Source organism: Pararhizobium sp. DWP3-4 (assembly GCF_049898205.1).
In the GTDB taxonomy this organism is placed as follows: Bacteria; Pseudomonadota; Alphaproteobacteria; order Rhizobiales; family Rhizobiaceae; genus Pararhizobium.
Genome location: NZ_JAFCXF010000015.1, coordinates 1 through 57,671, shown reverse-complemented (window position 1 = coordinate 57,671; position 57,671 = coordinate 1). Strand labels below are relative to the sequence as shown.

Genomic DNA, 57,671 nt, shown 5'->3' with positions numbered 1-57,671 from the left:
TCCTCCGGGATTGCCACCCGAAAGAAGGTCCTCATCGATCTGCACAAGTGTATTGGCAAAAACACGCGGCCCGTCATCATCGAAGCTGATCTTGGTGCCGATGGAGACGAGCTTCTCGATAACGTCGCCATCATGGTCGGTGGCGGTGATGACGGCCGAGATCTTGCCGGCGAGATTGATCGCCTCATCGTTCGATCCGGTATTGGGATGCGCCAGCGACATGTATTGCGCGACACTGACATCACCGTTCGGCTGGATCGCAACCGCAAAGGCCGCCGCCCCACTGGCGATACGGCCAACCACCATGTCGCCTTGCATGGACAGAGTGATCGCCTGGCCATCGGTAGTGAATAGGCCGGAGGTGCTGCTGTCGATACGCAATGTCAGGCTGGTGGTCACCGTATCGTCGGTGCCGCCGTTGACCGAGGTGTCGACCACATCGTGGCGCGCATAGATCGCCCCCCCCAGATCGGAATCCCAGCCCTTGTTGGTGACGCCGTTGAACAGGTTGCGCGCGCTGTTGCTGGTCGTGTCATCGTTCTGGTTGCCCGAGGTCTCGTCGATCGTCACTGAGCCGACCGTCGAGATCGACACTTCTGGCACGTCGTCGCGAACTGTGATCAAGAGCTTGCCGGACAGATTGACGACGTCGCCGTCACCGTCCGTCGCATTGATAACTGCGCCGAAGTTGATCGACGCAAGGCCGTTGGCAAGCGCGGTGTTCTGGCCGTTGCCAGCGGCATGGTCGAGCTGGTCATACTGACGGAAGGTGAAGGCACCGGTCGTCTCGTTCAGCTCCAGGGACATGACCGGACGATCGACAAGCGGCTGGAAGCCGCCGAAGTATCCATTGACGTAACCGACGATCGCATCGCCGACAAAAGCAAAGACGACCGTGCCGCCCTTGGACGTCAGCCCAAGGCCATTGAGCGTGGCAAGCGCGTCGGACGTGAAGCTGAAGCCGCCGCCAGCTTGTTGACCGTTGGCGCCAAACGCAACCGTCGAGGCAACGCTGCCCGAGACCGTGGCTGCAAAGCCGCCGCCCAACAGAGCCAGCTCCGACGACGAACCGTCGGCCGTGCCGTCGTTCGGGCTCGTGCCCTCAGAACGCAGATTGCGGATATCATCCTCATCCACCGTCACGCCGATCGATGTGCCGGTGACAACCGGAGCATCATCGATGACACCGACCTTGAAGGTGTCCTTGGCGATATCGCCGTCGCCGTCGCGGGCTGTGAAGGTGAAGGTGAAGGACAGGACGTCTTCGTTGGAGGCACCCGATGCCTTGACCGGATGATCGAGCACGCCAGTGAGGTTGAAGTCGTAGCTACCCCTGCCGGTATCCGACAGGGTGACGGTGAACACCGTCTGGCCGCCGGCCGAAGCCGTCAGCACCGTGCCATTGGCAGACAGCGAGAAGGTGACCGGCTGGCCAGCCGACGTCAGCGAGCCAAGCGCAACCGAACCGGCACCACCGCTGATCGAGAGGAACTCGCCGGCCTGCGTTGCCGTCAGAGCCCGGGCAGCGCCGGTGCCATCGGCAAACACAACCGAGAGATCGCCGGCAACCTGGCTACCGGTGTAGCCGCCATTGACACGCGTGTTGCCGTCGTCGCCACCCCAGAAGATATTGAGCGGGCCACCGGCGGACTTGCCGGTCACATTCCCAAGGATGCCATCGAGATCCGCAAAAGGAGTACCGGACCGGGTATCCTCGTTACCGCCAGAAAGCTCTTCTTCTTCGACAAAGCGCGGCAGGATGGTGCCAATTGCCACCGGCGTGTCGTCGCTCACACTGACCGAGAAGGTTTTTGGCGGGGTTGTGTCGCCATCCGAGTCGGTGGCCGTAAACTGGAAGGTCAATATCTGGCCGTCTTCGCCCTGAGCCAAGCCCTGATGATCCAGCGTGTCATAAAGTGTGAAGGCATAGGAGCCATTGCCAACATCCGACAGCGCAACCGAGAAGACGATATTGGCAGCAAGCGCTGCAGCACTGTTGGCCGGAACAGCGGTCGGAGCCGTCGCGCCGGTATAGGCAAGCAGGATTTGCTGACCCGAGACCGTGAGCGTGATGTAACTGATCGAATCGCCATCGGAGGTGAGGTTCAATGTGCTCAGATTGCCAACGGCGGCCGGGCCGAACTGGACCGAGCGGTCGCCAGGCTGGCCATTGCCGTCATTGGAATTGTCCGAACCCCAGGAGATGGCCAGCGTGCCGCCGGTCTTATGTGTGGTGCTGTTGGCGTCCAAGAACCAATCATTGTCGCCGCTGCCGCTGCCGTCTTCATTGCCGCTGCCGGCAACCTGCAGCTGCTCTTCCTCCACGACACCACCTGCAAACGGCGTATATATCTCGGCAACATCATCGCTGACATCGACCGTGAACGAGCCGGTAACGCTGTCGCCATCGCTATCCTTGGCGGTGTAGCCGAAGGTCAGCGACAGGTTGTTCTGGCCATTGGTGCCGTCGCCAGCCGCATGATCCAGCGGCTTGACCAGCGTGAACGTGTAGGCACCGCTATTGTCGTCCGAAAGAGACGCATAGAAGACGACATTGGCGCCATTGATCCCCGCAGGCACCTGCGCGCCGGTATAGCCGACCAGAACGCCGTTCGACAGAACTGTCATCGTGACAGCCAGACCAAGCGAGGTCAGCGTTGCGCCATGGGCGCCCGAGACCACGACAGCGGGGGTGTTGTTCGTGGCGGTGAACGCAACCGAGCGGTCGCCATTGCCACCCAGGTCGCTGTCGGCGTTATCCGCACCCCAACGAATGTTCAGGGCACCCGTGGCAACAGCCGTCAGACCGTCGCTCTCATTGTTGCCACCATTGACCGCTTCGTCTTCCGCAGTGCCACGAACCTCGTCGCCTCGAACAGGACCATCATCGATGACATTGACGGTGAAGGTGTTGTTGCTCTTGTCGCCATCGCTGTCGGTGGCGGTGTAGTTGAAGGTCAGCGACAGGCTGTTCTCGCCATTGGCGCCATCGCCGGCCGCATGATCGAGCGGCTTGACCAGCGTGAAGTCGTAGCTGCCGTTGGCAACATCCGAGACTTTGGCAAAGAACACGAGATTGCCCGAGCCTTCGCCCGTCAAGGCGGTCGGAGCCGTGGGGCCAGTGTAACCGACCAGTGTACCGTCCGGAAGAACTGTCGTTGTGACCGCCAGACCAAGCGAGGTCAAAGCTGTGCTGCTGGCGCCGGAGACGGCAACCGTGGCATTGGTGAAGGCAACCGAACGGTCGTTCAGACCGCTGGCATTGGCGTTGTCGGCACCCCAGTTGATGTTGAGAGACACGCCAGTGACGGCAGCCGAGAAGTCATCATCCTCATTGTTGCCGCCGTTGACGGCTTCGTCCTCGACCGTCGAGGCCGTGCCTACGTTGGCAACCGGAACATCATCAACGACATTGACGGTGAAGGTGTTGTTGCTCTTGTCGCCATCGCTGTCGGTGGCGGTGTAGTTGAAGGTCAGCGACAGGCTGTTCTCGCCATTGGCGCCATCGCCGGCCGCATGATCGAGCGGCTTGACCAGCGTGAAGTCGTAGCTGCCGTTGGCAACATCCGAGACTTTGGCAAAGAACACGAGATTGCCCGAGCCTTCGCCCGTCAAGGCGGTCGGAGCCGTGGGGCCAGTGTAACCGACCAGTGTACCGTCCGGAAAAACTGTCGTTGTGACCGCCAGACCAAGCGAGGTCAAAGCTGTGCTGCTGGCGCCGGAGACGGCAACCGTGGCATTGGTGAAGGCAACCGAACGGTCGTTCAGACCGCTGGCATTGGCGTTGTCGGCACCCCAGTTGATGTTGAGAGACACGCCAGTGACGGCAGCCGAGAAGTCATCATCCTCATTGTTGCCGCCGTTGACGGCTTCGTCCTCGACCGTCGAGGCCGTGCCTACGTTGGCAACCGGAACATCATCAACGACATTGACGGTGAAGGTGTTGTTGCTCTTGTCGCCATCGCTGTCGGTGGCGGTGTAGTTGAAGGTCAGCGACAGGCTGTTCTCGCCATTGGCACCATCGCCGGCCGCATGATCGAGCGGCTTGACCAGCGTGAAGTCGTAGCTGCCGTTGGCAACATCCGAGACTTTGGCGTAAAACACCACGTTGGACGAGCCTTCGCCGGTGATCGCCGTGGGAGCCGTATCGCCGGTATAGCCGACCAGCACGCCGTTGACCAGGACGGTCGAGACGGTCAAACCAAGCGAGGTCAACGTCGCGCCATGGGCGCCGGAGACCGCGACAGTGGTGTTGGTGAAGGCGACCGAACGGTCATTTGCACCACCCAGATTGGCGCTGTCGGCACCCCAGTTAATGTTCAGTGAAACGCCGGAGATACCGGCGGTGAAACCGTCGGCTTCGTTGTTGCCGCCGTTGACGGATTCGTCCTCGACCGTCGAGCCCGTGCCCACGTTGGCAACCGGGCCGTCATCGCGGATATCGATCGATGCGTTGCCGATGACGGTGTCGCCGTCCTTGTCGGTGACGGTGTAGGTGAACTGCAGGCGCAGGAGATCGTCGGCGCCGCTCTGGCCCTGATCCGGATGATCGAGAGCGTGCAGTTGCTGGAAGGTGAAGGCGCCGGTCGCCGTATTGGTAACCGTCAGGGTAAACACCACGGCGCCACCGGCGGTGCCGGTGAGTGTCAGGCCATCTGCCGAGACGGTGACGACGACGGCGGCGCCGCCCGATGTCAGCGCGGTGGCGAAACCTGTCTGCGTGGGCTCATCGATATTCAGCGTGTTGACATAGGCGATCGACGCAATCTGGCCGGTATCGGCGCCGGGCACGAAACCGAAAATTCCGTCAATGGTCTGGTTTTCGAATGTACCATCGGCATTTGCCGTTTCCGTAATGAAGCTCAAGGCAGTTTCGGTGATGATCGGGGTGTCGTCGAACAGCAGACCGTTGCCATCGCCGTTCGGGTCACCGAATTCGGTGTTTGCCAGAAGATCGGCCAGAGGACCGGCCTCCTGGGTGCTTTGCTGCAACGTATCCTCGAAATTGCCGCCCGAACTCTGTGGTCCAGAACCAGTGGCCGAGTAGGAACCATCCGGACCGGCGGCGACGTTGACGCCATCCTGTTCAAGAACAGCAAGAAGCACCTGCTGGGGAATCTCAACATCACCAATGATGAAAGTCGGGATGCGCAGCGCGCCGTTGACGATGGTCACTTCCGTGCCGTCTGCCTGCACCAAAATGAGATTGGCTCCATCGACGCGGATTTCATCGACCGTCACATCAGCCGGGAGACGCGCGATGTTGTTCTGATCCGGCACGATCTCCTTCGGCCGTTCGCCAGCGGCGGCAACTTCGGCAGGCAGCCGGGCCGACTTGGAGGACGCGCCATTTTCCGTCGCCTGGGCCATTTCAATATCAGTGGCTTGCCGGCCATCGTCCTGAAATTCCAACGAGAACTCGGACGCGGACTGATCGGCATCGATGGCGGAAATATTCAGATCTTCAATAGACATAATTGCAAACCCCTCACAGAAACATGAACGCACTCAAATACCTGAGGTTCGCCGAACGCAATACTTCCTTAACTATGGAGACATATTCGGTTATACATCACCCCAAAAAAGGACAGGACTTGGTTAACTTTAGCGACGGAAAAACGCCCTGGAACCGCTGTGGCAATCAGGCGGCCGGTCGGAGAAACATCGATCCCTGGCAGGCTGCCGGTTCGGCAAACGAACGCTTTTGGGCGAGCAAACAGCACCAGCGGCCTGCGGAGCGATCCACGGGCGGTCAGCACCACACAGACGGCGCCAGATAAGTTTTTTGCATGCAGGCGTCCCGCAGCCGCAAAGCGGTGCACGGGCGGCAACCCAGTTAGTGCCGGCTCAGTTCTTCACGGAAGCCGGTCCGGACATTCGTTCGAGCCTGCCATTGCTGATGACGTATGGCGTCAGCTTGCGCTCGGCCTGACCGGACGCAGTCAGGCGAAACAGGCCGGTTATGCCAGTAAAGCCTGCTTTCCGGGTCAGAAGCTCAGGCGTCAGCCCCGCTGGACCCTTCGCCCTGATGATCCCCGATGCAAGCGCGACCGCATCATATCCGTAGGCTGCAGCCGCCGACAACGGACGGCCGTAGCGCCTGTTATAACGCTCAGCGATCAAAGCGCGGTTTTCGCGATCAACCGAGGCAATCATGACACCCGTTACACCGGGGGCCGACAAAACCTCCTCTGGCCAGCCGCTCGTTCCGATGAACGCCATTTTTGGCGTCGCGCCGGATGTTTTGACGGCAGAGACCAGTCCTGCCACCGCGCTGGTATCACCAAGCACGAGGACCGCATCGGCACTTTTCAACACAGCCTGCGCGCTCAATGCCGCTTCGGACACACCGGCACTGCTGGCGACGTAACGCGGCGATGCCAGAACCATGCCGCCAGCGGCACTCGCCGCTGACAGTATCCCCGCCTCATAGCCTGCCGGATAGTCCGACGGTACAAAGAAAACAAACTTGCGGCGTCCACTTGCGGCTGCGGCCTTCACACCTGCAATTGCACTATCGACTTCATCGGACGCGAAATTGAACACGCCGCCGGAAGCGCTCACGCGGCGCCCGACATTGATGAGCAACGGACGCTCATCGGCTGGCATTGCAGCGATAGCGGACGTCACGTCGCCAGGCGCATAGCTGACGAGAACAACGGAACCACGGGCCTTCGCGGCGGCCGCTTCCGAAACGCCGGCTGTCGCGCCCTTGGATACATCGGCCACTCGGGCATGCACCATGTCCTCGCCGAGTTCACCGGTCGCAAGTGCCGCGCCATCGCGGACATCCCGCGCCTCGCCCATGACGTATCCGGCCGGCGCCTTTGCCAGGATGAGGGTGATCTCCGCACCCTTGTCGCCGAAAGCTTCGGTAACGGACGTCGACGGCGGTGGCCTCAGGTCATTCTTTCCCTTGACGCCACCCAGACTGTCGACTTCGGACTGACACGAGGCAAGCGCCAATACCAAGCCCGAGGCCAGAACGAGGTTGGAAAGGCGGCCGCTGATGGATTTCCTCAAGTGGAATGAGAAATCCAGCAGTCCCGGCCGGATAGCCTCAACATTTCCAGACTGCGCCTCAAGACAAGGGCTCAAACTTCCGGCCCCCGGCAGGATGCCGGCGCTCCACGATCCACGCATTTTCAGCAAAGCTCTCTCCCCAACCCATGCACTTAAGTTTCGGTTCTGCCGATGTTCTTTTCCGCCCAATAAAGCCGACTGCGAGCAAGGACGCTGATTGATAGAACATTAAAAATTTCTTTCAATGTCTTTTCTCATTCGACGTTTTATTTTTATCCAAGGTTATCTACGCCTCCTCACGGTAACTTTATCGATCCGTCCTAATGTTTCTCCAACCGCCGGAGAACGTGGACAAATGAAAAAGCAAGTAAATAACTATATCCTCGCCATTGCTTTTGCCACGGCTGCAATTCCAAGTCATTCATTGGCAAACTCAACAGGCGTAGTTGAACTTAAACAATTTGAGCAAAATTTTACTTATTTCCCGTCGCTATCCCTGGTTCCGAAAACGATCTTCTATTCTGCCCTTGCGTTAAAGCAGCAGATCACAACCCTGTATTTCCCACCGGCCCCCATTCTGACAACAACCGTGGATGGTAACATTCAAACGGGCGCGATCCCGCCCAAGCTGGCCGATCCCGCAGCCGTTCGCTCCGAAGAAACCAGAGGCACGACCCAGACCGCGTCGAAAGCCATGTTCGGCACCGTGGCGTTTCCATTGAAACGCCTTGGCGCCCTGAAGAAATTTGCGCCGTCTTTCAGTCAGATAAAGGATGGTTCGGAATGGAACTGCCCGGCAGGAACCTGCAACGCGGCGGCGCTTGCGATCAAAGCGTCCGCTTCCCGCGTGGCTCAGGTTTCATTGCGCGACAAGTTGAACGACATCAATGCGACGGTAAACGGCTCGATCCGCTATAGCCGCGACGCCGATACCTACCAGACGACGGACAACTGGGCCAAACCCAGCGAGACGCTAAAGCGCCAGACCGGAGATTGCGAGGATTTTGCCATTCTGAAGATGGCGGCTTTGCATGCCAGCGGCGTCAGCCTGGATGATATGTCCATCGTCGTTCTCTACGATCAGAAACGCCGTTTCTATCACGCCGTTCTCTCGGTTTCGGCCGGCAACCGATTTTACATACTCGACAATATGCGCAATGCGGTCCTGAGCGACGATCAGTTGACGGACTACGTACCGCTCTACTCGATCCTCAATGGCCGCGGCTATTTTCACGGACTGCCGGTTTCGCGGTCCAAGCAGATGGCGGGCAATGTACTGCCATTGGAAAAGGTCGCACCTGGCGAAGGCTCCGTCCCCTGAAATTCAGGCCACAGACGTCCAGCTTTGCCGCAAGCCCCTTTTCGGAAACAGGCAGTCGCCCCCATCTGGTCGGCCAGACAGCATTGATTAGGCACGGAGACTGCGACTTTGCTGTGTGCATTGCCGCTTGCTGCCTATGGGTTGTTCGCCCGGATCCGCACCAGCCGGAAAAATCGCGCAGGCAGCACGATGGCACTCATGGAAAGACCAGCGGCAAATCCAATCCACACGCCCAACGGGCCTACCGACGTGTGGAAGGCGAGGCAATAGCCCAAGGGTAGCGCCAGCAGCCAATATGAAACGATGGACACAGCCGACGGCCATTTGGTGTCGTTCAGCCCACGCAAAGCCCCAAGTCCGGTAGACTGCAACCCGTCTGCCACCTGCATCAGCGCAATGACCACAAACATGCTGGACGCCAGCGCAACGACGGGCGGGTCCGTGCTCAGCATCCCGGCAATGAAACGGCCTGCGAAGATCAGTGCAACCATCGTCGCCAGCATCCACAGCGCCACGAAGCCGAAAGTTGCCATGCCGATAGGCCTGAGCCGTTCCGGCTGCCCCGAGCCGTCGGCCTGCGCGATACGGATGGCAACGGCAGTCGCCATCCCCAGCGGCAGCATGTAAAGCGTTGCGCCAATCGAGTTGACGATCTGGTTGGCGGCGAGTGCGCCGGCGCCGAACCAGCCGAGCATGAAGGTCGCCATGGCCACAGCCCCCGTCTCGGCGAGATAGCTGACCCCAAGAGGCAATCCCAGTAGGAACTGCTGCCAGACGCCTTTGCCCGTGACCAACGCCCGCAACCGGAAACGGCGCATTGCCAATGCACGGCGCCAGTATTGATAGGCTGCGGCAAGTGCGATCGTTTCGGCCAGAACGCTGGCTATTCCCGAGCCAAGAATGCCAAGAGCCGGTATCGGGCCAAGGCCATAAATCAGGAGATAGTTCAGCGGCACGTTGATCGCCACACCGAGAAAAGCAAACCCGACGGCCAGCCAAGGCCTGTCTGTCGCGTCCAGAAGGGACTTCAGCACCAGAAAGACCGAAAAGGGCAACATGAACAGCGCCATCGGCACCCAGTAAAGCCGCGCCTGCGTCTCGGGCAGGTCCATCAATCGAACAATCGGCAGCAGCGCCAGCATAATCATCGCCGCCAAAACACCGCATATCAGCGCCGTGATCATTCCATGCCGGACGGCTGAACTGACCATGCGGGCATCCTTGGCCCCAAAGCCGCCGGCCGTCGAAACGACGACATGTTGAAAAATTTTCACCCCGATAACGCCAGCCAGCCATGCGCTCTCGCGAGCATTCAGCTCAGCGAGAAGGACTGCGGCGGTACGCAAACTCTATGGTTGGCCAACACCTCACGGCCCAGTCCCCATAGTGGACATCACGGCTGAAACAACCGAGATAGCCGCGATTACGGTGCGACTTAGCGCATCGCCGAACAGTAATACACTCTGACGACAATGTAAGAAACGGAAACACTTTGTGACTAAGTGCTTCCGAAATCAGCCATTTTTGACTTGCCGCGCGCCCGCACATGACAGATATTGCTCCCACCTAAGGAAGCGATCATGATTAGAATGATACAAGACCCGGCTGAACTCTCCGGCGAGGATATTACTGGAAAGTATATTCTGCGGAGGCTGAACTATCACTGGTTCGCCTACGGCAAGGCGGCCATCGTGACCGACTGCAAGGGCACTATTCTGCATCTCGAACGCGAGGAAACGGTCTATTCCGAGCGCCTGGGGCGCCGCGCCTATAGCGGCAACGGAAAGCGTTACCCCGGCGGGGTCTGCCCTATTTCCGCAGTGGCTTGCGTTTGCGATACGGCAGATGACGTGAATGCCGTGATCCAGTTGGATGTCGAGGCGCACGACGAATTTTACCAGTTGATCGCCAAAGCGGATGCCAGGGTTCAAGCCTTGGCAGCGTCGTCGCAGAGCAAATTATTCCTGGCCGCCGCGGAGTAAGGCCGAGAGGGCAGCGTGCGACCGGATTATGAACCGGTAGGCATCTCAGTTCAAGGAAACTTTGTGCCGCAGCTTGACCGGTGAATTGTGCGGGCCATATCAGATCTCATCGACCATAAAAGGCTCGTTGTCGCTGAATACGGCGGTTGCGGCGCGGGTATTCGTTGAAATTATCGCGTGGACCGCCAAGGGTGCAATAAACCTGTAGTTATCGCCTTGATGAGAGAGACCTGCTGCCACGGGGATCGCAGGTCGCTCCACAGCCTCCGAGAACCTCTGCCTTGAAGAACACGGACCTGTCCCACCAGCGCATTCCCTTGCGCCGGTCGCATTGGTCAGTGTCCCGCATGCCGTCCGCATTGTTGTATCGCTGCCTATTGCACGCCTTCCAGCAGATCGGCTTCATCCGCAAGAATGGCGGCGGCCTCGGTCAGCAAGATGTCCTTTGCATTCTTGCGGGCGTTTTCGATTGCAATATCAGCGCTCAGGCTGCGTTCGTCCGACTGCAGGCCATCGTCTTCACCGAGGCCCACACCGTCACTTATTTTTGCACGCTCCTTGAGACGGACTGTTTGGGCAGCCAGTTCGTTTCGACGCTGGGTTAGATTGAGGGAGACAACGCCTTTTTCGCGCTGCGCTTTCAGTTCGGCAACGTCTTCAACAAAGCGTTGGAAATCCCGATCGTTGCTTACCCGGGCATCATGGCGCGTTTGCAGCTTCGGCAGCAAAGCCGTCATATCACCAGCGGGCGCATATTTTGCTGGCTTGATCTGTTTCCATGGCAGAGCGTTGTCGTAGCTCGCTTCACCAAAGCTCTTGATATCTGAAAGGCCTGGCAGGTTGATGTCAGGCGTGACGCCGCGCAGCTGTGTCGTCCCACCGTTAACGCGGAAAAACTGGGCAATCGTCAATTTCAATTGGCCGAATTTCGGTTGGCTGTTGTTTGCCGCCTTATCAAGATTGACCACGGTTTGCACTGTGCCTTTGCCAAAACTGGGTTCGCCGACGATCACACCACGGCCGTAGTCCTGTATCGCTGCGGCAAAAATCTCGGAAGCCGATGCCGAACCGCGATTGATCAAAACGCCGACGGGTCCTGTCCAGGCTGGCGCTGCACGATCATTTCTTTCGATCTCTACCCTGCCGTTGGCACCGCGTTGCTGAACCACCGGACCTTTGGCGACAAACAGCCCCGTCAATTCTATCGCCTCGGTCAACGATCCACCGCCATTGTCGCGCAGATCTATCACGACACCTTCGACATCGTCCTGCTTCAGTTCGCGAAGAAGCTTGGCGACGTCGCGGCTTGCACTTCTGTAGTCCGGGTCGCCTTTTCGCCGCGCTTCGAAATCTTCATAGAACGCCGGCAAGGTGACGATTCCGATTTTGCGCGTTGCCGCGCCCTCCTTTATGGACAGTATGGTCTTCCTGGCGGCCTGCTTTTCGAGGCTTATCTTGTCACGTGTCAGACTGATGAGGCGATGGCTGCCATCTGGCCCGGCGTCCGCTGGCAAGATGTCCAACCGGACGACGGAGTCTTTTTCGCCTCGTATCATTTGCACGATCTCATCAAGCCGCATGCCCACCACTTCCTTTACGGGGCCGTCCTTGCCTTGACCGACACCGGTAATGCGGTCTCCGACGGTCAGCTTGCCGGACAACTGCGCCGGGCCACCTGGCACGAGCTCGCGGATCGTCGTGTAGTCATCGCGTTCCTGCAAGACCGCGCCGATGCCGACCAGCGAAAGCTTCATGGAAATATCGAACTCTGTTGCAGCCCTCGCGCCGAAATAGTCCGTATGCGGATCAACCGACGTCGTATAGGCACCCATGAAAGACTGAAAAACGTCGTCGCTTTTGTACTTGAAAGCGCGATCGAGGGAATTTTGATAGCGTTTGTCGAGCGTATCGCGAATAACCGCGTCCGCTTTGCCCGCCAGCTTCAGCCGCAGCCAGTCGCCTTTGACGCGTTTGCGCCAGAGATCATCGCTTTCGGCTTCAGATTGGGCCCAAGGGGCGTTGTCGCGCAACGAGGAATACGATTCCTGCACATTGAAATCGAAGTTCTGTCTGAGCACGCTACGCGCATAGTCCATACGGTCGATAACGCGCTGCTCATACACGTTGAAAATGGAAAACGGGATCCTCAGGTCTTCCCGTTTGATGGCATCGTCAATCTTTGCGCTGTCAACCATGAACCTATCGATGTCTGCCTTTAGGAACAGCATACGGTCCGGATCCAGCGACTTGATGAAGCGGGTCATGATCTTCGCTGACAAAGCGTCATCAAGCGGAACAGGCCTGTAACCGAAGCGCGTCATGAATTGCGCGCTCAAACGCGCGGCTTGCGCCTGCTGCGGTAGTGGTGCCAGAACGGGCGGCGATGCTTCCAGAGCATATGCGGACGGCGCGATTGCCAGGAACATACCAAGCAAGCAGTAGTGTATACGCATTCAGCTGTGATCCAATTCTAAAGTCGTTCGTTGACGAGTACGTTGGTGGAACAATTATGGTTTTTTGGCAACCAAAGGAGTGCGCATGTCTCGAAGGATCAGCTCTTTCGTTAGCTGCTGTGACCAGTCCCGTTATTTGGATCAATTCACGATTGCGTGACGTAAAGCGCCTCACGGCAGGCAATTAGGCTGATTTGGAGGATGCCTGTTTAACAAGATCGCCTAGGCGCCCAGTGACACCTCACCGAAAGCGCTCACCGCTCGTCCGCAAATTCTTGCCGTGGTGACGCGCTGCGTCCATATAGGCGACATGACGGTTGATTCGAAAATATTCGTCGGGCTTAAATCTGCCCGTAAAAAAGCCCCCGCCAGCGAACCCGCAGGTCCGAAGTGCCAGTGGGACGGTTGCGAGAAGAGTGGCACGCATCGCGCCCCTGTCGGTCCGGGTGCGGAAGGCCTGTACCTTTTGTTCTGTCTTGAGCATGTGAAAGAATACAACAAGGGATACAGCTTCACTACGGCTCCATCGAGCCCAGAGGTCGCCCGCTACCAAAAGGAAGCGACGACCGGCAGTCGTGCGACCTTCGGAACCCGGGTCACCCAAGCGACCGAAATCCCGATCCCGTCAACTGTACGCTCCGGTTCTGCAAAGACATTGAATGCGCGCAGAACCGCCACACAGCACCAGGCAAAAAGCAGCAGTCTCCAGAGACGGAAACTCAAGGTGCTCGAAGCCAAGGCTTTCGAAACACTCGGCCTGTCGCCGGACGCGACGCCGGAGGAAATCAGGAGCCGCTATAAAGAAAGGCTCAAAATGCACCATCCCGACGCCAACCAGGGAAACCGCAATTCCGAAGACGAGCTTCGCGCATCGATTGAGGCGCACAAGATCCTTAAACTGAACGGATTTTGCTGAGCTCCACAGATGATGCCGTATAGGCCCAAACGATCCAGTGTCGATTGTCTGCCCACCTCTGGGTTCAAGAAAATCCAAACGTGGTGGCCTTGAAGGGGATGGTCTATTGGACGGGAAGTTGGACGCGTGGATGGTTTAATGGCGGCGGCTTGTTGCAGACCCGCCTTTTCCGTTCGCTCTCGCAATAGGCTATTCAATCGCCGTCATGAACGCGGGAACCTGTTGTTCAAAGAACTTCGAAAACGATGCGATGCGCGGTGGTAGCGCCTGATATGGCGGGTAATAGAGGGTAAGCCATAGGTCGGGCGGGGACCAGTTGTGAAGCACATGAACCAACCTTCCCGTGCGCAGATGTTCGGCAATGTGGAATTTCGGCAGCATCGCCACCCCTGCCCCTTCAGCAGCCATATCGGCCAGAACGCCGCCGCTGTTGGCACTAAACGCCCGGCCTGCCGAGATCGTCGCACTCCCACTTCCATCTGATAGCGTCCAAGTCTCCCGCTTGCTTTCGCCACTATAGGCAAGGCAATCATCGGGGTTCAGTTCGTTCGGATGCTGCATTTCGGCAAACCGGCTGCCCGGTGCGGCGACGAGAATACGGCGCACGACGCTGATCTTTCGCCAGATCGTAAACTTGTCCGATGGTGCGGAAGAGATACGGATCGCCAGATCGTAGTCGTCGTCAATGATGTTCACCAGTCCGTCCGCGAGCGAGATTTCGAAGCTGATCTTCGGAAACCGCTCCCTAAAGCCGGCCAGGATGGGTGGCAGGACTTGCTGACCGAACCAGGTCGGCGCACTGATCCGCAGCCGTCCGTGATCCGCCTTGTGCGCGTTCATTACCTCCTTGCGCGCATTCTCCAACACCTCCATCGCTGGCTGAACCTGGGCGGCGTAGATCGCTCCATCCGTCGTCAAAGATACTTGGCGCGTCGTTCGAACGAAGAGCTGGACACCGAGATCGTCCTCCAGAGCCGCGATTGCCCGCGTGACGGCTGCCGGAGTCATGTCCAGTTCACGGGCCACCTGGGCGAAGTTCCGCTTCTCGGCAGCTAACAGAAAAGTTCGGAGGGCCTTGTAGTCGTTCATTCTATTATTTCATACCGCGCAATTCACTGACAATTATTATTGCAATTTAATCATCGGATCAACCGGCATATGTTCTCAATCACACCAAACGAACAACACCGGATCCAAGGATGGACATCATGATCAAGGATATCAAAGGACTGCATCATATCACGTCGATGGCTTCCGATGCCCGTCAGAACAACGGGTTTTTCACGGATACCCTTGGCCTGCGCCGCGTGAAGAAGACCGTGAACTTCGACGATCCAAACGTTTACCACCTCTACTACGGCGATGAGGCTGGCAGCCCGGGCACCGTCATGACCTACTTCCCATTCCCCTATGTGATGCGCGGCAGGCCAGGCGTTGGCGAAGTCAGCGAGACACAGTTCGCAGTGCCGAAAGGCGCCCTCCCCTTCTGGCAGGATCGCCTGGCATCAAAAGGTGCAAACAACGTTCAGGCCGATGTGATTTTCGGCACCAACAGCCTGCGGTTCAATGGACCGGACGGTGAAGGGTTTGCCCTGATCGAAGCGGGGGATGATGCGCGCAAAGCTTGGACTGGAGCCGGCATCGCCGACAGCGTCGCCATCCGCGGTTTTTCAGGCGCCAAGTTCCGCCTGCATGAGACCGGGGCCACCGCCGAACTGCTCGGGTTCATGGGTTACCAGCGAGCCGAGACCGAAGGCAACGTTACCCGCTTCGTCATGCCCGGCGGCAACGGCGCCGACACGATTGACCTTGAGGCTCTGCCCCAGACGCCCTTCGCGAGACAGGGCGCCGGCTCGGTTCACCACATCGCCTTTGCAATCGAAAACCGCGAAAAGCAACTCGAAGTTCGCAAGGTTTTGATGGATACTGGATATCAGGTTACGCCGGTCATCGACCGTGACTACTTCTGGGCAATCTATTTCCGCACCCCCGGCGGCGTGCTGTTCGAGATCGCCACCAACGAGCCTGGTTTCGACCGCGACGAAGACACCGCACACCTTGGCGAGGTTTTGAAGCTGCCAGCTCGGTACGAACCTTACCGTGATCAGATCGAAGCCGGGCTGACGCCGCTGGCAACCTAAAATTCCAGCCAGATCGCTTTCCGACAATTCAGCGTCCGAACCTTCAAGACGAAACGTCGCCCCTGCCCCATGCCTTTACTCAATCCAATGAAAGGGAAACACCAGATGTCCAATAAACTCCAGGTCCTCACCCCCCAGAACAGCCAGATCATCTTCATCGACCAGCAGCCGCAGATGGCCTTTGGTGTCCAGTCGATCGACCGGCAGGTCTTGAAGAATAACGTCGTCGGTCTCGCCAAGGCGGCCAAGATCTTCAACATTCCGACAACGATCACCACCGTCGAGACCGACAGTTTTTCGGGCAACACCTTTCCAGAGCTACTCGCCGTGGTTCCCGAGAACGACATCCTCGAGCGAACCTCGATGAACTCCTGGGATGACCAGAACGTACGCGACGCGCTAGCCAAGCATGCTGCCGACGGCCGCAAGAAGATCGTCGTCGCTGGCCTGTGGACCGAGGTTTGCAACACGACCTTTGCGCTGTCCTGCATGAATGACACCGATTACGAAATCTACATGGTGGCCGATGCGTCCGGCGGCACCTCGGTTGATGCGCACAAGTATGCAATGGACCGCATGGTACAGGCTGGCGTGGTCCCCGTCACCTGGCAGCAAGTCCTGCTCGAATGGCAGCGCGACTGGGCCCGCAAGGAAACTTATGACGCGGTTACGTCCCTGGTAAAGGAGCATTCCGGTGCCTACGGCATGGGCATCGACTATGCCGTCACGCATGTTCACGGTGGCGCCGAGCGCGTCAGCCATGGCAAGCGGATCGGTCCGAACCCCGCGAAGTAAAGCCGTCTTCGCTCCGGCAGGACGCCACCTGCCGGAGAGAATTGCTTCCTCCAAGCGAAGGTCATACCTGATGAAAATCTATCTCCTGTCACTCGGCGCCGGTCTGCTGGTGGGCGTGATTTACAGCCTGCTCAATGTCCGCTCGCCTGCCCCGCCTGTCGTCGCTCTCATCGGCTTGCTTGGCATTCTCGTCGGAGAGCAGCTCGTGCCCTTGGCCAAAAGCATCTGGGCCCGCGAGCCTGCCGCCATTTCCTGGCTTCACCAGGTCAAGCCGCACATGTTCGGTCACCTCCCGAAGGGTGGTTCGAACATAGCGAAGACGGCCTCCCCTGGCGACGATCCGGCATCGGGGGAAAGCTGATGACCACGCGCCGCACATTCCTGGGAGCAGCATCGAGTCTCGCCTTTTCAAACCTGTTTTCAACGGCCAATGCCGCCGATCCCACCAAGACCGGAGCCCCTTCCATGCACGCCGATATCGTTTTCCACAATGGATTGATCACGACGCTTGACCGCGCAAATCCGAACGCCACCGCCGTCGCCGTCAAGGACGGGCTGTTCATCGAGGTGGGGACAGACAGCGACGTCATGGCGCTTGCCGGGCCGGACACGAAGGTCGTTGACCTCAAAGGCAAACGCATGCTGCCGGGCCTGATCGACAACCACACCCATGTCGTGCGCGGTGGTCTCAATTTCAACATGGAACTCCGCTGGGACGGCGTGCGCTCGCTTGCCGACGCGATGGACATGCTGAGGCGGCAAGTCGCCATTACGCCCGCGCCACAATGGGTGCGTGTCGTCGGCGGTTTCACCGAACACCAGTTCGCCGAAAAACGTCTCCCGACGATCGACGAGATCAATGCCATCGCGCCCGACACGCCTGTCTTCCTGTTGCACCTGTATGATCGCGCACTGCTCAACGGTGCTGCGCTTCGCGCTGTCGGCTACACCAGGGATACACCGAACCCGCCAGGCGGCGAGATCACCCGCGACGCCAACGGCAATCCGACCGGGCTGCTGCTCGCCAAGCCGAACGCCGGCATTCTTTATTCAACGCTCTCCAAGGGGCCGAAGCTTCCGTTCGAATACCAGGTCAATTCCACCCGCCATTTCATGCGGGAACTGAACCGGCTGGGAATTACCGGGGTTATCGACGCGGGGGGTGGTTTCCAAAATTATCCGGATGACTATGCCGTCATTCAGAAACTGTCGGACGAAGCCCAGCTCACGGTGCGCCTCGCCTATAACCTGTTCACGCAGAAGCCGAAGGAAGAAAAGCAGGACTTTCTCAACTGGACGCAATCGGTCAAATACAAGCAGGGCAATGACTATTTCCGCCACAACGGCGCTGGCGAAATGCTCGTCTTTTCCGCCGCCGACTTCGAAGACTTCCGCCAGCCGCGGCCCGAAATGGCGCCGGAGATGGAAGGCGAACTTGAAGAGGTGGTCCGGGTGCTTGCCGAAAACCGCTGGCCGTGGCGCATGCACGCCACCTATGATGAAACCATCAGCCGGTCGCTCGACGTCTTCGAGAAGGTCAACAAGGACATCCCACTCGAAGGGTTGAACTGGTTCTTTGACCATGCCGAGACGATTTCGGATCGCTCGATTGACCGGATTGCTGCCCTTGGCGGCGGTATCGCCACCCAGCACCGCATGGCCTATCAGGGCGAGTATTTTGTCGAGCGCTACGGCCATGGCGTAGCCGAGGCCACGCCGCCGATCAAGCGCATGCTTGAGAAGGGCGTCAACGTCTCCGCTGGAACGGATGCCACCCGTGTCGCATCGTACAATCCCTGGGTCTCTTTGTCCTGGATGGTCACGGGCAAAACCGTCGGCGGCATGCAGCTTTATCCGCGCGCCAACTGCCTCGACCGCGAGACGGCGCTGCGCATGTGGACGGAAAAGGTCACCTGGTTTTCCAACGAGGAAGGCAAGAAGGGCCGGATCGAAAAGGGTCAGTTCGCCGACCTCATCGTGCCGGACAAGGACTTTTTCACCTGCGCCGAAGACGAGATCTCCTTTCTGTCCTCGCAGTTGACCATGGTCGGCGGCAAGATCGTCTATGGTGCCGGCGACTTCCAGGCGCTTAACGAGAACGATGTACCGCCCGCCATGCCGGACTGGTCTCCCGTGCGCACGTTCGGCGGCTATGCGGCTTGGGGCGAACCGCAGGGTGCAGGTTTGAACTCCTTGCGCCGCACTGCGATCTCGACCTGCGGCTGCGCCAGCTCCTGCAACGTCCACGGTCATGACCATGCCGGAGCCTGGACGTCTAAATTGCCGATAGCCGACCTCAAGGGCTTCTTCGGGGCACTTGGTTGCGCCTGCTGGGCAGTGTGAGGAGAAGATGATGATATTGAACACCCGAAGCCGGAGTGGCCTCGTCTTGCTCATCACATCGCCTGTGGTCCGCTTCGTGGCACTCCTGGCTCTCTGTGCGGCCTATATCCAGGGGCCGCTCACCAAGCTGTTCGATTTTCAGGGTGCGATTGCCGAGATGGAGCATTTCGGCCTCCACCCGGCAACTCTTTTCGCCATCGTCGTTATTGCGTTCGAACTGACGGCTTCGGCAATGATCCTGTCCGGCGTCCTGCGCTGGCTTGGCGCGCTCGGCCTCGCCGTTTTCACGCTTCTTGCGACCTTCGTTGCGCTGCGGTTCTGGGAGATGCCCGCCGGCATGGAGCGCATGATGGCGACCAACGCTTTCTTTGAACATCTTGGCCTTGCCGGTGCGTTCGTCATTGTCGCCATAATCGACCTTGCAGAGGGAGCGGGCAAATGACCGCCGCGAAATCTTCAGGCGGCAGTTTCGCCCCGCTCCGCCAGCCTGTCTTCGCTGTCCTCTGGGCCGCGACGGTTCTCGGCAACACCGGCAGCTTCATGCGCGACGTAGCCAGTTCCTGGTTGATGACCGATCTTTCGGCAGCCCCCGCAGCCGTCGCGATGGTTCAGGCGGCTGGCACGCTGCCAATCTTCCTGCTGGCAATCCCCGCCGGCGTGCTCTCGGACATCCTCGACAGGCGCAAGTTTCTGATCGCCATCCAGCTCCTGCTCGCCAGCGTCAGCATATCGCTGATGACACTGTCCCATATGGGCATGCTGTCGGTCAGCGCACTGATCGGGTTGACGTTTCTGGGCGGCATCGGAGCGGCCCTAATGGGGCCGACCTGGCAGGCGATCGTGCCGGAACTGGTACCGCGCGAGGACGTGAAGGGGGCAGTTGCGCTCAACTCGCTCGGGATCAATATCGCGCGCTCGATCGGTCCGGCGGCTGGGGGGCTGCTACTGGCCGCATTCGGAGCCGCCGTGACCTATGGTGCAGACGTTGCAAGCTACGTTCTCGTCATCGCGGCCCTCGTCTGGTGGCCGCGCGCCAAAAATGCCGATGACGCGCTGTCCGAAAACTTCTTCGGTGCGTTCCGTGCCGGGCTCAGGTACACCCGTGCCAGCAAGCCGCTTCATGTCGTGCTTTTGCGGGCGGCGATCTTCTTTGCTTTTGCCAGTGCCGTCTGGGCGCTTCTCCCGCTGGTCGCCCGTCAACTGCTGGGCGGCGATGCCGGCTTCTACGGCCTCCTTCTCGGCTCGGTCGGTGCAGGCGCTATAGGCGGCGCGCTGGTAATGCCGCATCTGCGCCAGCGCTTCGATTCCGACGGTCTTCTTCTCGGTGCCGCTGTCGTAACGGCTCTGGTCATGGCAGCACTTTCACTCGCTCCGCCGCAATGGTTGGCAATCGTCGTTCTTCTTTTTCTGGGTGCTGCGTGGATCACGGCCCTCACCACTCTGAACGGTGCAGCGCAGGCCGTCCTGCCGAATTGGGTGCGCGGCCGTGGGCTTGCCGTCTATCTTACCGTCTTCAACGGCGCGATGACGGCAGGCAGCCTTGGATGGGGTGCCGTGGGGGAGGCGGTCGGCGTACCGGCCACGCTTCTGATCGGAGCCGCGGGTCTGCTTGTCGCAGGCTTCATCATGCACCGGATCAAGCTTCCTTCCGGCGAAGCCGACCTGGTGTCCTCCAACCATTGGCCGGAGCCTCTCGTTGCCGAGCCGGTCGCACACGACCGCGGCCCCGTGCTCATCCTGATCGACTACCACGTAGAGAAGCATAACCGCGCCAAGTTCCTGCATGCTCTCAACGACATGTCCTCGGAACGCCGGCGCGACGGAGCCTATGGCTGGGGTGTGACGGAGGACTCGGCCGACCCTGAAAAGATCACCGAGTGGTTCATGGTCGAATCCTGGGCGGAACATTTAAGACAGCACAAGCGCGTCTCGAATGCGGATGCCGACCTGCAGAGCAAGGTTCTGGCTTTTCACAGTGGCCCGGAAAAACCGGTCGTTCGACATCTGCTGTCGATCAACAAGCCTGGAAGAGCAACCTGAAGCGACCTATTACCCAAAATCAGCAATTGCGATTTATGCAATTAAATCGACATATTTATTGCAATTGTGGACGTTTATCGCCCGGTTCATTCTTCCTCCATGAACGGGAACAAGACCAAAAAGACTGCAACCAACCTCGCAGGAGCCGCCATGACTGAAAGTCTTTTTCCACTCACCCGCCGTGACGCACTTCGCGCCGGCGCTGTCCTTGCCGCCGCTGTCGCGCTGCCGATGCGGTCCACCTTCGCTGCTACCGCAACACAAGCAAACACAGGAGAAAATACCATGGGCTTCGTTACAACCACAGACGGCGTGGAGATCTTTTATAAGGACTGGGGTCCGAAGGAAGCGCAGCCGATCGTTTTCCATCATGGCTGGCCTTTGTCGTCCGACGACTGGGACGCGCAGATGCTGTTCTTCCTGGCGAAGGGCTATCGCGTCGTTGCCCATGACCGTCGCGGTCACGGCCGCTCCGCTCAGGTTTCCGGCGGTCACGACATGGACCACTACGCCGCCGACGCCTTCGCCGTCGTTGAAGCACTCGACCTGAAAAACGCGGTCCATATCGGGCACTCGACGGGTGGCGGTGAAGTTGCCCGCTACGTTGCCAAGCACGGCGAACCCGCTGGCCGCGTCGCCAAGGCTGTCCTCGTTTCTGCAGTGCCGCCCCTGATGCTGAAGACGGCTGCTAATCCTGAAGGTCTGCCGATGGAAGTCTTCGACGGCTTCCGTTCCGCACTGGCCGCCAACCGGGCGCAGTTCTTCCGCGACGTGCCTGCTGGTCCCTTCTACGGCTTCAACCGCGAAGGTGCCGTCGTGCACGAAGGGGTCATTCAGAATTGGTGGCGGCAGGGCATGATGGGTGCCGCAAACGCACACTATGATGGCATCAAGGCGTTTTCGGAAACCGACCAGACCGAGGACCTCAAGGCCATCACTGTGCCGACACTGGTTCTGCATGGTGAAGACGACCAGATCGTGCCGATCGCAGATGCCGCGCACAAGTCCATCAAGCTGTTGAAGAATGGCACGATAAAAACTTATCCCGGCTTTTCGCATGGCATGCTGACCGTCAATGCCGATGTGCTGAACGCCGACCTCCTTGCTTTCATCAAGGCGTGACGTCACAAACGCAATGACGCCGATGGCAATTTGCCGTCGGCGTCTCCTGAATCTCCCGGAACCGCAGCGCCGTTTCGGGAGACATCCTTATCCCCAGCATTAGTGCCGGTTGCGTGAGCGCCACTCGTGCGGTGGTACGCCTGCCGCTTTCTCGAAGACTTCGGCAAAGGCATCCTCCTCGGGAAAACCGCATGTTTCAGCCACTTTGGCGATGGTTTCACCGGTCTTGCTCAAAAAGGACATGGCCATGCTCACCCGGCATCCCGAAATCCATTCGAGCACCGTCTGTCCGGTTGTTGCCATGAAGCCTGAACAGAGGTCGTCCGCCCCAAACCCGCTTGCATCGGCAATCTGATCGATCGTCATAGGCCGTGAGAGGTTCGCAGTTATGTACGTCTTGATACGTTTTTCCTGCATGGACGTCAGCCGGCCGCTGGCCGAAAGACTTTGGGCCGGAGACCGTCCGTAGCGATGCGCAAGATGTGCATTGAATGCCAGCCCAATATGCGGAAGCAGCATGTCCCTCACCTCGTCCGGCATGTCGAACATCGGCATCAAAGCGGCGCCAAGGTTGCGGATGACCTGATCGTCAATTCCGCGGCAAATCTCAAGATCATCGATCTGCGGCTCGCCCGCTTCCTCAGCAAGCTCGGAGAGATGCGCACTTGGGATATGGAAGGCGAGCGCTTCGAAACGTCCCCGCACTGAAATTGCGGAACCGTCTCTTAAATTGATCAGGCAGATCGAGCCTTTGGGATATCTTTTCAGAGGTGCTGGGGGCCGGTCCGGCCAGATGTCGCAATGATCGACATCAGCGAGATAGAGCATCACCAGAAACGCATCGTCCGGCGGAAGAATGACCGGGTCGTCGCCCTCTTCGTAAGAACGATCCAGATAGATGACGGAGAGTTGCGCGTCGCGAAGAGGCCTGATCGCCAGTGCTTTTATCGCTTCGACACCAAACCCTGCCGCAATCCTATCACTCGCCCCCAACACTTCACTCACATTTGCCTCGATCATCTGAACAGCGAATTCTGTATCTGCAACTCAGGCTCCGCCATTTGAACCTATCTATCCTTCATTCAAGCGGTTATCTTGTAGAAAAGCATCCTGAGCGAGGAATTCGACTGATTGTTAGCATTGAGGAATCCTTGAGCAACCACAGTCGACTGATTCAGCATCCAGCGTTTTCGAGAGGGAGGTAATGTGTCTTGGCCCCAGTCCCCACCGGTAATATTGGATATTCTGCTCGGCAAGTGACCGATGGGTTCGGTTGCTCTTTGACGCAATTGGCTGTCAATCAATCGCTGACGACCTCCGACATCGCTGTCTTTCGCAAGGCAACATCCGGCACCCGGCTCGATCAGGTGAAGACGCCGGCAAGCAATCGAGGTTTTGTGCTCGGGGTCTCGGCCGTTGCAGGCCATACGCGCCGCATATTCCACAACCATCATGCGACGACCCACGTTTTCCCGGAGAACTCGATTTACATCCGCGATCTCGCCGAAGCCTACAAAGCAGATCTGAGCACGCCTTTCGATTTCCTTTTGTTCGAAATTTCGCAAGCATCGCTCATTAAATTCGCCGATGAGGCCGAACTGACCGGGGTGACGTCAATATCCGCTGCAACCGCATCCAAGGATATCGTACTTGCGAATCTTGCGCGTGCGCTGATCCCGGCTCTTGAAAGGCCAGAGGAAGCAAGCGCGCTGTTCGTCGACCAGATGACGACGGCGATCGGGACGTATCTGGTTCAGCGTTATGGCGGACGACGAAACGCCACCCCCATCCGGGTAAGAACGCTTTCGCGTGCGCATGAGGACCTGGCGAAGAGCATTCTTCTTGAAAAGATCGAGGGCGACATCTCGATCGCGGAAGTCGCTGAGGCTTGCAACTTGTCGCGTGGTTACTTCATTCGCGCCTTTCGGGAAACGACCGGGATGACACCGTATCAGTGGCTTCTCAGCGAACGGATAGACCGCGCCCGTGGGATGCTGCGAACGTCCAACGCTTCGCTTGCCGAAGTGGCCATCACTTGCGGTTTTGCAGATCAGAGCCATTTTACCAGGGTGTTCTCGACTGTCGTTGGCGCAACTCCGGGTGCTTGGCGCCGAAGCTCGTAACCGATGTCCGCTCAGCTTCGTGACCAATCACCATCCCAAGATGGAGTGCCTGAGCGCAGCCGTCGTTGGTCGATTACGATAACACAATTTCAATGTGCCGGCGTGGCCCGCTCCGGGCAACTCTGCCGCAACCCGGGTTTCGTGCTGGACAGCGCCAGCCGAAACGTGCGTCCGTGGAAATGCGGGCATTAGCGCACGGGTCAGTTTAAAGATCGTTCTGTATCAAACAATTAAGAGGGATCCGGATGCCGGACCCCTCCTGGTTTGGAATGCTGTCGGTGTTTGCGAAACGGAAACCCGTTACATCATGCCGCCCATGTCAGGCATGCCACCGCCAGCCGAATCCTTCTTCGGCAGTTCGGCAATCATGGCTTCCGTGGTGATCAGCAGCGAAGCAACCGAAGCTGCATTCTGCAGGGCCGTACGGACAACCTTGACCGGATCGACGATACCCATGGCGATCATGTCGCCAAATTCGCCGGTCTGGGCGTTGTAGCCGAAGTTGTCGGTGTTGCTTTCGAGAATCTTGCCGACGATGATCGAGCCTTCGTCGCCTGCATTTTCAGCGATCTGGCGAACCAGCGACTGAAGTGCCTTGCGCACGATGTTGATGCCGGCGGTCTGGTCGTCGTTGGCACCTTTGAGATCGAGAACGATCGAGGCACGCAGCAGAGCGGTGCCGCCGCCTGGAACGATGCCTTCTTCGACCGCTGCACGGGTTGCGTTCAGCGCGTCGTCGATACGGTCCTTCTTTTCCTTCACTTCGATTTCAGTCGCACCGCCAACACGGATAACGGCAACGCCGCCCGAAAGCTTGGCAAGACGTTCCTGCAACTTTTCCTTGTCGTAGTCGGATGTGGTTTCTTCGATCTGGGCCTTGATCTGAGCGACGCGGCCATCGATCTCGGCCTTCTGACCGGCACCATCGACCAGGATGGTATTTTCCTTGGTAATGGTAACCTTCTTGACCCGGCCGAGCATGTCGAGCGTGACGTTTTCAAGCTTGATGCCAATATCCTCGGACACCACCTGCCCCGAAGTCAAAATCGCGATGTCTTCGAGCATGGCCTTGCGGCGGTCGCCGAAGCCCGGAGCCTTGACGGCGGCGATCTTCAGGCCGCCACGCAGCTTGTTGACCACGAGCGTTGCGAGCGCTTCGCCTTCGACGTCTTCCGAGATGATCAGCAGCGGCTTGCCGGTCTGAACGACGGCTTCCAGCACAGGCAAAAGAGCCTGGAGATTGGAGAGCTTCTTTTCGTGCAGCAGGACATAGGCATCCTCGAGCTCGGCAACCATCTTTTCAGCATTGGTGACGAAATACGGGCTGAGATAGCCACGGTCGAACTGCATGCCTTCGACGACTTCAAGCTCGGTTTCGGCGGTCTTGGCTTCTTCGACCGTGATGACGCCTTCATTGCCGACCTTTTGCATCGCTTCCGCGATGTACTGGCCGATTTCCGTTTCGCCGTTGGCAGAGATCGTGCCGACCTGGGCCACCTCTTCCGACGTGCTGATCTTCTTGGCCTTGGCCACCAGTCCCTTGACCACTTCCGTCACGGCAAGGTCGATGCCGCGTTTCAGGTCCATCGGGTTCATGCCGGCAGCAACGGCCTTGGTGCCTTCGCGCACGATGGCCTGGGCAAGGACGGTCGCGGTCGTGGTGCCGTCACCGGCAATGTCGTTGGTCTTCGAAGCCACTTCACGCACCATCTGGGCGCCCATGTTTTCGAACTTGTCTTCGATCTCGATTTCCTTGGCGACCGTCACACCATCCTTGGTGATACGCGGTGCGCCATAGGATTTGTCGATGATGACGTTGCGGCCCTTCGGACCGAGCGTGACCTTGACGGCGTCTGCGAGGATATCGACGCCGCGCAGCAGCTTTTCACGCGCGTCACGGCCGAATTTGATTTGTTTGGCAGCCATAGAAAGAACTCCCGGGCGCATCGCCCACTGGTCTTCATGAGAAGGAAAAACGATGAGGCCGAGATCAGCCGATAACGCCCATGATGTCGGCTTCCTTCATGATCAGAAGGTCTTCGCCGTTGAGCTTGACTTCGGTGCCCGACCACTTGCCGAACAGGATGCGATCGCCAGCCTTGACGTCGAGCGCGATGAGAGCGCCCTTGTCGTCACGGGTGCCGGTACCGACAGCGACGATTTCGCCTTCCTGCGGCTTTTCCTTGGCGGTGTCCGGAATGATGATGCCGCCCTTGGTCTTGGCTTCGGCCTCGATACGGCGCACGACGACGCGGTCATGCAGCGGGCGGAAATTGGTATCAGCCATGTTTGGATTCCTTAATGGGCACAGCCGGATGGCTTCTCCCCTGCTTGAGGAGTAGCACTCTCCGCTTAGGAGTGCCAGCAATCATTCTGTGCCAATGAACAATCACAATCCTTGTGTGTTCCAATAATTAAAACATAAATCCAGTGTAGTGTGTTAAACTAGCGGATATCCGATTTATCACGGGAGTCCTGCGATGAAATCATTCTTCGATTCCATTTATCACTTTCAATATGTTCTCTTCTTCATCCAGTGGACATTGACTTTGTCTTTGGCGCTCGGCGCCTGCATGGCTGTCGACAAGGCATATTTCTGAACAGTTCGCTCGTTTTACCTTGTTTTCTTGGCGCAAATGCCAGCTCTCCACCGTCCCGAGCACAACCGAAAGACCATCGAGATGATCAAGTTTCGCCCCAAGACTGAAGAAGAGCTGAAGCTGCCGTCTGCGCCCGCAGCAGACAAGGCCGTCGCCGACAAGCCGGCGGATTCCAAGAAGCGCCCGAAAGACTGAACGCGCCGGGTTTTATCAACTCGGTGCGGAGAACGCCGTGCTCGACGCGAACGTCTACCAACAGCGCAAGACAAGCACCCCATATCGGGGCAATGCCAGAACTGTCTTCCGAAAAATTTTGTCGGCTTCGAAGGCGGTATCCCGATCGCGTGGATACTGCCGAGCCGCGTCTGCCCCACCGCCAGCGGCTTCGGTCGAGATTTCTATGAAAAATCACCGGCCTTCAACAAGCCCGATCCGCACACGAACACCACTGAAATCCATGACAAGCCCTGGGGCTTGGCATGTACCGAGAAGGAAACTCCATGAACGTCGATTTTGCCATCACCGGACGCTATGTGCACGAAATCAAAGCGGTTCTTCAATCCGTGGGCATCAACGAGGGCACCGAATATGATGCGCTGCCTTTCAGCCCCGCAAGCCGCGCAAGTGGCCAGCACAGCTTCGCGTTCCGCAACAAGCAGGCTGCTGCCGAGGCCGCCACAACCTGGGAAACGCACGTCAAGCAGCGCGCCCTCTTGCATCGCTGATCTCTAACGCCCGTCGCTGCAAAGCACGGGCCTCCCGGTGGCGCACAGGGTGCCGAACACACTCTGCGCACTGCCGGTGCGCGCGTCTGCCCTATTTGGGAAAATCGCGGGTAAAGGCATCGAGCACGTCGATCAGAACTTCGTTGACCTTATCCGTGGTGAAATCGTCCAGTCCGATCACATTATGCCCCACCGATACGCTTTGGGCTGATGAACGGCGGTAATGCTGGAACTGGATATGATCTTCGGTCAGGCTGACCGCGCTTCTGATCGAGCGTCCGGTCAGTTCGCTGGCGATTTCCATCTCGACTTTTGACGACGTTCCCGGAGCGGGCTCCGTGAGCCGCATTTTCGGCATATCCGCCATTTGAAGCTTTTGGTTGAGAATCTCGATAAGGCTTTCGATTTTCGGACGGAAGACCTGTATCCAATTCTCCTCCACCCATTGTTTCCGATCAGCCTTCTTGGATTTGGCCAGTTCGATTTCCTGCTGCTTCCGCCTGGCTTCGCTCTCGATGCGGCTTCCCAGTGCGAGAAGTTTATTCAGGCGCTCATCGGTAAATTTGGACATGGTCATTCCTGGAAACGTTGAAACAGACGGCCAGCAATCGAACATATGGAATATACATTCAGCAAACGCCCGGCATGTTAGAGTCAATTCTCTGCCGCAAGAGATATCGGCATGCATCGATAGCACCCAGCGCGGATATATCCTTGCATAAAATCGATGCATCGCGGGCAATGCACCCTGCCGGAGTTCTGGAATCGGAAGCCGTGCCGACCCCGCCCCTGAGTTTTCTTCAAATTTAGGGTAGTGCAGGTGAAGGGCAAGAAGGCCAGCATCCCGGCCTGTGCATGATATTTTCCGCCTGGGCATGATGATGTTAAATCTGCGCCACGACTGTTTCGTCACCAACCCCGCAAGCGATAAACGATGCCGGATATGGCGAACACGGCGTCACGGCATAGTCATCGACCGCCACAAGCCGCCCAAAATCACCGCCTCACGCCGCCATTGGAGCATATGCAGATGTGGCCGTGTGACGGAATGTATCAGGCGCGGCCAATGTTCCTGTAGAGGCGCAGAGGATGTCGTCATGCGTTGCAGGCTGCGGCTAACCAATTCGGGTCTTGCCGACGCTGGATGGTGCCATTCCGTAGCGCTTGCGAAAGGTGCGATTGAAATAGGACAGGTCGCCGAAGCCAACATCATAGGCGATGGCACTGATCGGTTTTGAACCGTTGTTCTGCAACAGCCGCTTTTTGGCTGCGGTCAGTCTCCTGTCGAGAAGGTACCGCGAGAAAGTCGTCCCTTCCTGCTGAAAGAGCTTTTGGACATAGCGGGGCGTCACGCCAAGCACTGCGGCAACCGAGCCGATATGAAGGTCGCTGTCGATCAGGTTGGTGTTGATGTAGTCCTTCACCGGCAACAAGCGTCCGGCTGCCGATACCGTTGTGGGTTGCCGGTCGAGATAGGCGATGACAAGCGGCAGGATTTCGTTGAAGTGGGTGTTGGCCATCTCCGCCTCTTTCAGCGAGTGTGGCCCGCGCATCAAAAGGTAAGCCCCGTAGGTGATCAGCAGTTGCAGGGGTGGAAATGATTTGGGGATTGGCCGTAACAGCAGCCGGTCGATCGCTTCCGGTGGCATGCCGAAGGAATGAGCCGGAACGCTGCCGCAATCCACTCGCCCTCCCTCCGGCAGCGACCACGTGAATGGCCGCTCGCCCGACAGGAACAAAAAATCGCCTGACTGTGCCTCGACCCGCAGGCCATTCTGTTTGACCGACAAGGGGCCCTCCATGCTGCGCAGCATCAAGATACGGCCACAGTCCTGTCGTCCCTCGCCCCTAATATGCAGCGAATTGGGCGGAAAAAAACATGAGGTGACACTGAGATCATCGACCTGACACAGCATCCCATGGAGGCCTTTTAAACCATCGGCTTCGGCGTCAAGGACGATATTGCCGACGACGCCGGAAAGAAGCTCCGTGCAGAGATCGCGGGTATGTGCCTCGTCGAACCCGGCGGTATCGAAATGAAGCGGGCTGTAGGTGCCGCGTTCGATGCCCGGATCATTGTGATATAATTGCAACTTTTTCACAGACCTTACAATTGTTCGTTTTCAGCAGTGTCTACTTCGCGCCAATCCAAGCCGCGCCTGCCCGAACAGTTTAAACATGACTATTAGACACATGTTTAAACCTTTCGGGCGCCGGGGACCAGAGCTTTCCCATGCTTTGTTGGCGCCGAGGGACATTGAGGAGCATCGTATGCATCATCACCTGCGCGCAAGCACTTGCTTAGCGCTGCTTCCGCTCGTTTCTTTTCCGCTGTCGGCTTTTGCACAAGAAAAGCCAGACGGTGGCGACGCCACGGCCCTGGAAACGCTGGTCGTGACGGCAACACGTGCCGAGAGGCCCATTTCCAGCATTCCCGGATCGGTGATCGTTATCGACCAGAACGAGATCGCCGAGCAGTTGAAGCTGACAAACGATGCCGCAACCGTGGTCTCGAAATTCGTCCCCGGCTTCTCCGTTGCCAACCAGACGCTTTCAGGTGCGTCGGAAAGCTTTCGCGGCCGCGGCGTTCTGGTGCTTGTCGATGGTGTTCCGCGTAACACGCCGCTGCGCGATGTCTCGCGGACCATGTCGCTGATCGATCTTTCCCGCGTCGAACGCATTGAAGTGGTCAATGGTGCCAGCAGCCTCTATGGCTCAGGCGCGACCGGCGGCACGATCAACTTCATCACCAAGAAGGATGCCACCGACAAACCAGTGGTCACAGTCGAGACCAAGGTCAAGGCGTTCACCGAGAATCTCGGCAAGTCGGCAGGCCCGGAAGTCTCGGTTTCAGCGACGCAAAAGATCGGCGATTTCGATTACCTGCTTTCGGCGACCGGCAAAAAAAGCCGCCTCGCCTATGACGGCGATGGCAACGAACTGCCCTCCGACGCGATGCTTGGACAGGGTGGCGGCGATCGCACGAAGTTCGGCGATCTCTATGCCCGCCTAGGCTATGAAATTGATACCCGGCGCTTTGAAATTTCCGGCGAAATCGTGCGCATGGACCAGACCCCCGACTGGTTCACCAATCTCAGGTCCAATCCGACCTCTCCCAATTTAGCAGCGCCCTATTCCGGGAAATCGGTCCAGGAAGATTCGAAATATTTCAACGCACGCTATACCGATACCGACTTCGCGCTCGGCTCGCTGGAGGTCAGGTCATTCTACAACGACATGGCGAAACGGTTTCCGTTCACACAATACGACGCGATCTACAACAACCAGGTTTACTATTCCGGCAACCCCGCAAGCCCGCAGGCGGCCTATGCGCAGACGACACTCTACACAAAGCGCGCCGGACTGAACGCCACCGTGGAATCCCCGCTGGACGCATTGCGTGAAGGCGCTTCGCTTACCTGGGGTGCCGATTTCACCCATGACAATACCTATCAGACACTGAACAACGGCCTTGATGTCATCAGCCCGATGACGCAGAATTCGATTGCCGCCTTCGCGCAACTGCAGGTGCCGCTCACCGACCGTTGGCAGGTTCAAGGCGGTCTGCGGTATGAACGCTATCACCTCAACGTCGAAAATTTCGTCCGCCCATCGATTTTCTATATCAACCGGGTCTTTCCCGGCATCAATGTCATGGGCGGCACGTTCGACTATGACAACTGGACTTTCAACCTCGGCTCGACGTTTGATCTGACACCGGACGTTCAGCTCTTCGGCGGCTTCTCGCAAGGGTTTTCGCTGACCGATATCGGCGGCTTTACCCGCCGCGCGGGTGCAAACAGCACTGCCGAATTGTGCGACGCCTATGGCGCCCTCGTTTGCCCTGGTGCCGGCGCTCCCGACTTCACGGTCAGCTACGCCGATATTGCCCCCGACCCGCAAGTCGTCAACAATTACGAAATCGGCCTGCGCGGCGGCACCGCCGATTATGGCGGATCCCTGTCCGCCTTCCTGTCGACCTCCGATGACGGCGTCAATTACGACGTGGCGTCGAACCGCGTCTCGCAGCAGAAGGAGGAAATCTGGGGTATCGAAGCGACAGGCTGGTGGCATGCGACCGACAACCTGACCGTCGGCGGCATTCTGGGTTACCGCGAAGGGCGCTACGACACCACTGGCAGCGGCAGCGTAAATGCCTGGCTGCCAAACAACCGCATCGCAACACCAGTGCATGGGACGGTCTATGGAACCTACGCGTTTGAAAATGGCCTCAATCTGCGTGGCGAAGTTCAGTTCTTCACCGGCCGCGACAAGATCACCACGGCACCGGAAATCAAGAGCGCGGCCCTTGTCAATATTCTGGCAAGCCGCAAGGTCGGAGCGGGAGATCTGAGCGTTGGCATCGAGAACCTGTTCAATACGGACTACATGAACCCGACTGCCAGCGCGACGCGCAACAATGTCGTCAACGGCTATGGCCGAACGATCTCGGTCGGCTACAAGGTGACGTTCTAAAATGGTTCGTCTCGACATGGAAGGAGATGGCATCGTCCATCTCCACCTCGGTCCGCCACATGCCGAAAGCGATGAAGCAGCATATTTCGCGGCTCTCGAAACGATCGGTGCGCTCACCGGCGCCTATGTCATGGTGGTTGATATATCCGGTCACTTCCATCTTTCCCGCGACGGTGAAATCCGCCAGGCGCAATGGGCCAAGGCGACCCGCGCACAGGTATCCAGCTGCTGCCGGGCACTGGCGCTTGTCCGCGACAAACCCAATCCCCGTTCACAGCAGTCCTTTGCACGGCTTTGGCAAATACCGGTGCACGTCACGTCCGACCTCGGTGAAGCCATGGAATTTGCCAGGACACATTTGTGCCAGGAAAGGCCACAAGCATGAGTACCCCCTCCGATCTCCAGGACACTTTCAAACGCCGGATCGACGGAAGGCGCCTGAGATTGTTTTCGGTGCTCGCCGGGCTTTATCTTGCGCAGGGTATTCCTGGCTATCTGCTGGTTGCCGCAGTTCCGCCGATCATGCGCGAACTCGGCGTATCTCGGACAGCCATAGGCTTGCTGGCACTTCTGATGATCCCGCTGACGGTCAAATTTCTCTGGGCGCCGCTTGTCGACCGGCTGAAGCTGATGGCGATCGGCCACCGGCGCAGCTGGATCCTGCCGACGCAACTCGGCACGGTTCTGGCGATTGCTTCGTTGGTTTTCGTCGACCCGACCAATGTCACCGCGATTCTGATGATCGGTTTTGTCATTGCGGTGCTGACGTCGACGCAGGACATTGCGACCGACGGCTATGCGACCCTGGCATTAAGGCAAGAGGATCGTCCGGTCGGCAACGCCATTCAGGGCGCCGCGGTCGCCTTCAGCGTGATCATCGGTGGCACCCTGTCACTCCTGCTGTACGGCTGGGTCGGCTGGCAGGCGATGGTGCTGACGATCGCGGTCGTTTCAGCGCTTCCTCTATTTGCCATTGCCTTCATGCCGGAAGACGCCGACACCCAAGTCTTCAAACCTGCCGTCAAGCCATCGCTCAAATCCTTCCTCCGGCGCCCGGAAGCAGTGACCGTCCTTGCAATCGCTTTGACCTACCGCGCAAGCGAGGGTCTGGTAAAATCGATGGAAGGCTCTTATCTCGTCGATGCAGGGCTTCCCTTGTCGGCCATCGGCTATCTCAGCGGCATTGCGGCGGCAACGGCAGGTATCGCCGGCTCTTTCATCGCCGCTGGTCTGGTAAGGCGCACCGGAGCAGGCGGCACCTTGCTTTTGCTCGGCGTTCTGCGAACCATCTGCTTCCTGTTGTTTAGTCTTCACGCCATCGGCCATCTCACCGGCATGTGGGTCCTGCTCGGCGCCGCCGGTTTCCAGACCCTGATCCGCTACATGGAGATCGTCGCCCTCTACAGCCTCTTCATGTCCGTATCGTCAAAGGACCAGCCTGGAACGGATTTCACCATCCTGTCCTGCGCGCAGATCATTGTGTACCTGATCGGTTCGGTGCTGGCAGGCAGCTTGGCGGATCGCTTCGGGTATGTTGTTCTTTTTTCGATTTCCACCATCATCTCGGCTGCAGCCGTGATCTTTACCGTCAGGCTGTTGGCAAAGCTGAGCCGTATCGACAAACAAGATCCGGAGGCCGGATCATGCGGCGAGCTGAAAGCCCACGAGACGGTCTAACCACACCGCAGTTTCTTACACCGGAGAAAACGGATTCAAGGAAACCTGCCCAAGCCGGTTTTACCCCTTGCGTACAGCCCAAATCCTTTGACGCTGACGAGTCTGCTGGCGTGCAAGGATAGGAGGCGGTCTTGTCAAATCACATGACGATTGACGGCTAAAACCGCGCAACGACGCAAGACACGAACAATCGGTCTTCTTTAACGCCTTCCGGGCACATGGATCGGTGCAAAACCAAGATTTACAGGGCAGCGCCTCTAGCGGAAGGAGAAAACGCTGGCATCGTAACAGGTCGATTTTGTGATGACATGCAACAGTTGGAGAGCTTGTCTTTGCCAAATGAATCGCCCAACGCTAGAAGCACGGCAAGACCAACCGGGATCTCCCCTTGAAGACAATCGCCATTGATTTCGAAACCGCCAACGAGCAGCGTGGCAGTGCATGTTCCGTTGGTTTGGCCTGGATTGAGGATGGCCGGGTCATCCGGGTGGAGGAACGGCTGATCCGTCCCAGAGACATGCGCTTTTCATCCTTCAACATTGCCATTCATGGCATCCGCCCGGAGCATGTGGAGAATGCTGGCGAGTTTCCGGAGGTGATGGACGAATTCACTGATGACTTTCGCGGAGCGACGATGATCGCCCACAATGCCGCCTTCGATTTCAGTGTCTGGCGCTCCTGCCTCGATCTCTACCGGCAGGCTTACCCTGAACTATCCTATCTCTGCTCGGTGAAGATGGCGCAAAAGGTCTGGCCGCATCTCGGATCGCACAAGCTCAATATCCTCGCCAGTCATCTCGGCCTGACCTTCAAGCATCACAACGCTGCTGAAGACGCGGCAGTCTGTGCGGAAGCCGCGATTGCGGTTGCCCGGTCTCTGCGCGTTCCGCATATCCGCGACATTCCGGCGCTGATCGGCATGAGAGCCGGCCGGCTGTTTTCGGGCGGCTACGACGCTTGCACCTGCAGAAAAAAATGAAGACGTCGATTGCCGGGAGCTTTGGGAGCTCGAAATTGCAGCTGGGACAGGCCGGCTTCTATCGCCCAAGATGTGCTGCATCCAAAGCAATATTATACGCGCACGTTTGCGAACCCGGCCGCGATAGCCGGGCGTGGACAGCTTTCATTCAGATTTTCAGATCCGCCGCACCCGTATCGATATGCGGAGCCCAGAAGGCGATGCTTTCGGCAATGGCGGGAATGACGTTGCGGTCGTCCGGTTCGCGTTCCTTGAACGATAGCTCCAGGCAGATTTCATTGTCCACCGCGCCGCCCTTGAGGAACGCTGCCAGCAGGGGCTCGGGCTGAACCCGGCCCGTGGCATTGTGTTCGGCGGTGAAGGGACGGTGACCGCCCTTGTCCATCTTGCTCTGCTTGATATGGATGATCGGCGAGACCTTGGGCACTGCCCGCGCCCAGGCATAGGGGTCGGTGTCGTCGGCATCCGGTGAGGTGATGTCGCCATGATCGATATCAGCCATCATCCACATCGGGATTGCCATATTGGCTGCACTCAGCCTGTCCTGCAGCGCCATGCATTCTTGAATGGTATGGCCGAACTCCCGCCCCACTGACATCGGTTCCCAGAACACGTAATCCAGCCCGGCCGACTTGCCATGCTCCGCCACTTCCGCCCAGCAATCGATGGCGATCCGGATGAGGTCTTCACGGCGTTGCAGATCATCGAAATCGGCAAAGGTGAAGATGGCGAACTGCGTGCCGACGGATTTTGCCCCAAGGTCGGCGGAGATGTCGGCGAAGGTCTTGAACCAGTCGACGTAATAGCGCCGCACGTCGCGGTCGGGGTGACCGAAATGGTTGAGCCGCCCATAGGGGCCGGTCATGCCGGAGGTGACGCGCACGCCGGTTCGATCGAGGGCGGCGCGAAAGCTGCGTGTCACACGGCGGATCACCGGCGCTGGCCATGACGGATTGATGAACTCATGGGTTAGTTGCAGGTCGCGGATCTTCAGGTCGCGCGCAACGGTGTCGATCAGGTCATCGGGCGCGGCGAAACGGTTGACCAACGGATTGGTATTCAACGACAGGGTCAGGGACATGGTGGCTTCTCAGGTTCAGATTGCAGACGATGACGACGCGGGCAGTGCGCGGTTTACCCGGAGGCCCGGGCGCCTTGTGCACTGTCCGCCTCAAACCAGGCGGCAAAGGCTGCCTTCTCGCTTGCGCTCAAATGCAGGCCCTGCTTCGTCCGGCGCTGAAGGATGTCTTCGGCCGTCATCGCCCATTCGTGCTTTATCAGATACCGCACTTCGGCCTCGTACAAATGCGCACCGAAATGCCGGCCAAGACCGTCCAGCGCGGTTGCGTTGCCGATGATCTTGTCGATCCGCGAGCCATAAAGGCGGCCGTAATGATGGATAAGCGAGCGCGGCATCCAGGGATAGGCACGGCGCAGGTTTTCCGTGAACTGAATGAAGTCGGCGTTTGCGATTTCGCCGCCGGGCAGGATTGATTGGCGTGTCCAATTTCCGCCCATGGCCGGGAAAAATTTGGCAATTTTCTCGATCGCATGCTCAGACAGCTTGCGGAAAGTGGTGATCTTGCCGCCGAACACGCTTAGAAGCGGCGCGCCATCGGTCTCATCGAGATCGAATGTATAATCGCGTGTTACTGCAGACGGGTTGCCCTGGCCATCGTCGAACAAAGGCCGCACGCCCGAAAAGGTCTCCAACACGTCCCCGCGCCGCAGCGTCTCCTTGAAGTAGCGGTTGACGGCAGCCAGCAGGTATTCGACTTCGCTTTCCTCCGCTTTCACTTCTTCCGGGGCGCCGTCATAGGGAATGTCGGTGGTGCCGATCAGCGCCTTGTCACCTTCGTAGGGGTTGATGAAGATGACCCGCTTGTCGTGGTTCTGCACCAGGTAGGCGTGCTGGCCTTCCCAGAATTTCGGCACGATGATGTGGCTGCCTTTGACGAGACGCACATTGCGGCGGCTGTTTGAGCCGGCGACACGGCCGACGATATCGTTGACCCAGGGGCCGCCGGCATTGACGACGACGCGGGCGCGGACCGTGCGCATTTCCCCGGTGCGTTCGTCGCGCATCTGGATGGTCCAGCCGCCATTTTCGCGCCGTGCACTGGTACAGGCCGTGCGGGTCAGGATCTCGGCACCCTTTTCCGCAGCGCCGACGGCGTTGAGAACGACAAGACGGGCATCGTCCACCCAGCAATCGGAATATTCGAAGCCCTTGACGTATTTGTCCATGACTGGCGCGCCCTCGGGATCGCGGCGCAGATCCAGCGACCGGGTGCCCGGCAGCTTCTTGCGGCCACCGAGGTGATCGTAGAGAAACAGGCCAAGCCGCACCAGCCAGGCCGGACGATCGTCCGGGCTGTGCGGCAGGACGAAGCGCATCGGCCATATGATATGGCTGGCTGAATTCAGAAGGACTTCACGCTCGATCAAGGCCTCACGCACGAGACGGAACTCGTAATATTCAAGATAGCGCAGGCCTCCGTGGACGAGCTTACCCGATCGCGACGATGTTCCCTGCGCGAGATCATCCTTTTCGCACAGGATAACCGATAGACCCCGGCCCGCCGCATCACGCGCGATGCCCGCGCCGTTGATGCCGCCCCCGATAATGAACAGGTCGATCATCCGGGAATCATTCATGTCACTCTCCTTTGGCGTGGCCAATCGTGATGGAGGCGCTGTACCAGCCTTCGGGCCGTTAGCGCCAAAATTCGTCAAGTCGGTCCGCTGCTTGTACGCTCGGCCATCGCGTCCCACACCGGCTCAAGCGCGCGGCGGGCGTTCAGGTAGACCGGAAACATTCGGCAATAGGTCTCGACCAGCGCACGATCCGGTGCTTCCGCAGGACCAAGCAGCGGCGTCACCCATTCGGCGATGCAGGCGTTCATGTCCTGGTACACACCGATGGCGACGGCGGCGATCATGGCAGCGCCTGCGGCACCCGCCTCCTCACGCGATGAGACGCGGGTCGACGATCCGACGGCGGCGGCGATAACCGAGCGCAATGCCGGTGAACGGGCTGCTCCCCCTGTCATCCGCAGTTCGGCAGGCATTCCACCCATCGCTGCATAACAATCGCGCGTGCCCATTCCAAGCCCCTCGACCACCGCCCGCAAAAGATCGGGAAATCGATGTCCGCTGCTCAGGCCGATGAACCCGGCGCGGGCATCCGGGTTGACGAACGGCCCGCGTTCTCCGGCCTCCGAAATATAGGGGTGATAGAGGATCGCGCCGGGACGGCTTGCCGCAAGCCAACCCTCGATCCGCCCGACCAGCTCGGCATGGGCAACCGGATGCCCCATTTCGCTCAACAGATCGCCGGCCATCCGTAGTGCCCAGTCGATATTGAGCGTCGCTGCCATATTTGATTGTGCCGGGGCGACGATGCCCGGTATCGGCAGGACGACCATATAGCCCGTGCATTCGGCATTCAGGACGACGTCATCAACCGCCATCGCGCGCATGTGCATGCCGGTGGAGCCAATTGTCGAGCAGGCCGATGCCTTTCCCTCCGTAAAGATGCCGGCGCCGAGTGCGGTGCAGACGAAATCGACATAACCAAGGCTGATCGGCGTGCCTTCCAGAAGCCCGGTCTGCGCGGCCGCAGCTGCGGAGAGCGGATGGCTGACCTGCGTTCCGTCGATGATCTCCGGCAACAGCCGGCGCTTTGCGGTCAGGCCAAGCATAGCGATGACGGTGTCGTCATACTGGCGCGTGCGAAAATTGCCGAACGTGAAACTTGCCTCCGACGGATCGGTGGCCCGCACGCCGGTCAGGTTCAGGTAAAGCCAGTCCTTGCAGTGAAGGGCAATGTGGGCTTGCTCGAGCAGTTCAGGGCTTTGGGACGCCATATGGGCCAGTTGAGCCCCTTGCTGGCAGGTGGAAAGTCCGGTCCCCGTCGCTTCGAAGCGGGCGCGGTCATCTGGAGAGGCACAGAGTTTACGCACGGTCGGTGCTGCGCGTGCATCGAGCCAAAGCCAGGCATCCGCTGCCGGTGTGTTATCGTTACCCACGAGCCAAGTGCCGTCGCCCTGCCCGGTCACGCCGAGTGCTGCCGTGCGCTGCGCAAGACCCTCGACCTTGGTGCCGAGATCGCGGATCGTGCGGGCACAATCGGCCCAAGTCTTTGCCAGCGACTGAAATGCCGCACCGTCCTCACCCGTGGAATAGCTGTTCGGCACGGAAGCCGCAGCAATCTGGCGGCCCGCCAGATCGAAGGCGACTGCCTTGATCACCGAAGTTCCAGCATCGATGCCGATCAGGATATCTTTGCCGGCATGGGGCATCAGGGTCTCCAATTCTTTAACGACTTCAGGACGCATCGTTGACAAGCGCAGACGCCGTCTGCTCGTCGATGATCAGTCCGCTGAGACAGCCGCTCAGCAAGGCCGAGCGGATTGCCGGAATCTTGCCAGGCCCGCCGGCGATGGCGACAATGCGGCGTGCCTTCATGCTTTCCAGGCTTGGCGACAGGGTGCGCTCGCCCAGTGTCGTCTCGACCGGCTTGCCATCCGCATCGAAGAAATGACCGAGCATTTCACCGACGCCGCCATGATCGCGGACATCCTGCATCTCCGGCACTTCGATCATCTGCGACACGACGAGCTGTGAATCGAGTTCTGCCGTGCCGATACCAATCAGCATCAAATCGGCGCGCGCGGCCAGGTCGAAGACGTGACGCACGCCACGCTGAGACAGGAGCACCTCCCGGTCTTCCACCGAGTTGGCAAAGAACGGTACCGGCATGACATAGGATACCGCGCCGGTTTTTTCGGCCAGGCGATGCATGACGTCGTGGGGATTTGCCGCATAGTTGCGCGTCAGGCCGCCAAGAAGTGAAACAAATCGTACATCTCCGGCATCCACATTCGGCATGGCGGCAATAGCCGCGGCCAACGTGCGGCCATTGCCGATGCCGATCACCTGGCCCTGCAGATTTTTGATTTCACGTTGCAGGAATTCAGCGCCGGCAACGCCGAGCGCGCGCATCAGCAGGCTCTTGTCATAAAGGTCCGGCAAGACTTCGCAGTAATCCAGCCCGAACAGGCCAGCGATCTTAGTTTCAATGGCAACGCATTCGGTCACGTCACCATGGATAGAGAACTTTACTACCCCATTCTGGTTTGCCCACATGATCAGCCGATGTGCTTTTACATTCGGTATGCCGAGCCGGGAGGCAACCTCAGCCTGCGTCAAGCCGCCGACGTAATGGAGCCATGCTGCGCGGACAGCCAGGCTGTCGTCGCGGTCGCGCGTTGTAACCGTTCGCACCATCTCTCCTCCCGTGCCGATCGTTGCAAAATGTAATTAATTTCACCTATTGCATTTTTTTACACAAAGCGTAGTTTAAGTCAACAAGATCACACGATATCCCTTGATTATCACATGCAGATTTTTGAAGGAACATGATGAAAGAAAAGGGCTTTTGAGGCTGCTGACTTCAGCTTGAATGCGAGGCTTCCAACTTGGAAAACGTTAGGATTCATGCGGTTTTTGCGGGTTTACTGGTTGGGCGGCCTTGCTGGTGTTTGGGCTTTCCTCCTGGGCTTCCGGGTTGCTCAACATGGAAACGTATCACTCAAAAGCTTTAACTTAACGGTGTAGGCGTTGACATGCGTGGAAACGTATCACACTATTGGGTAAGTTATAACGCTCGGATAACAGGACTGATGGGTTCTGGCAAAGATGCGGAAATGCGCTGCGCGGGTGGGGGGATATCGCCGCGTGCAGGAAGCTGAGGAGGAGTAATCATGCAGACGATCACAGTTCGAAGCGCTGGCATTAGCCATCCCCGGCAAACGGCACCGCTCCGAGCGGTGCGCCCGCTATTGATCCAACATCAAGTACAGGTCGGCACGATATGAGTTCACAGTCCTACATCGCAAAGAAGGGCCGCAAGCAGTCCAACATGGGCCGGATCGTGGCCTCGGCTGCCGTGCTGATTGTCCTTGCCGCAATGGCGCTCGATACCAAGGTAATCAAAATCGGCTCGAGCGATGACGTGAAGGCCGGGGTATTTTCCGCTGCCGATTACGGCGCAACGGAGTTCCCAAAGGTAAAGGCAGGCGTTGAAGAGCGCGCGGTCGATGCTGCAACGCTGGCTGCCGCCATCGCCAGCGACCGGCCTGCCGCCGAGAAGACGTATGGCGTGTCTGCAGGCACCGGCGCTGTGATGTCCGTCAAGCTGACCGGCGTTTTCGGCGAAGCGAAATCGGGGATCTACGACGTCAAGGTCGAGGGCATCCCCGATACGGTGCGTGTCCGTGTGCAAACCGGACCAGCCATCAATGGAACGGAACTGCGCGATGCCACAGGCACGATCGCGTTCGGCCAATTCACCAACCAGATCGAATATCAGGATGCGGGGTCCGCTCTCAACAACCAGCTGAAGCAAGACGTTCTTGCCCAGATCGACACAAGCCAGCTGACCGGCAAGACGGTATCGATCATTGGTGCGTTCAAACTGATCAATCCGAAAAACTGGCTGATCACCCCGGTAAGGCTGGACGTGCAATGAAGCCTTTACCTGCAACGCCTCCGGCGTCCGACGACGCCGTCCTGTCCGCGCGGAACATTGCTAAGTCCTATGGCAACGTCCATGCGCTCAAGGGCGTCAACTTCGATATCCACCGCGGCAAGGTCACCACACTTTTCGGGGAGAATGGTGCCGGCAAGTCGACGCTGATGAAGATCCTGTCTGGCGTCGTGACGCCGACGTCTGGTGATATCGTGCTTGACGGCGAAGTCGTGCACTTCTCATCCGCCTCCGATGCCCGCGACTGCGGCATATCGATCATTCATCAGGAACTCAGCCTGGCGCCCAATCTCAGCGTCCGCGACAATATCTTCATGGGCCGCGAGATCCGCACCGCAATCGGCGTGGATTTTGCCGAGGAAGCGCGGCAGGCAAGAGCCCTGATGGCCGATCTTGAGGAAGATATCGACCCGATGACCCTTGTCGAGGATCTGCGGCTGGGGCAGCAGCAGATCGTCGAGATCGCCCGCGCTTTGTCGGTTGATTCCCGCATTCTGATCATGGACGAGCCGACATCTGCGCTGAGCGCGACGGAAGTCGAAGTGCTGTTCAAGGTGATCCGTGACCTGACCAGCCGGGGCGTCTCGATCGTCTATATATCCCATCATCTGGAAGAAGCGCTGCAGATCACCGATTACGCCGTCGTGTTGCGCGATGGCGCCATGACGGCCAATGCCGAGGCAAAAGACATCGACCTGGAGTGGATCGTTCGCAACATGGTCGGCGAAAACTTCGATCTCGGTTCCCCGCCAACAGGCTACGCGTTCGGCGAGACTGCCTTGTCGATCGAGAATGTCAGCGTCGACGACGCCTCGGGATCCGGCTATTCGGTCGTCGATCAGCTGTCGCTTGAGGTCAAGGCCGGCGAGATCGTCTGCATCTATGGACTGATGGGGGCGGGCCGCACAGAACTGCTGGAAGCGGTTGCCGGACGGATGCCGCTGAGCAGCGGCCGTGTGATCGTCGAAGGCGACGATATCACGCGCCTGAGCATTGCGCAGCGCATCGACAGGGGCCTGGTGCTCGTCCCGGAAGATCGGCAGCGGGACGGCCTGGTTCAGACCATGTCGGTTGGCCAGAACCTGTCGCTCGCCAGCATCGCAAGCTTCACCCGGCGCATGCTGATGTCGCGCTCCGGTGAGCAGGCCGTCGTCAATGAAGCGATCAGCAAGGTTCACATCAAGACCGATGGTGGAAGCGCTGCGATCGGCTCGCTGTCAGGTGGCAATCAGCAGAAAGTCGTCATCGGCAAGATGCTGGCGACCAATCCGCGCGTCATTCTTCTCGACGAGCCAAGCCGCGGCATCGATATCGGCGCAAAGGCCGAGGTGTTCCGCCTGCTGAGCGAACGGGCGGCCAAGGGCCTCGCCGTCGTTTTCTCCACGTCCGAAGTTGCCGAATGCCTCAGCATTGCGCACCGGGTTGTGGTGATGCGGCGCGGCAAGATTTCAGCGCAGTTCGGCGCCAATGTTTCAAAAGAAGAGATCATGGCCGCCTCGGGCGAAGCCGTGCATGTCTGATTACCGAGTTTAATGGAGCCCTGACCATGGCCAGTTCAGTCACCACCCCACCTCGTTCAGGTCTTTTCCGCGATGGCTTTGACCTGGGCAGGCTGCTGCTTGAAGGGCGGGCATTTTTCGCGCTGATCGCCATCATCGTCGTCTTCTCGTTTCTGTCGCCCTATTATTTCTCGGTCAGCAACTTCCTGATCATGTCGTCGCACGTGGCAATATACGGGATTCTCGCGATCGGCATGCTGCTCGTCATCCTGAATGGCGGCATCGACCTCTCTGTCGGCTCGACGCTTGGCCTTGCCGGCGTCGTTGCAGGCTTCCTGATGCAAGGCGTGACGCTCAACGCGCTTGGCGTCGTTCTCTACCCACCGATCTGGGTCGTCGTCTTGCTCGTCTGCGCGCTCGGCGCCTTCGTCGGCCTGATCAACGGCATTCTTATCGCCCGCTTCAAAGTGCCGGCCTTCGTTGCAACGCTGGGCGTGATGTATGTGGCGCGCGGTTTTGCGCTTTTGATGACCAATGGCCTGACCTACAACAATCTTGGCGGCAAGGCGGAGCTGGGCAATACCGGCTTCGACTGGCTTGGCTTCAATCGTCTCGCCGGCATTCCGATCGGCGTCGTCGTTCTGGTCGTCCTGGCGCTCATCGGCAGCCTCGTGCTCAACCGCTCGGCTTTCGGCCGCTGGTTGTATTCCACGGGTGGGAATGAGCGCGCTGCAGAGCTCAGCGGCGTTCCGGTCAAGAAGGTTCAGGTGGCAGTCTACATGCTGTCCGGCATCTGCGCCGCCATCGCTGGCCTCATCCTGTCCTCGCAGCTGACCTCGGCTGGCCCGACCGCCGGTACCTCCTACGAGCTGACGGCCATCGCCGCCGTGGTCATCGGTGGCGCTGCCCTAACGGGCGGCCGCGGCAATATTCGCGGAACCCTGCTCGGCGCCTTCGTCATCGGCTTTTTGTCCGATGGCTTGGTGATCATCGGGATTTCCTCCTACTGGCAAACAGTCTTCACCGGCGCGGTCATCGTGCTCGCGGTGCTGCTCAATGCCGTTCAATATCGCCGCCGCGTCAAGAAGACGACCGAGACCGACGGCCCATCCGCTTCTCTGCAATCGACCGGCAAAGGCGAGACCGCCAATGCCACTCACGGGAAGATCGCCAGCTGACTGGCATATGACCAACAATCAAGGGAGAGAGTAAAATGTTGAAACTGACAAAGAGAATGCTGCTGGCCAGCTTCATTCTGGCTGCGCCGGTCATGGCGCTGTCGGCAACGGCTGCATCGGCCGAAGGCCTGATTTCAATCATCGTCAACGACCCGTCGAACCCCTATTGGTTCACGGAAGGCGAAGTGGCCGCTGCAAAGGCCAAGGAGCTTGGCTACACCGCAACGGTTGGTGCCTCCAAGGGCGACACGAACACCGAGAGCAACCTGATCGACACCGCGATCACCAACAAATCGGTCGCAATCATTCTCGATCCGGCCAATGCTGACGGCTCCATTGGTGCCGTGAAGAAGGCCATTGCTGCCAACATCCCGGTTTTCCTCGTCAACGCCGAAATCAACCAGGAAGGCCTTGCCAAGGCACAGCTCGTTTCCAACAACGCGCAAGGTGCAGCACTCGGTGCCCAGCAGTGGGTCCAGAGCATCGGCGAAAAGGGAAAATACGTCGAGCTTTTCGGCGCCCCTTCGGACAACAATGCGGCAACCCGGTCGAACGGTTATGAAACTGTTCTCAGCCAGTATCCTGATCTGGAAAAGGTCGGCTCGCAGGTTGCCAACTGGGACCGTACACAGGGTCACGACAAGATGCAGAGCCTGCTCCAGGCCAATCCTGACGTCATCGGCCTGATTAGCGGCAATGACGAAATGGCGCTCGGTGCGATCGCTGCACTGAAGGAAGCCGGCAAGCTTGCCAACATCAAGGTCGGTGGCTTCGACGGCTCCCCGGACGCTGTCGCAGCCATCAAGGCTGGCGAACTGGAATATACCGTCCTTCAGCCAGTGGCCATCTTCTCGGCCGAAGCCGTCAAGCAGGCCGATTCCTTCATCAAGACGGGCAAGACCGGTGCTGCGACTGAAAAGCAGCTGTTCGATTGCCTGCTGATCACCAAGGACAATGTCGACAAGTACACGGCTCCGTTCACGCTCTCCGAGTAACACTATCCGAGGGCGCCTCCGGGCGCCCTCAATCTCGACTTCCGATCGACAAATCATCGATCGACGGCTCCGGAATGAACGGAAGAAGCCTTGATGGTGGCCATTTCATTGTCCCAGCGCATTCTGCGTTGAATGCCCTTCTTGGCACTCCTCTCCTCGATATAGTTTCTGTCATTGGCGGAATCGCAGTGCATTTCCGCACGGGCACCTGCGCTCACAGACGGCAGCATAACTCTGAAAAAGCCCTCGAAAAACATAACAATCCTTGACGTTAATTTCACACTGAAATACGATATCGTATCGCAATATGGTATCGTCTTCTGCGCTGGATGACGGTGTCTCGATGCCCGATCAACGACGAGGAAAACCATGGCGAGCCTGCTGGGGATCGACAACGGACTGACTGTGACGAAGGCTGTCATCTTTGACGCCGACGGGACTCAGCTTTCAGTCGCGCGCCGCCGTGTGCCGCAATCCATGCCCCAGGCGCGCTTCGTCGAACGCGACATGGCCGGACTTTGGAGTGCCACGGCCGAGGCTATCCGCGAGGCGATTACCCTCAGCGGCAGGCCTGCATCGGATATCAAGGCGGTCGCGGCGACGGCCCACGGCGACGGCCTTTATCTGCTCGATAAAGACAAACAGCCTCTTGGTCCGGGTATTCTATCGCTCGACAGCCGCGCTGGCGCAGTTATCGACAAGTGGTCCGCGAGTGCAGTATTCAGCCAGGCGCTGGCTTTGACCGGCCAGATTCCGCATGTCTCCGCACCTTCTGCCCTGCTTGCCTGGATCAAACAGCACGAGCCGGATCGTTACAAACGCATCGGCCATGTGCTTGGCTGCAAGGACTGGCTGCGCTTCTGTCTCACGGGCACGATCGGAACCGACAGGACCGAAGCAAGCACGTCTTTTACCGATGTCCACACCCAGGCCGTTTCACTGGAAGCAATGCACCTGTTCGGCCTCGGCGACGTGTTCGAAGCCCTGCCGCTAATGGCGAATTCCGCCGAGATCGCCGGATACGTCACGTCCGATGCTGCCGCACTGACAGGGCTTGCGGCTGGCACTCCGGTTGCGTTCGGCCTGCATGACGTCACCGCGTCTGCACTCGGCATTGGCGGCCATGCCGATGATATCGTCAGCATCGTCGCAGGCACCTATTCGATCAACCAGGTTGTCTCAACTGATGTGCGCGTCGATCCCCGCTGGTTCTGCCGCAATGCCATTGATGCAGGGCGATGGAACAACATGGCGATCTCGCCTGCTTCAGCCGCAAACTATGACTGGTTCCTCGACACACTATGCCGCAAGGACCAGGACGCAGCAGCCGAAAGCGGCACGTCGATCCACGAGACGCTGGCGCACGAGATCGGCGCCGCCCTAAAAAGACCATCGACCATCCTTTTCCATCCCTATCTCTTCGGCTCGCCCCATGGGAATGTTGCCAGCGGTAGTTTTCTCGGGCTGCATGGCTGGCACGATCGCGGCGATATGCTGAAGGCCGTGCTCGAAGGCATCGCCTTCAATCATAAAATCCATATCGACGCGCTGCATGACGGTTTTGCCTTCAAGGAGGCGCGGCTTACCGGCGGCGCGTCGCGCAACCCGGCCTTTGCGCAGATGTTCGCCGATATCCTCGGTATGCCGGTCATGGTGACATCGACCGATGAGGCGGCTGCATTTGGCGCAGCCCTGTGCGCTGGCGCAGCCGTCGGCCTGTTCGCTTCGGTCCAGGACGATCCACGCGACCTGAGCGCGACAGGACGCCAATATCAGCCCGATCCGGCCCGCAGCGCTGAATTCAACCGGCGCTTCTCGCTCTACTGCCGCATTGCTGAAACATTGAACCCGGTATGGCCGGATATCGAACAACTGGCAGAAAAAACCGAGGGGGACGGCGCGTGATCAAAGCAGACGAACGGCGGGAAGAAATCGCCAACTATGTCATCAAGCTCGGCCAGGTGCGGCTTGATGATCTGGCCGAGCATTTCGGTGTCTCGCGCATGACCATTCATCGCCACATCGATCATCTGGCGCAGCAAGGGGTCTTGCGCAAGCTGCATGGCGCCGTGACTGCGCAGCCATCCGGTGTCTACGAGAGCGCCTTCCGTTACCGCATGACGGTGGGAACCGCCGAAAAGAACGCTTTGGCGCGCGCTGCGCTTGATTACATCGAAGCCGGTCAGGTCATCATGCTCGACGATTCGACCACGACCTGCGCCATTGCACCGCTATTGCTGGATATCAAGCCGCTGACGGTGATCAGCAACAGTCTATCGACGGCAGCTTTGTTGACGGCGGCCGAAGATATCGATTTCATCTGCCTTGGTGGCCAGTATCACCGGACATACAATGCCTATATCGGCATCGTCTGCGAAAATGCCGTTTCCAGACTGCGCGCCAATGTCCTGTTCTGCTCGGTCTCCGCCATCACCGGCACAACCACCTATATCCAGGATCCTCAAGTGGTGCGCGTCAAGCAGGCGATGATGGCAGCATCCAACCAGCGCATTCTGCTAGTCGACCATTTCAAGTTCAACAATGTCGCTCTGCATGCGTTGGACGAACTCACCGCATTCGACACCGTTCTGGTGACCGACGGCATTAGCGACGCTCAAGCGCAAAAACTCGAACAGGCGGGCGTACGCCTGCGCGTCGTCAGGACAAACCCGGCATGAACCAACTGCAAAAAGAACCATCTCCGCGTCCAGTCGATCGCTTGACCGTCTTGGGTAATGAACAGGATTTCGATGTCGTCATTTTCGGCGCCGGCATCAACGGCGCCGGCCTGTTCCGCGATCTCTGCGCGCAGGGGCTGAGATGCCTGATCATTGACAAAGGGGATTTCGGCTCCGGTACTAGTGCTGCCCCTTCACGGCTGATCCATGGTGGCCTCAAATACCTCGAGACGGGCGAATTCGGCCTCGTTGCGCAATCGACGCTGGAACGCAATCTTCTTCTCAAAAACGCGCCCCATTATGTCACCCCGCTGCCGACGGTGATCCCGATTTTTTCATGGTTCAACGGCATAACCGCTGCTCTGCGCACGCTGTTCGGCTCGACCAGCGCACCGCGCAGCCGTGGTGCTGTCTTGATAAAAATCGGATTGGCACTCTACGATTTCTACGGATCGCGCGACAGAGTCATGCCGCGCCACCGCTTGGTCGGGCGCAGCCGCGCGCTAAAAGAGATGCCAGTCCTGACCCAGTCGATCGTTGCAGCAGGCACCTATTACGACGCAAAAATCAGCCATCCCGAACGGCTGGTCCTTGAATTGATCGAAGACGGCCTGGCGGCCAGCAAAACCTCTGCGGCGGCCAACTACTGCACTATGACGTCGGCCTCGGGCGGTCTTCTGACCTTTCAGGCCCAAAAGGGCAGCACATTTTCAGTGCGGCCAAAACTGGTCGTCAACGGTGCGGGCCCGTGGATCGACCACGTCAACGCCGCGCTCGGCGCGCCCTCAAAAATGATTGGCGGCACCAAGGGTTCGCATATTCTGCTCCAGAACGACGAATTGGTGCGCAGCCTTGCCGGCCGCATGGTCTATTTCGAGGCCGACGACGGGCGTATCTGCCTCGTATTCGACTACCTCGGCCGTGCCCTTGTTGGATCGACCGATACGAAGGCCGACAATCCGGATACGGTTCGCTGCGAGCAGGATGAAGTCGATTATTTGCTGGCAAGCGTCAGCGCCCTGATGCCGGGAGTGAATGTTGAGCGCGACCAAATCGTCTATGCCTATAGCGGCATCCGGCCCCTGCCCGCTTCCGAGACGTCAATCGCCGGCCTCATCAGCCGCGATCATTCGGCCCCGGTCACCGAGCCGGATCAAACACGTCCTTTTGCGATCATCTCCTTGATCGGCGGCAAGTGGACCACATTTCGAGGTTTCGCCGAAGAGGTTACCGATACGGTGCTCAAGCGCCTGGGGCGGAGCCGTGCCGTCAGCACCCGCTCGATGCCGATCGGCGGCGGCCGGAATTTCCCGGCAGACACAGCGCAACGTTTGCAGTGGCTGACCGAAACATCGGCTGTATCTGGGCTCGATCTACAGCGGATCGACACCCTTCTATCCCGCTACGGGACACGCGCCCTTCAGGTCGCACGACATGAAGGCGCCTGGAGCGGCACTGAACGCCTGCCGGATTCGCATGATTACAGCCAGGCGGAAATCGACTACATCGTCCGCAACGAATTTGTAGAACATCTCGCAGATGTCGTGATGCGCCGCACGACACTGGCCGTCACCGGGTCTTTGACGATCAAGGATTTGCAGGCGATTTCAGCGGTTGTCGGCGCTGCCTGTGGTTGGGACTGCGAACGGGCAACCGAGGAATTTGCAGAGACTGTGACGCAACTCAAAGGCAGAAACTTGATGCGCATCTGAAGGAGCGGGATCGAGGCTCGCGGGACTGCTTTCGAGCCGGCCAGCAGGCCGTGGCTCACAGTCTGCCCACATACCGACCGCTCGTTTGCAACTGTCTCCGTGTTGTGACACCGAACCGGGCCGCGAAGATGTCGCTCAGGTAAATTATGAACAGCCGAAATGCACCTCGGCGATATCGGCGATATATTTGCCGATCGGCAGCGCGGACGTGGCAGCAGGCGATGGGGCGTTGAGGACGTGAACTGTGCGGGCCGTGCGTTCGATCAGGAAATCGTGCAGCAGGCGGCCGTCGCGGCTGACCGCCTGGGCACGGATGCCGGCCGGATGCGGGTGCAGATCTGCCAGCTCCAGCTCCGGGCAATAGCGTTGACACAACGCAAGGTACCGGCGACGGCTGAGTGAGTTGGCCATCTCGCCCAGCCCATAGCGCATGTTGCTCGCCATGACGTGGCGAAACCCGGGAAAGCGCATCATCTCCCAGAGATCCTTGGGATTGATATTGCCAAAACTGTATCCGTTGCGGGCAAATGCCAACACGGCGTTGGGGCCGACCGTCACGAACCCACCCACCATCGGCGTCAGATGCACGCCAAGGAACGGCAGCGATGGTTCCGGGATAGGGTAGATGAGATGTTCAACGATGCGGTTCTTGTCGGCGCCGAGACGGAAATATTCGCCACGGAAAGGAACAATCGCAATATCCTTGGCAAGGCCACACATCCGCGCGAGGCGGTCGGCGTTGACGCCGGCGCAGACGATGACATGGCGGGCACTCAGCAGCATTCCCGTGTCCAGGGTGATTTCGACACCTTCGGCGTGTTCGTCGATGCGCGTGACGTCAACATCGGTCATGATCGTGCCATCGGCTTCGATAAGGAGCGCGCCCATACGCCGCGTCACTTCGCCATAATCGACGATGCCAGAAGCTGGAATGAAGAGGGCCGCAAGACCGGCAATATGCGGCTCTCGCTCCGTCAGCTCGGCATGGCTGATCCGATGGACTTCAAGCCCGTTGGCGACAGCACGCTCTTGTAGTTTTTCCATGCGCGGCAACTCTTCCGGGCTGCTGGCCACGAGCATTTTTCCACGCTGTTCGAAGCGGATGCCGTAATCCTTGCAAAACTGCATCGTCGCAACGCTGCCCTCGCGGCAGAATTTTGCCTTCAGGCTGCCGGGCTCATAATAAACGCCTGCATGAATAACGCCGCTGTTGCGCCCCGTCTGGTGACTGGCAAGCATCGGCTCCTTTTCCAAAACTGCAACGGTAAGGCCGGGAAACCGCTGCGACAGCTGCATGGCTGTCGATACCCCGACAATGCCACCCCCAATCACCACGATATCGAAATCCGCCACGCGCTCGAAATTCATTCTGCCCGTTCCCGTCGTATCCGCAGAAAGCCTTTTCTTGCTACACCAATGGCTGCTTCAGTGCCAGGCACCGCGCGTATCGTAGATCACTTTGCCTGCCAGGCGGGTGTGCCTCATGGCTTTAAAGGGTTCGTGCTCTACGAGAAGCACCACGATGTCCGCGCGCTCCACCGCCTGATACGCACCCTCAAGGTGAAGATTATCGTATTTTGACAGCAGTCCCGGCATAACGCTGACGTAAGGATCCGATACAAGAATATCGACATCCGGCAACGCCTGGGCAATGAGCCCGACGACTTCTATCGCGGGGCTTTCGCGCACATCATCGACATTGGCCTTGAAGGTCAGGCCCAAACAGGCAATCGTCGGCGAACGGAACCGCTTTGCCTTCTCCACCACCTGCCCGGCGACGTGATGAGGCCGATGATCATTGACCTCGCGCGCCGTACGGATCAGCCGTGACAACTGGGGCGCGGCAGAAACGATGAACCAGGGATCGACCGGAATGCAATGACCGCCGACGCCCGGTCCGGGGCTGAGAATGTTGACGCGCGGATGCCGGTTGGCCAGGCGGATCACTTCCCAGACGTCGATATGGAGGCTTTCGCTGATCAGGGAGATCTCATTGGCAAAAGCAATATTGACGTCGCGATAGGCATTTTCCACGAGCTTGGCCATTTCGGCGCTTGCTGCATCGGTCAACAGGATCTCGCCTTGAGCAAACAAGCGATAAATGGACGCCGCCTTCTCCGCACATCTTGGTGTCAAGCCACCGACGACGCGGTCGTTGGTGATCATTTCGATCATGATGCGGCCCGGAAGAACGCGCTCCGGGCAATGTGCAACAAATATGTCGGCACCAGTCTCGCCATCGCGCGGCATTCTCAGATCCGGGCGCAGGGCTCCGATCCAGTCTCCCACCTTCTGAGTGGTTCCGGGCGGTGAGGTGGATTCGAGCACCACGATATTGCCGGACTTCAACCTTGGGGCAATCTGCTCGGCAGCCGCCTTCACATAGGATAGATCAGCGGTTCGATCCTCGTTGAAGGGTGTTGGTACCGCAATAATGAAGGCTTCCGCCTCCGGTGTCTCGGTTGTCGCAGTCAGCCGCCCCATCGCGACGGCACCGCTGACAGCCACGGCCAAATCCGGCTCGACGAACGGCACTTCCCCGCGCGACAAGGCTGAGACGGTCGCCGGATTTATATCGACGCCGATCACGTCGACGCCGCGCGTTGCGATAGCAACAGCGGTAGGCAGCCCGATATACCCCATACCCAGGATGGCAACTCTGCTCTTGAACACTTCACTCATCGGCAATACTCCGGAGCTGCACATCTGAAATGATGGACCTGGCGGGCGCCACGTTCCGGTTCGCACCAAACCTGAATGCACGCGCGGGATGTAGCAGTTCCCGGACGGTGAGTTGGACGAAGCTGGTGTTGGTCTTCAAATAGCGCCACCACAGTCGGCGCGGCTCTTGCAGCAGTCTGTAAGCCCACTCCATTCCAGCCCTCTGCCAAGCGAAGGGTGCGCGTTTCGTAAGGCCCGCCATGATGTCGAAGGAGCCACCGACGCCATGCAACACGGGGACCTTGAGGGACGCGCCATACGATCCCAGAAATATCTCCTTCTTGGGTGACGTCATTCCCAGGAAAAGCATATCGGCGCCGGATTCTCGGATCTCGGCGGCGATCTGCCCTGCCTCGGCGGCCTCGTAAAATCCATGATGGCTATAGGCGATCCTCAAACCGGGGAAGCGCTGCGCGAGAACGCGCCGCATTTCCTGCAGGACCTCAGGTTTGGCGCCCAGCAGCGCAATGGACCGGTCGTCGCGGTGCGCGAGAAAAAGAAGTCGTGTGAAAATGTCGATGCCTGCCACGCGCTCCGGCAAGGGCCGGCCGAGCAACTGACTTGCCCACACGACGGACTGACCATCCGCCAGCAAGAGATCGCATTCCATCAGAGATTCGCGCAGGAGTGTATTTCTGTGAAGCTCGACGATTTTTGCGGCATTGAGCACCCCTAGAAGGATTGGCCGGCGTGTCGTCAGGGCCATGCGGCAGCGCTCGATGACATCATCCATGCGCATGGCATCCATATACATGCCAAACAGAAGCTGGCGTTGCCTTTGCATATCAAATCTCCTTGAAAACTGCAGGCATGTCCCCTGCCGGGTTGGGGGCAAGCTGGGCGACCACCCCTCCTGAAAGCCATGCGTACATCAGCCAGCCGAGTTCATAGGGCCGGCATTCATAATCCACGCGGATCGGCGGAAAGAGCGTATCGAGCCCGGGAACATGCAATCCCGGCAGCAGAGACGTCGTCACAGCGGATACAGCTCTGACCAACTTGCGGGGTTCGCGGCGCGCCACCTTGCGCCAGATCACGCCTTTTTCCGATGCAACGAGCGGCGTTGAGACCTCGGGATGGTCGTCGAGCCAGTACATGCCTCTGATGATCGCTTGGGAATGGTCGGTACCTCCGGCTTCTCGAAGGTCGAGCAACGCCATCGGGGCCATCGCGTGCTGGTGAACGCTATAGACCGGGTAACCCTCGACGACGCCGCCGTTACGCGTATCGTAGTGCCACCACCACTGGCCGCCCGGCCCTTGCAGGGCGCAAATTCGTTCGGCACAGACTTCGGCTGCCGACAAAGCTTCTGTGTTTGACTGTGCCGCATAAAGGCGGGAGAGTGCCTGGATCGGGTAAACCTGATCGGCAAAACATCCAATATGCGCGCGGAAACGCCCGCTGGCCGATGCAGGCAACATATGCGGAAACAGCCCTGCCGGCGACCGCGCGGACATCAGCCGCGTCGTCGCCAGGGAGACGACATCCTGTGTGTCGCCGAATTGGCGAGCTGCCAAGCCGGCACTCAATGCCCATGCGCAATCGACAGTCGCGATGGGCGCATCAGAGGCAAGTATTTGCACCAGCTGGCGAAACAGCGGCACCGAATGGAACCGTCCTGCCTCAGCGGCGGCCCAGGCAGAAAGCGCGATCGCACCCATATCTGCCGATGTCGTGGCCCGAACTGCACACGCATGCGCGAGATCGAACGCCGTATCGCCATCCAGTACCTGTTGCTGTGTGGCTCTGTCAGCATAGGACAGCCCGAGTGCGGCGATAGCGGTGTAACGAAGGCTGTCTCCTTCGAGACGCTCCGTCCAATTGGAGTCCAGGTTGACCGCACGCAGCGTATGCCCGAACGCACCGCGCCGGTGCATGCGTGGCAGGCCTCGCTTTGCAACATTCAAGAAACGGTCGGCTTGAATTCTCGTCTTGCGCGAGACCGATTCGATGGCTTCCAGCCGGTCGGCCACGCCTATCCCGGCTCGCTCAACAGGGGGCGGCGGCTGTCCACTATGGTCCGATGATACGCTTCGCGCTCTGGATGGCAATGAATGCTGAAAATCAATCGGCATGAAAGCTCCTGATAACTTGCCGTATCAACGGAAATGGCAGTTGAGCAAAGGCGTCGTGATAAATTGAGAATCCTCGGTTGCTGTCCACATGCTAGAAAATCCTCACAGATATGCCAGCGCACTCAAAGACTTACAAAGCCGCCATCGGCATGCTGGCAATGGTATCGGCATGCGCCGATAGTATTACCCAAACTGGTGTTCCTTCAGCTTTGGGATTAGCGGTGGAGTTGGAGTGGACTGACCGGCTACCTCTCTCTCCAGTGTTTCGGCGCCGGCATTTTTCCAATAGGAATTGCAGGACTCCCGCTTGCGGGTCTCGCCGGACATGAGGGCGCGAAATGGATGCTTCGATAAAACAAAGAGAGTTCAACAGGATCGCGCCAGCTCCCATGATCCCGCGAAAACTCTCGATCGTAGCCGTCACCTACAACAGCGCTTCGGTGTTGCCGGGATTGCTTGATTCTCTGCGTGCGGGTCTGGAAGGCATCGAGGAGTATGAGGTGATTGTCGTCGATAATGACAGCTACGATGATTCCATAGCTATCGCACATGCGCATCCGATTGGAGCAAGAGTGATTGCGACGGGCCGGAATGGTGGCTATTCCGCAGGGATCAATACTGCGACCGCGACGATCGAGCCTTTGTCGGACCTGCTGGTTCTCAACCCTGATATTCGTTTGCAGCCCGGATCGATCAGCCGCCTATATGCGGGTTTGAGCAGTTCTTCGGTCGGCGTAGCCGTGCCGCAGGTGCGTGGGGAGGACGGCGTCATCGCCAAGTCCATTCGCCGCGAACCATCGCTAGCAACCGCCTGGTCGGAAGCGCTGCTGGGTGGCAGGCTAGCCGCCCGGTTGGGGCTGGGTGAAATGGTCGCCAGTTCTGCGCTGTACCAAGAGGGCGGACCCATTGAATGGGCGACCGGCGCGATCCTTCTGGTCACTGCCAATGCGCGGGCCGTGATTGGAGAGTGGGACGACAGCTTCTTCCTTTATAGCGAAGAGGTCGATTATCTGCAGCGGGCTCGAGCAGCCGGCCTAGACGTGCTGTATGTTCCGTCATCCCAGGCCATCCATATTGGCGGGGATTACCATAGCAGCGATTTTCTCACTGCATTGATGACGGCCAACCGCATTAAATATTACCGCCGGCATCACGGCGCACTGGCCTCCGCATTGTTCCGTTCCGGAATCGTGGTCGGCGAAACGATGCGTCTGGCCATAGGGACAGGACGCCGGGCGACCTTGAGCGCCGCGCTCCGCTTTTAGGCCGCGACCGGGATCCCTGGTATACAAGATGGCGCAAGCTTTTTGCATGGCCGCATCAGCGGATTATTGGGCTGCCCATCAGCAATATTTCCAGCTCAAGTCTGAATTTCCGACACGGCTGATAGGCAGATTCGGCGTGAAACCCGGTTGATACGCGTGTCAGCGAACCCTTAAGGTTGAGCAAAATTAATTTTTAAAAAAAAAATACGCGCTGCTCCGCCTCTGTGGCCTTTATGTGAAATCGAACATCTTCCAACATTTTTTTGCAAATCTTTTCAGCACTTCTATTGCACTGCAGGTTGCAGTTTCGCGTGAGGATTTAGAATTTGCCTGCAAGTGTATTCAGTAACCAGCGGCCGCAAATTTGGCAAATATATCAATCGGAAGCGGAATTTTAAGCGTTTTGCGGCAATATTAAGACTGAAATCGGGCGTCATGCCTCATTATAGCCAGCCGCTATAGACCGATTGCACCTCATTGTGAGTTGCATTACTCCTTGCTGTTATAAGTTTGCCGTACCGAAATAGAGGTAGGCGGCTTACCCGTAATACTATGTTGAAACGGGGTTAAAGGGCTGAGGAGAAAGGCGATAGCACAGTGGCACGAACACTATTGAATGCAACCACTAGTGGGTTTTTGACTGAGGATAACATCCAGGGAAATTCTCTCGACGTCATCGATCTGAACGAAGCGAGCGACACTCAAGAGGCAACGGTCGCCTCCAAAGTCATGCCGAACGAATCCGGCGGCTTTGCACATCGCGCTCATAACGCCATGGAAGATTTTGGTGTACGCGATATTCGCCATGAGAGCAGGACGTCCGACCACAATTCATTCCACTTCCTTAACAAAACACCGGCCGCAGAGAGCGATGCCGAAAGCGCAACATTTGATGCGAGCAGCGTCTCATCAGGCACAACATCCGATACGGGAGCAACAGAGGCCTCCCAGAACGCTTTAAAATCTGCCGCCAGCATCAGTGCGGCAAGTACCGACGCGCCCGCCGCGACGTCTACGGTGAACAACAGCGCAGCGACAGCAGCGACAGCAGCGACAGCAGCGACAGCAGCGACAGCAGCGACAGCAGCGACAGCAGCGACAGGTTTCCCTGACGCAACCAATACCGGCGTCAAGACTGGTGTCGCAATGACGAAATATACCGGTTCGCTTCATATTACTGAGGACAATGCCGTCATCAGCAATATGGAAGTCACCGGCGATATAATCATCGATGCCCAGAATGTCACGCTGAGCAACATCAAGCTAATCTCAAATACCGAGTGGCATGTTCTGCGGATCATGGATGACGCGTCCGGCTTCACTCTGAAGGACAGTGAAATCGACGGACGTGGCTTGAGCGACAATGGCGTCTACGGCCATGGAACGTTCCTGCGCAACAACATACACGACGTTGAAAATGGCATGACCTTATGGGGACCGTCTTCGGTTCAGGACAATTACATTCACAATCTCCGGAATGGTAAAGCCGACCCGCATTACGACGGCATTCAGGTCAATGGCGGCCAGGATATCGACTTCATCCACAACACGATCATCAACGACCACGACCAGACAGCTGCCCTGATGCTGGAAAATACATTCGGCGGTCTGCGCAACATCACCGTTGACCACAACCGCCTGGTGGGCGGCGGTTACACCGTTTACATAGACGGACGCAAAGGCGGTGGCACTGTCGATGCGAACACAATCAAGATTACCAATAACGAGATCGGCGGCGGCCATTGGGGCGACTTCTCGCTGTATGACAACAAGCCGGTCCTGTCCGGAAACACCGGTCTAGGTGCTTCGCCGGAGACCCCACCCGTCAACCCGGAAACTCCACCTGTCACTCCGGAAACCCCAACCACGCCTGAGACACCCACGACACCGGAAACGCCAACCACCCCGGAAACACCTGTTGCGGGCAAGGCGACCAATGGCAATGACGTGCTTACCGGCACGGCGAGTGCCGACAAGATCGACGGCTTGGGCGGCAATGACAGCATCAAGGGTCTTGCGGGCAATGACGCACTCAAGGGCGGTGCAGGCAATGATATGCTGGACGGTGGTGCCGGTGCCGACACTTTGGATGGTGGAACGGGGATCGACACCGCTTTCTATGCCAGCGCAAAGACCGGTGTCACAGCCAGCCTTGCCGATGCCTCCATCAATACGGGCGATGCTAAGGGCGATACATTTGTGTCGATCGAACAGCTGAGCGGGTCAAGCTTTGCCGACAAGCTCTATGGCAATAGCGGCGCCAACCTTCTTTCGGGCGG

General features: G+C 58.5%; 43 protein-coding genes and 1 pseudogene (1 of these 44 running past the window's edge). 25 read left to right on the top strand and 19 right to left on the bottom strand.

Going from position 1 to position 57,671, the window contains the following annotated elements:
- On the bottom strand, positions 1-5,475 hold the 5' portion of the coding sequence (locus ACP7E6_RS26175) for a DUF5801 repeats-in-toxin domain-containing protein (protein WP_426232614.1). It extends 5,442 nt beyond the left edge of the window; 5,475 of the gene's 10,917 nt are visible here — the first part of the coding sequence; the start codon lies at positions 5,473-5,475; the stop codon falls past the left edge of the window.
- 372 nt (positions 5,476-5,847) lie between these two features.
- Positions 5,848-7,023, bottom strand: a complete 1,176-nt coding sequence (locus ACP7E6_RS26170; protein WP_426232613.1) for an ABC transporter substrate-binding protein — start codon at positions 7,021-7,023, stop codon at positions 5,848-5,850.
- Between the two features lie 355 nt (positions 7,024-7,378).
- Between ACP7E6_RS26170 and ACP7E6_RS26165 the strand changes: the two genes are divergently transcribed.
- Positions 7,379-8,344 carry a transglutaminase-like cysteine peptidase gene (locus ACP7E6_RS26165; RefSeq protein WP_426232612.1) on the top strand — a complete coding sequence of 322 codons (966 nt, stop codon included), beginning with the start codon at positions 7,379-7,381 and terminating at the stop codon, positions 8,342-8,344.
- Between the two features lie 134 nt (positions 8,345-8,478).
- On the opposite strand, the gene ACP7E6_RS26160 is transcribed toward ACP7E6_RS26165, so the two are convergent.
- A complete protein-coding gene (locus ACP7E6_RS26160; RefSeq protein ID WP_426232611.1) occupies positions 8,479-9,618 on the bottom strand; it encodes an MATE family efflux transporter in 1,140 nt (379 codons plus the stop codon).
- A 306-nt stretch (positions 9,619-9,924) separates the two neighbouring features.
- On the opposite strand from ACP7E6_RS26160, the gene ACP7E6_RS26155 reads away from it, so the two are divergent.
- On the top strand, positions 9,925-10,326 hold the full coding sequence (locus tag ACP7E6_RS26155) for a hypothetical protein (protein WP_426232610.1): 402 nt from the start codon (positions 9,925-9,927) through the stop codon (positions 10,324-10,326).
- A gap of 374 nt (positions 10,327-10,700) precedes the next feature.
- On the opposite strand, the gene ACP7E6_RS26150 is transcribed toward ACP7E6_RS26155, so the two are convergent.
- Entirely contained in the window at positions 10,701-12,779 is a 2,079-nt protein-coding gene (locus ACP7E6_RS26150) for a carboxy terminal-processing peptidase (RefSeq protein WP_426232609.1), read from the bottom strand.
- A 310-nt stretch (positions 12,780-13,089) separates the two neighbouring features.
- Between ACP7E6_RS26150 and ACP7E6_RS26145 the strand changes: the two genes are divergently transcribed.
- Positions 13,090-13,695: a J domain-containing protein gene (locus ACP7E6_RS26145; RefSeq protein WP_426232608.1), complete on the top strand. Its 606-nt coding sequence runs from the start codon at positions 13,090-13,092 to the stop codon at positions 13,693-13,695.
- A gap of 189 nt (positions 13,696-13,884) precedes the next feature.
- Here the strand turns inward: ACP7E6_RS26145 and ACP7E6_RS26140 are convergent, their stop codons facing one another.
- Positions 13,885-14,784 carry a LysR family transcriptional regulator gene (locus ACP7E6_RS26140; protein WP_426232607.1) on the bottom strand — a complete coding sequence of 300 codons (900 nt, stop codon included), beginning with the start codon at positions 14,782-14,784 and terminating at the stop codon, positions 13,885-13,887.
- A gap of 119 nt (positions 14,785-14,903) precedes the next feature.
- Here ACP7E6_RS26140 and ACP7E6_RS26135 point away from each other — a divergent pair, with 119 nt between their 5' ends.
- From ACP7E6_RS26135 to ACP7E6_RS26105, 7 genes are all read left to right on the top strand, one after another.
- Positions 14,904-15,836, top strand: a complete 933-nt coding sequence (locus tag ACP7E6_RS26135) for a VOC family protein (RefSeq protein ID WP_426232606.1) — start codon at positions 14,904-14,906, stop codon at positions 15,834-15,836.
- 105 nt (positions 15,837-15,941) lie between these two features.
- Positions 15,942-16,631 (top strand): hydrolase, encoded by a 690-nt coding sequence (locus ACP7E6_RS26130; RefSeq protein WP_426232605.1) that lies wholly within the window; start codon positions 15,942-15,944, stop codon positions 16,629-16,631.
- Positions 16,632-16,701: 70 nt separating this feature from the next.
- Positions 16,702-16,992 (top strand): XapX domain-containing protein, encoded by a 291-nt coding sequence (locus ACP7E6_RS26125; protein ID WP_426232604.1) that lies wholly within the window; start codon positions 16,702-16,704, stop codon positions 16,990-16,992.
- Positions 16,992-18,974, top strand: a complete 1,983-nt coding sequence (locus ACP7E6_RS26120) for an amidohydrolase (RefSeq protein ID WP_426232603.1) — start codon at positions 16,992-16,994, stop codon at positions 18,972-18,974. Before ACP7E6_RS26125 ends, ACP7E6_RS26120 begins: the two co-directional genes overlap by 1 nt.
- A 7-nt stretch (positions 18,975-18,981) precedes the next feature.
- Positions 18,982-19,416, top strand: a complete 435-nt coding sequence (locus ACP7E6_RS26115) for a DoxX family protein (protein WP_426232602.1) — start codon at positions 18,982-18,984, stop codon at positions 19,414-19,416.
- Positions 19,413-21,014 carry an MFS transporter gene (locus tag ACP7E6_RS26110; RefSeq protein WP_426232601.1) on the top strand — a complete coding sequence of 534 codons (1,602 nt, stop codon included), beginning with the start codon at positions 19,413-19,415 and terminating at the stop codon, positions 21,012-21,014. Before ACP7E6_RS26115 ends, ACP7E6_RS26110 begins: the two co-directional genes overlap by 4 nt.
- 285 nt (positions 21,015-21,299) lie before the next feature.
- Entirely contained in the window at positions 21,300-22,136 is an 837-nt protein-coding gene (locus tag ACP7E6_RS26105; protein WP_426232636.1) for an alpha/beta fold hydrolase, read from the top strand.
- A gap of 99 nt (positions 22,137-22,235) precedes the next feature.
- Here ACP7E6_RS26105 and ACP7E6_RS26100 read toward each other — a convergent pair whose 3' ends face one another.
- On the bottom strand, positions 22,236-23,141 hold the full coding sequence (locus ACP7E6_RS26100) for a helix-turn-helix transcriptional regulator (RefSeq protein WP_426232600.1): 906 nt from the start codon (positions 23,139-23,141) through the stop codon (positions 22,236-22,238).
- Between the two features lie 284 nt (positions 23,142-23,425).
- Here ACP7E6_RS26100 and ACP7E6_RS26095 point away from each other — a divergent pair, with 284 nt between their 5' ends.
- A complete protein-coding gene (locus ACP7E6_RS26095) occupies positions 23,426-24,259 on the top strand; it encodes a helix-turn-helix domain-containing protein (RefSeq protein WP_426232634.1) in 834 nt (277 codons plus the stop codon).
- 300 nt (positions 24,260-24,559) lie between these two features.
- On the opposite strand, the gene groL is transcribed toward ACP7E6_RS26095, so the two are convergent.
- Together groL and groES are read right to left on the bottom strand one after the other, a co-directional pair.
- Positions 24,560-26,185: a chaperonin GroEL gene (groL, locus tag ACP7E6_RS26090; protein ID WP_426232599.1), complete on the bottom strand. Its 1,626-nt coding sequence runs from the start codon at positions 26,183-26,185 to the stop codon at positions 24,560-24,562.
- A 64-nt stretch (positions 26,186-26,249) separates the two neighbouring features.
- Positions 26,250-26,546 (bottom strand): co-chaperone GroES, encoded by a 297-nt coding sequence (gene groES / locus ACP7E6_RS26085; protein ID WP_426232598.1) that lies wholly within the window; start codon positions 26,544-26,546, stop codon positions 26,250-26,252.
- Positions 26,547-27,359: 813 nt separating this feature from the next.
- Here groES and ACP7E6_RS26080 point away from each other — a divergent pair.
- Positions 27,360-27,584: a hypothetical protein gene (locus tag ACP7E6_RS26080; RefSeq protein WP_426232597.1), complete on the top strand. Its 225-nt coding sequence runs from the start codon at positions 27,360-27,362 to the stop codon at positions 27,582-27,584.
- Between the two features lie 91 nt (positions 27,585-27,675).
- Here the strand turns inward: ACP7E6_RS26080 and ACP7E6_RS26075 are convergent, their stop codons facing one another.
- Together ACP7E6_RS26075 and ACP7E6_RS26070 are read right to left on the bottom strand one after the other, a co-directional pair.
- Entirely contained in the window at positions 27,676-28,272 is a 597-nt protein-coding gene (locus ACP7E6_RS26075; protein ID WP_426232596.1) for a hypothetical protein, read from the bottom strand.
- Positions 28,273-28,699: 427 nt separating this feature from the next.
- Positions 28,700-29,677, bottom strand: coding sequence for a helix-turn-helix transcriptional regulator (locus ACP7E6_RS26070; RefSeq protein ID WP_426232595.1), 978 nt, complete (start codon positions 29,675-29,677; stop codon positions 28,700-28,702).
- 178 nt (positions 29,678-29,855) lie between these two features.
- On the opposite strand from ACP7E6_RS26070, the gene ACP7E6_RS26065 reads away from it, so the two are divergent.
- The 4 genes from ACP7E6_RS26065 (at position 29,856) to ACP7E6_RS26050 (ending at position 34,716) form a co-directional block, all read left to right on the top strand.
- Positions 29,856-32,060, top strand: coding sequence for a TonB-dependent receptor (locus ACP7E6_RS26065; protein ID WP_426232594.1), 2,205 nt, complete (start codon positions 29,856-29,858; stop codon positions 32,058-32,060).
- A 1-nt stretch (position 32,061) separates the two neighbouring features.
- Complete coding sequence (locus tag ACP7E6_RS26060) at positions 32,062-32,445, top strand: hypothetical protein (RefSeq protein ID WP_426232593.1); 384 nt, start codon at positions 32,062-32,064, stop codon at positions 32,443-32,445.
- A complete protein-coding gene (locus ACP7E6_RS26055) occupies positions 32,442-33,737 on the top strand; it encodes a RhtX/FptX family siderophore transporter (protein WP_426232592.1) in 1,296 nt (431 codons plus the stop codon). Before ACP7E6_RS26060 ends, ACP7E6_RS26055 begins: the two co-directional genes overlap by 4 nt.
- A gap of 388 nt (positions 33,738-34,125) precedes the next feature.
- The gene (locus ACP7E6_RS26050; protein WP_426232591.1) at positions 34,126-34,716 is read left to right on the top strand and encodes a 3'-5' exonuclease; all 591 of its coding nucleotides are present in this window, start codon (positions 34,126-34,128) and stop codon (positions 34,714-34,716) included.
- Positions 34,717-34,864: 148 nt separating this feature from the next.
- Here the strand turns inward: ACP7E6_RS26050 and ACP7E6_RS26045 are convergent, their stop codons facing one another.
- The 4 genes from ACP7E6_RS26045 to ACP7E6_RS26030 all read right to left on the bottom strand — a co-directional run bounded on the left by ACP7E6_RS26045 (position 34,865) and on the right by ACP7E6_RS26030 (position 40,008).
- A complete protein-coding gene (locus ACP7E6_RS26045) occupies positions 34,865-35,797 on the bottom strand; it encodes a sugar phosphate isomerase/epimerase family protein (protein WP_426232590.1) in 933 nt (310 codons plus the stop codon).
- A gap of 53 nt (positions 35,798-35,850) precedes the next feature.
- Positions 35,851-37,374, bottom strand: coding sequence for a glycerol-3-phosphate dehydrogenase (locus ACP7E6_RS26040; protein ID WP_426232589.1), 1,524 nt, complete (start codon positions 37,372-37,374; stop codon positions 35,851-35,853).
- 74 nt (positions 37,375-37,448) lie between these two features.
- Positions 37,449-39,020, bottom strand: a complete 1,572-nt coding sequence (locus ACP7E6_RS26035) for an FGGY-family carbohydrate kinase (RefSeq protein ID WP_426232588.1) — start codon at positions 39,018-39,020, stop codon at positions 37,449-37,451.
- 25 nt (positions 39,021-39,045) lie between these two features.
- The gene (locus ACP7E6_RS26030) at positions 39,046-40,008 is read right to left on the bottom strand and encodes a sugar-binding transcriptional regulator (RefSeq protein WP_426232587.1); all 963 of its coding nucleotides are present in this window, start codon (positions 40,006-40,008) and stop codon (positions 39,046-39,048) included.
- A gap of 586 nt (positions 40,009-40,594) precedes the next feature.
- Here ACP7E6_RS26030 and ACP7E6_RS26025 point away from each other — a divergent pair.
- The 7 genes from ACP7E6_RS26025 to ACP7E6_RS25995 all read left to right on the top strand — a co-directional run bounded on the left by ACP7E6_RS26025 (position 40,595) and on the right by ACP7E6_RS25995 (position 49,331).
- Positions 40,595-41,251 (top strand): DUF2291 family protein, encoded by a 657-nt coding sequence (locus tag ACP7E6_RS26025; protein ID WP_426232586.1) that lies wholly within the window; start codon positions 40,595-40,597, stop codon positions 41,249-41,251.
- The gene (locus tag ACP7E6_RS26020) at positions 41,248-42,789 is read left to right on the top strand and encodes a sugar ABC transporter ATP-binding protein (protein WP_426232585.1); all 1,542 of its coding nucleotides are present in this window, start codon (positions 41,248-41,250) and stop codon (positions 42,787-42,789) included. The genes ACP7E6_RS26025 and ACP7E6_RS26020 overlap by 4 nt, the downstream gene beginning before the upstream one ends.
- A gap of 26 nt (positions 42,790-42,815) precedes the next feature.
- Complete coding sequence (locus ACP7E6_RS26015; protein ID WP_426232584.1) at positions 42,816-43,946, top strand: ABC transporter permease; 1,131 nt, start codon at positions 42,816-42,818, stop codon at positions 43,944-43,946.
- 35 nt (positions 43,947-43,981) lie between these two features.
- A complete protein-coding gene (locus tag ACP7E6_RS26010) occupies positions 43,982-44,941 on the top strand; it encodes a D-ribose ABC transporter substrate-binding protein (RefSeq protein WP_426130044.1) in 960 nt (319 codons plus the stop codon).
- Positions 44,942-45,310: 369 nt separating this feature from the next.
- On the top strand, positions 45,311-46,846 hold the full coding sequence (locus ACP7E6_RS26005; protein ID WP_426232583.1) for an FGGY-family carbohydrate kinase: 1,536 nt from the start codon (positions 45,311-45,313) through the stop codon (positions 46,844-46,846).
- Positions 46,843-47,619 (top strand): DeoR/GlpR family DNA-binding transcription regulator, encoded by a 777-nt coding sequence (locus ACP7E6_RS26000; RefSeq protein ID WP_426232582.1) that lies wholly within the window; start codon positions 46,843-46,845, stop codon positions 47,617-47,619. The genes ACP7E6_RS26005 and ACP7E6_RS26000 overlap by 4 nt, the downstream gene beginning before the upstream one ends.
- Positions 47,616-49,331: a glycerol-3-phosphate dehydrogenase/oxidase gene (locus tag ACP7E6_RS25995; protein ID WP_426232581.1), complete on the top strand. Its 1,716-nt coding sequence runs from the start codon at positions 47,616-47,618 to the stop codon at positions 49,329-49,331. Before ACP7E6_RS26000 ends, ACP7E6_RS25995 begins: the two co-directional genes overlap by 4 nt.
- Positions 49,332-49,475: 144 nt before the next feature.
- Here ACP7E6_RS25995 and lhgO read toward each other — a convergent pair whose 3' ends face one another.
- From lhgO to ACP7E6_RS25975, 4 genes are all read right to left on the bottom strand, one after another.
- Positions 49,476-50,684 carry an L-2-hydroxyglutarate oxidase gene (gene lhgO / locus ACP7E6_RS25990; protein ID WP_426232632.1) on the bottom strand — a complete coding sequence of 403 codons (1,209 nt, stop codon included), beginning with the start codon at positions 50,682-50,684 and terminating at the stop codon, positions 49,476-49,478.
- Between the two features lie 72 nt (positions 50,685-50,756).
- Entirely contained in the window at positions 50,757-52,013 is a 1,257-nt protein-coding gene (gene wecC / locus ACP7E6_RS25985) for a UDP-N-acetyl-D-mannosamine dehydrogenase (RefSeq protein ID WP_426232580.1), read from the bottom strand.
- Positions 52,006-52,836: a WecB/TagA/CpsF family glycosyltransferase gene (locus ACP7E6_RS25980; protein ID WP_426232579.1), complete on the bottom strand. Its 831-nt coding sequence runs from the start codon at positions 52,834-52,836 to the stop codon at positions 52,006-52,008. Before ACP7E6_RS25980 ends, wecC begins: the two co-directional genes overlap by 8 nt.
- Before the next feature lies 1 nt (position 52,837).
- The gene (locus ACP7E6_RS25975) at positions 52,838-54,127 is read right to left on the bottom strand and encodes a hypothetical protein (protein ID WP_426232578.1); all 1,290 of its coding nucleotides are present in this window, start codon (positions 54,125-54,127) and stop codon (positions 52,838-52,840) included.
- Positions 54,128-54,465: 338 nt separating this feature from the next.
- On the opposite strand from ACP7E6_RS25975, the gene ACP7E6_RS25970 reads away from it, so the two are divergent.
- Positions 54,466-55,392, top strand: coding sequence for a glycosyltransferase family 2 protein (locus ACP7E6_RS25970; RefSeq protein WP_426232577.1), 927 nt, complete (start codon positions 54,466-54,468; stop codon positions 55,390-55,392).
- A gap of 764 nt (positions 55,393-56,156) precedes the next feature.
- Here ACP7E6_RS25970 and ACP7E6_RS25965 read toward each other — a convergent pair.
- Positions 56,157-56,525: a hypothetical protein gene (locus tag ACP7E6_RS25965; RefSeq protein WP_426232576.1), complete on the bottom strand. Its 369-nt coding sequence runs from the start codon at positions 56,523-56,525 to the stop codon at positions 56,157-56,159.
- A 13-nt stretch (positions 56,526-56,538) separates the two neighbouring features.
- Between ACP7E6_RS25965 and ACP7E6_RS25960 the strand changes: the two are divergent.
- Positions 56,539-57,671: pseudogene (locus ACP7E6_RS25960) on the top strand (hypothetical protein); the annotation flags it as partial.

What these genes read in the sequence shown, in the direction of transcription:
- ACP7E6_RS26080 (WP_426232597.1), top strand. Translation starts at nt 27,360, where the DNA reads ATGAACGTCGATTTTGCCATCACCGGACGCTATGTGCACGAAATCAAA.
- ACP7E6_RS25970 (WP_426232577.1), top strand. Translation starts at nt 54,466, where the DNA reads ATGGATGCTTCGATAAAACAAAGAGAGTTCAACAGGATCGCGCCAGCT.
- ACP7E6_RS26005 (WP_426232583.1), top strand. Translation starts at nt 45,311, where the DNA reads ATGGCGAGCCTGCTGGGGATCGACAACGGACTGACTGTGACGAAGGCT.
- ACP7E6_RS26135 (WP_426232606.1), top strand. Translation starts at nt 14,904, where the DNA reads ATGATCAAGGATATCAAAGGACTGCATCATATCACGTCGATGGCTTCC.
- ACP7E6_RS26020 (WP_426232585.1), top strand. Translation starts at nt 41,248, where the DNA reads ATGAAGCCTTTACCTGCAACGCCTCCGGCGTCCGACGACGCCGTCCTG.
- groES (WP_426232598.1), bottom strand. Translation starts at nt 26,546, where the DNA reads ATGGCTGATACCAATTTCCGCCCGCTGCATGACCGCGTCGTCGTGCGC.
- ACP7E6_RS26055 (WP_426232592.1), top strand. Translation starts at nt 32,442, where the DNA reads ATGAGTACCCCCTCCGATCTCCAGGACACTTTCAAACGCCGGATCGAC.
- ACP7E6_RS26040 (WP_426232589.1), bottom strand. Translation starts at nt 37,374, where the DNA reads ATGAATGATTCCCGGATGATCGACCTGTTCATTATCGGGGGCGGCATC.
- ACP7E6_RS26045 (WP_426232590.1), bottom strand. Translation starts at nt 35,797, where the DNA reads ATGTCCCTGACCCTGTCGTTGAATACCAATCCGTTGGTCAACCGTTTC.
- ACP7E6_RS26155 (WP_426232610.1), top strand. Translation starts at nt 9,925, where the DNA reads ATGATTAGAATGATACAAGACCCGGCTGAACTCTCCGGCGAGGATATT.
- ACP7E6_RS26150 (WP_426232609.1), bottom strand. Translation starts at nt 12,779, where the DNA reads ATGCGTATACACTACTGCTTGCTTGGTATGTTCCTGGCAATCGCGCCG.
- ACP7E6_RS26015 (WP_426232584.1), top strand. Translation starts at nt 42,816, where the DNA reads ATGGCCAGTTCAGTCACCACCCCACCTCGTTCAGGTCTTTTCCGCGAT.
- ACP7E6_RS25995 (WP_426232581.1), top strand. Translation starts at nt 47,616, where the DNA reads ATGAACCAACTGCAAAAAGAACCATCTCCGCGTCCAGTCGATCGCTTG.
- ACP7E6_RS25980 (WP_426232579.1), bottom strand. Translation starts at nt 52,836, where the DNA reads ATGCAAAGGCAACGCCAGCTTCTGTTTGGCATGTATATGGATGCCATG.
- ACP7E6_RS26035 (WP_426232588.1), bottom strand. Translation starts at nt 39,020, where the DNA reads ATGCCCCATGCCGGCAAAGATATCCTGATCGGCATCGATGCTGGAACT.
- ACP7E6_RS26165 (WP_426232612.1), top strand. Translation starts at nt 7,379, where the DNA reads ATGAAAAAGCAAGTAAATAACTATATCCTCGCCATTGCTTTTGCCACG.
- ACP7E6_RS26025 (WP_426232586.1), top strand. Translation starts at nt 40,595, where the DNA reads ATGAGTTCACAGTCCTACATCGCAAAGAAGGGCCGCAAGCAGTCCAAC.
- ACP7E6_RS26140 (WP_426232607.1), bottom strand. Translation starts at nt 14,784, where the DNA reads ATGAACGACTACAAGGCCCTCCGAACTTTTCTGTTAGCTGCCGAGAAG.
- ACP7E6_RS26145 (WP_426232608.1), top strand. Translation starts at nt 13,090, where the DNA reads ATGACGGTTGATTCGAAAATATTCGTCGGGCTTAAATCTGCCCGTAAA.
- ACP7E6_RS26060 (WP_426232593.1), top strand. Translation starts at nt 32,062, where the DNA reads ATGGTTCGTCTCGACATGGAAGGAGATGGCATCGTCCATCTCCACCTC.
- ACP7E6_RS26105 (WP_426232636.1), top strand. Translation starts at nt 21,300, where the DNA reads ATGGGCTTCGTTACAACCACAGACGGCGTGGAGATCTTTTATAAGGAC.
- ACP7E6_RS26010 (WP_426130044.1), top strand. Translation starts at nt 43,982, where the DNA reads ATGTTGAAACTGACAAAGAGAATGCTGCTGGCCAGCTTCATTCTGGCT.
- ACP7E6_RS26110 (WP_426232601.1), top strand. Translation starts at nt 19,413, where the DNA reads ATGACCGCCGCGAAATCTTCAGGCGGCAGTTTCGCCCCGCTCCGCCAG.
- ACP7E6_RS26030 (WP_426232587.1), bottom strand. Translation starts at nt 40,008, where the DNA reads ATGGTGCGAACGGTTACAACGCGCGACCGCGACGACAGCCTGGCTGTC.
- ACP7E6_RS26065 (WP_426232594.1), top strand. Translation starts at nt 29,856, where the DNA reads ATGCATCATCACCTGCGCGCAAGCACTTGCTTAGCGCTGCTTCCGCTC.
- ACP7E6_RS25975 (WP_426232578.1), bottom strand. Translation starts at nt 54,127, where the DNA reads ATGCCGATTGATTTTCAGCATTCATTGCCATCCAGAGCGCGAAGCGTA.
- wecC (WP_426232580.1), bottom strand. Translation starts at nt 52,013, where the DNA reads ATGAGTGAAGTGTTCAAGAGCAGAGTTGCCATCCTGGGTATGGGGTAT.
- ACP7E6_RS26120 (WP_426232603.1), top strand. Translation starts at nt 16,992, where the DNA reads ATGACCACGCGCCGCACATTCCTGGGAGCAGCATCGAGTCTCGCCTTT.
- ACP7E6_RS26130 (WP_426232605.1), top strand. Translation starts at nt 15,942, where the DNA reads ATGTCCAATAAACTCCAGGTCCTCACCCCCCAGAACAGCCAGATCATC.
- ACP7E6_RS26075 (WP_426232596.1), bottom strand. Translation starts at nt 28,272, where the DNA reads ATGCATGCCGATATCTCTTGCGGCAGAGAATTGACTCTAACATGCCGG.
- ACP7E6_RS26125 (WP_426232604.1), top strand. Translation starts at nt 16,702, where the DNA reads ATGAAAATCTATCTCCTGTCACTCGGCGCCGGTCTGCTGGTGGGCGTG.
- groL (WP_426232599.1), bottom strand. Translation starts at nt 26,185, where the DNA reads ATGGCTGCCAAACAAATCAAATTCGGCCGTGACGCGCGTGAAAAGCTG.
- ACP7E6_RS26115 (WP_426232602.1), top strand. Translation starts at nt 18,982, where the DNA reads ATGATGATATTGAACACCCGAAGCCGGAGTGGCCTCGTCTTGCTCATC.